Here is a 57,671-nt window from a genome sequence, read left to right as displayed (position 1 = left end):
CAGATGGAAGTACGGTGATCCGCTACCTGATTCCGAACGAAGCCCACCAGGCGAACCTGCGGCTCATTTCCATCACCGGACAGGAAGTACAAAACCTGAAGATTCCGCACCGGGGCGAAGGTGCCGTTACGTTTCGGACGGGGCAGTTTCCGGCCGGCACGTACGTCTATCAACTCGTGATCGACGGCGAAACCATCGACACCAAAAAGCTGGTGCTGGTCCGATAATACGCACAAACAGTGGGTTCTATGCGAAGCGCTACGCCGGGCGAAAGTCTGGCGTAGCGCTCGTTTTTGGTGGCATTACCGCGCCTCGGTGGTGCGGATCGTGTTTTCCGGGTCGACGTAGATGACTTTCTTCTTGGGCGTTTTTTTGTGAGGACCGAAAAAGTCGCGGCGCAGGGCTTCCCGGTAGAGGTCCGTACTGCACAGCCCGATCCGAATCCGCCAGCGCGTCCACTTGCTGAAGGTGCGGTATTCCCAGGCATCTTTGTCGACCACATGCAGCTCGACGCGGCGGTTCAATCCCAATACGGTCGAGTCGTTCGAAATCACCAGGTTACGTCCCTGCGCGACGGTCCGCGTACGCAGGTGCTTTTTGGCAATGCCCTGGTTGCGCAGGTAATCGACCACGGCCTCGGCCCGGTCGGTGGCCAGTTCTTCCGCGTAGTAGGCCGACATGCCTCCTTCGGTATGACCTTCGACAATGACGCGCAGGTCGGGATTTTCCTGCAACCGGGCGACCACCGCATCCAGCTCCTGGTGAAATTCTTCCATCACTCGGGTGTTGTTGCGGGCGAAGTGGACAAAGTGTACCGCTTCGGTTTCAGGTACCAGGGCCTTGGCTTCCAGGGCGGTCTGCTCGTAAAGCGATTGTCCTGGTGCCAGTTCGGTTAAAGACGTCAGGGTATAGTTTTTCTCCATCCGTCCCGCACGCGTAACGGGCAACAACTGGCGCGTGGTGGCGTATCCCTGGGCGGTGACACTGATCTGATACGTTTCGCCAACGACCAGCAGCAGACTGTACGAGCCATCCGATTCCGGAGCAATTTCGCCGATGTCGTCGTCTTCCGGCAGTTGGTAGCTGAGCACCGCCGGCAGTGCAATTCCGGTACGGGCGTCGGTAATTTTGCCGTGAAGTTCCATCATCGCCAGTTCGGTGGCGTGGCCCGGCAGGCAAAAGGTCGCTCCGATCAAAAGTGTAAGCAACGCGACTGCCGTTAGTCTGAATAAGGGAGTGAAAGCATGCATAGTGAAAGAGATTAAAAATTGAACAGCATTTGCAGACCGTGACGCAGTCGTAATTCCGAAAATCAAGGAGCATGCCAATCCTACGCATGTATGATTTATTCAAATTTTACATCAGAATAATCTTATTATTTCTTAAAAAAGCGACTTCCCCGCTTCCAGCAACACCTCGTCTCAAACGCGTAACTTGCAGAAATGGAGGAAGCGGTCTTCAAAATCTACAGTTCGTCGGCAGGGTCCGGAAAAACTTACACCCTCACGAAAGAATACCTCATGCTGGTGCTGCGCGACCCGCAGCGATTCCGAAGTGTGCTGGCCGTGACGTTCACCAACAAAGCCACCGCCGAGATGAAAAACCGCATCGTCTCGACGCTGGCCGACCTGAAAGCGGGTAAACCGACGCCCCTCGGGAAGGAGTTGCAAGCCCAACTCGACTTGTCCGATGAGCAACTCCAACGCAACGCGCAACTGGTGCTCGAATCGATTCTGCACGATTATTCGCACTTCGCCGTCTCGACCATCGACAGTTTTTTCCAGCGGATTCTGCGTTCGTTCGCCTACGAGGCGGCACAAAACGCGAACTACCGGCTGGAGATGGACCAGGGCAAGGTGATCCGCGAACTGACCGACCAACTGCTGCTGGAACTGGGCCAGGACCGCCACCTGATGGAATGGCTGCTGCACTTCGCCGAATCGCGCGTGGACGAGGGGAAAGGCTGGGATTTTCGGCGCGACATTCAGGAATTGGCTCAGGAGATTTTCAAGGAACCTTTCAAGACGTTCGAAGAACGGATGGGCGAACGCCTCCGCGATCGCGATTTTGTGCCCGGCTTTCTGGAGAAAGTGCGGGAGGTACAGCTTTCGTTCGAAACGGAAATGAAGCGGATCGGGCAGGAAGCCCAGGCGTTGCTCGATAGTTACGAACTGACGGTCGAGGACTTTCTGTACGGCAAAAGTGGCGTTGGCGGCTACTTCCTGCGCCTGGCCGCCGGCAAAGATTTCGATCCCAAAGCTCGCGCGCGACAGGCGCTCCTCGACGACAAGTGGCACAAGAAAAAGCATCCCAAAGAACTGGAACTGCTGGCCGTGCTCGACGGCGGCCTGCGCGATCTGCTGGCCGAAGCCATCGACCTGTATGACCAGGAATACCAGCGCTACGCGGCGGCCAGCGAGGTGCTGCGCTACATCTACACGTTCGGGATTTTGTCGGACCTGACGCGGAAGTTGCAGGACTACCGCGATGAGCACAACCTGCTGCTGATCTCGGACGTGACGCGGTTTCTGAACGATATTCTGCGCGATAACGACGCGCACTACATTTACGAAAAGGCGGGCACTGCCTACCGCCACTTCCTGATCGACGAGTTTCAGGATACCTCCGGTTTCCAGTGGGAAAATTTCCGGCCGCTGATCATCAACAGCCTCGCCGAAGGCGAAACCAGCCTGATCGTAGGCGACGTGAAACAGTCGATCTACCGCTGGCGGGGCGGCGACTGGCAACTGCTCCTGCACAAAGTAGAACAAGACGTGCCGCAACACCAGCGCATCAACCTCGACCACAACTGGCGCAGCCTGCCGCTCGTCATCGACTTCAACAACCAGTTTTTCCAGACGGCATCGCGCACGCTGACCGAACACCTCGTCAGTACCATCGGCGAGGCGGAGAGCCTGCCGGACCAGGAGCGGTTGCAACTGCAGGCGGGGCACCTGATCCGGGCGTACGGCGACGTCGCCCAGAAATTCCCGGACCTGAAACGGAACGGACTCACGCAGGAGGGTCACATACAAATCCGGTTTCTGGAACGCCCTACCGGCGCAGAAGCCGACGACGAGGAAGTGCTTACGTGGAAAGAGGCCGCGCTGGAAGCGATGGTCCGCACCATCGAAGACCTGCAACGGCGGGGCTACCGTCCGGCCGACATTGCGCTGCTGGTGCGGAACCGCCGCGAAGGCACCGAGATTGCGCAGTTCCTGTTGCACTACGCCCGCGAACGCGCCCAGCCGGGCATCGACTACGCAGTGATTTCGTCGGAGTCGCTGATGCTGCAAAGCGCCACTACGGTCCGGCTGCTGCTCAGTGCGTTGCAGTGCCTGAAAAATCCGCGCGACCGCATCGCCACGGCGCTGTTGCTGCAAGAGTACAACCGCTACATCCTGGGCGACGAAGCGGCCGACGATCTGTCCGTCTACTACAGCATTCCGCCGGAAGAGGCCGAAGAAGCCGAACTGGAAGCGCTGCTGTACGCCCACCTGCCGCACGAGTTTGTCGAACAACGGGCCTTTCTGAGTCGCCTCGCGTTGTACGAACTGTCTGAGTCGCTGATTCGGATTTTCAGGCTGCACGAGCAACACGAGGAACGGGCCTACCTGCAAGGGTTTCAGGATCTGGTGCTGGACTATAGCCGCACCGAAAAGACCGACATCGCCTCGTTTCTGGACTGGTGGAAGGAAAACGGCCACCGCAAGCCCGTACAGATGCCCGGCGTGCAGAACGCCATGCCCATCCTGACGATCCACAAATCGAAGGGGCTGGAGTACCCGGCCGTGATTATCCCGTTTTGCAGTTGGTCGCTCGACCACAAACACACGCAAACCAACATTCTGTGGGCCGCCACCGAGGCCGAGCCCTTCAATCTGGTGAGCCAGATGCCCATTCGCTACGGCACCAGGCTGCGCCAGACCTGTTACGCCGATGCCTACTACACCGAAATGGTGAGTGCGTACCTGGACAACCTGAATACACTGTATGTCGCCTTCACCCGTGCTCGCGACGCGCTCTACCTCCTGGCCCCTGCCCCGAAAAAAGAGGGCAGCCTCAAAGAAGCCGACGGCCTGTTGTACCGCCTGGCCTCGGAACCGAAGCTCGGCACCTGGGACCCGGAAACGCTCACTTACACGTTGGGGCAACCCACGCAGCGGCAACAGGAAAAGGAACCGACGACGGTACGCACGCTGACGCCCGGCCAGTACCCTACCGGCGCGTGGCGCGACAAATTGATGATCAAATCGGAGGCGGAAGATTTTTTCGAGGACCTTTCGGGTGAAACGCCGGTCAACTGGTCGCATCTGTTGCGCGATCTGCTAAAATCCCTACGCTCGTCGGCCGACCTCGATACGGCGCTGACGCGGCTCTACTTCACCGGAAAAATTACGCTGGAAGAGCAGCACCAACTGGAAGCCAAGGCCAAACGCTTGCTCGGTCAACCCCCGATGCGTGACTGGTTCCGACCCGGCCGACGGGTGAAAACCAACTTCTCGCTACTCAACAAATTCGGGGAGACGCGCCGGATCGACCGGGTGGTGATGGACGGGCAACACGCCATTGTCGTGGAATTTGCGGGCGAAGAGGCGGAAGCCGATCTATCGGGCCGGGGCAAAGCCTATACCTATCCGCTCCGCAACATGGGCTTTGAGCGCATCGAAGGGTACGTCGTTCGCGTCGATACGGGCCGCATCGAACGGGTGGTGTAGCCATTTAATCTTTGCGTAGCGATAGAATTAGCCGTGGGGGCGGCCCCTCCTTCGCTACGGAAGGGGTTTCCTGGCAAACTGTGTAAGAAGCGACAAGCTTCCTTGTGTTCGTAGGTTTCAGCTATAAGCTGAAACCAGTGTATGCTTGACAGAGCACCAGCCCCCATAATTCATGATTAGTGCAGCAACTTACCAGTAGGTGTTCCTACGCAAAGAATTTGCAATCTGCCATTTGCAGTCTGCAATTCACTCCCACTCCGCGCGTAACTCCTGGATGACCGTCGGTGCGCCCCCGTTGTACTGAATGCCGAAGCCGCCCCACGCGCTCTCGGGAATGCCGACGGCAAGGTTGACTTCACGGGCCACCTCGGGCCGGTCGTCGTGTACTTCTGCCTCCGTTTCTGCGTGGGCGATGAGTTTTCCATCCTTCACTTCGAGGGAGATGCGGCAGGGCGTTCGGTAACAGGAGGTCGAAACGGGATCGCTGATTGCTGTAGCCGTTCCTCGCTCATATTTTACCAAGACGGCATCGACCGCATCGTGATACTTGGTGGTCCGGATGAACCGCAGTGCATACCCCGACCGCGTGTTCGCGTCGAACTTGATTAGCACATCCATGTACAGCGGCGCGACGCTGAAGCCCTGCCCGGCCGATTTGTAGGGCGCAACCGTCAGGGTCAATTTCATGTCCTCGTGCGCCTCGTCGGTCGGCGTGTAGAACAAGCTGGCGCTGCGACCCTGCCCCAGCCCCCGGACGCCGGCCGCGCCATCCTGCCCTTCGCCGTACCACCAGGCGTCGCGCTCCTGATTCGGGTTTTCGCCGGTCGTATCGAAGTGGCACAACGTCCAGAAACCGGGAATGACCTCAGGCTGGTTTTGCGTAGGGAGGTGTTGGAAATCGGTGGCTACTACATTGTGGTCAGCTGTGACTTGCTTAGCGGTAATGGGCTTCTTCGTGATTATTTCCACTGGCGCTCCGGCATGGCTGCGGAGGTGTTGCGGCGCAACGGCCACTTTCAGGAAATAGCCCACATCGCCCGGCATGAGCTCATACTGCCGCAACGGCTGGTCGAACCGCGACACCGCCACCGGAATGGGGTCACTGCCCTGCGCGTCAGTGCAGCGGTACCACGTCACCTGCGATCGATCCTCGAACGGCGTGTCAAGGCGGTAGTCGACCGCAAGCTGACCGTTGCTGACGCGGCTGAATCGGGGCGATGTGCGAAAAGCGGGCGCGGCCAACACGGGCGGTGCAACCGTCACCACACTTGCAGCCTCCAGCCCCGCCGGCGTCGCGGCCATCACCAGTACCTGCCGGGGCGCGTCTTCCTGATTCGTGGGAATTACCTCGCAGGTCTGTCCGTCCGCCCCCACGCGCAGCTGTACAAAGGCAGCATCTTCGGGAGCGACGCGCCACGCGATGGTTTCGCCGGTCGCGTCGTAGTTGCCGAACCGCATCGCCCGGGCGGTCAACAGTACCTTGTCTTTTCCGGTTTCGAGCGAGGCTTCGGCGGGTGCAAGCAGAAGTTGTACGGGGAGTTGGGTCAGCGGTTTGCCCTCAGCCTGTTCGGCCGCCTGCACCCTTGCTTTCTGCTGCATCGGGTCCCAGTCGTCGATCCCGCGCAGCAGGTTGTAAATGTTGTACACCACCGCGCCGTCGTGGGTGAACCGATAGGCACGGAGCAACGCCTGCTCACGCATGTCGACCGTGTTCGACGGATGCTCAGGGTCGATCTGTACCGGCTTTCCGTTCAGGGAAACCTGGGACTGGTAGTTCCGCGCTTGCGGGGGTGGCTCGTCCTGCCAGCCCAGATACGTCATGCCGTCGGCGGTGATGCGCGTATCGACAACCGCCACCTGCCCTCTCGCCTTGGTGAAATATTGCGGCCCGCGCGTAAACGACCGGATGTCGCAGTTGAGAAATACCGCGCCCGTGCCGGTGGTCCAGTAAAACGGTTTGGAGCTGTAAAAATCCAGCGTGCTGTTGAGGTAGACGCCCGTGCCGCACAGCGCATCGTCGGTCGATTCGAAGTGGCACCGGTCGAACAGCACCCGCTTCCCTCCTACAAACGGGCAGAGGTTGAGGCGGCTGATGAAGCGAGTGTTACGCGCCACGATTTTGTCGCCGTTGCAGTGAATCAACTGCGCCTGCACGATGGCCGAGGCGCGCTTTTCACGGTTCAGGGAAGGCTTGAGGGGAAACTCCAGATCGACGTTGCAGTAATTGCCGAACGTCACATTTTCAGAACTCGTACCCTGCCCGATGAACTTGAAAAGCGTGAAATTTCCCTTCGCCCCGATGGTCTGACCACGGTTGGCCGCCAGCACCACGTTCCGCGGATCATCGGTCAGCCCCTCGAATCGCAACCATTCGCACGCGACGATCAGCCCGTAGGGCGTTCTCCCCTCCTGCGGCACGCGAATGGCCGGATCGTCCGGATCATCGATCCAGTAAACGTAAGGGGCCAGATAGAGCGTCATCGGCGATACTTCCGTTCCGTCCGTCAGGTGTTCGACTGCCTCGTTAACCGAATTGAATACGAAGGGATATGAGGCTGCTTCTGCGTCGCTCAGTTGCCCATCGATAAAAAATGAAGTAGGGCCGAGCGAGATCGTGTCTGTCTGGTAGACCACGTAGCTCCCGCCGAACTGGATGGGATGTTCCGGATCGAGCGATGAGTAGCGAGTCGGCTGTGCGACACACGTCAATCCGATAAAGAAGAGAATGCAAAAGAAAAAGTAGTGTTGCATGGGGAGGTAGGATGTCTACTTACGTAGAGACCTCTCCCCTCAAGAACTACCCACCGACAGATCGGAGATTCCTGGTAGCGCGTCCTCAGTTCTCCTGCTCAAAGGGTTTCTGGATCATCTCCTCGGCAATTTCCTTGTCTTCAGCATCGGCAACGGGCGTGTCCTGTTCCTGCTCCCGCTCGGGTTGGAGGCACAGCGAAATCAAGATGGGGTAATGGTCGGAACCGTATTTACGCAGGCGCTCCATGCGGATCAGCGTGAACTTGGGGGAGTAGAAGACGTGATCGAGCGGGTAGCGAAAAAACGGAATGTGTGCGTTGTAGGTATTAAAAAAGCCGCGCCCTACCCGGGGGTCCACCATGTGGCTGATCTTCTGAAACAGTTTCGTGGTGAACGACCAGGCCACGTCGTTCAGGTCGCCGGTCACGATGGTCGGCACGTCCGATTTTCGGGATTTTTTAGCGACGATCAGCAACTCGGCATCCCGGTCGTCGGTGTTCGAGCCGATTTCCGGCGGTTGCGGATGCACGCAATACAACTCGAACCGAGCTTTGTTGGGCAGTTCCACAAACGTGTGAATGGAAGGCACCTCGTCATCAACCAGGTAGTTGATCGTCGGATCGATCAGCGGCAACTTGGAATAAAGAATCATGCCGTAGGTGTTATCCAGCGGATTCTTCACGCAAAACGGGTAACGGTCGTCCAGCTCCTGAATGCGGTCGGCCCACCACTGGTTCGGCTCATTGACGACCAGAATGTCAGGATCGACCTCTTTGGCGAGTTCGACAAACGCTTCTGTCTCTTTGTTTTCCATCCGCACGTTGGCTTCCACCAGTGTGAAAGAGCATTCGTCGTCAGGGTGTTTGGCACTGGTGGCCTGTTTCGGATAAAAGGGCGTGAACGGCGCGATCATGACGCCCTGGTAGATCATGGCAGCGGCCAGCAGCACGGTGAAAACCACCGGCGCGGCCCCGTCGAATTGCAGGTACCACAGGTTGAAGCCCAGCAGGATGGCGCTGAACAGAAAGATCTGTGCACGCGGAAAATCCCAGACGCGCACCCACCAGAAATCGGTTCTGAAAAGCGGCAGGACCGAGATGAGCAGAAAGAGTCCGCTCAGGAAGAAAAGTAAATATTCCATGAATAGACAGAAACGATGTGTGGTGAATACCTGTGGGAACGCACAGCGCACGAACGGTGGTTTTACGCCAGAAGCCGCCGCGCTGCTGTCTCGTCTTTGACCAACTGGTCCCGCAGGGAAGCCAGACTTTCGAACTTCTGCTCAAAGCGAATCAGGTCTACCACACCGACCACCAGTCGCTGTCCGTACAGTTCTTCATGAAAGTCAAACAGATGCACTTCGATTCTACGCTCGCTGGCCGCTGAAGCTACGGTAGGGCGCAACCCGATGTTCATCATGCCTCCCCACGGATAAGGAGTCGGTTCAGCAACCCACTTCTGTACCCGTACTGCATATACGCCATTGGCGGGAATGAGTTTGTACTTTTCAGGAATATAGAGGTTTGCCGTAGGAAAATCAATCTGCCGCCCGCGTTGGTCGCCGGGCACAACCTCGCCTGTCAGTGTATACGGTTCGCCCAGAAACTCGTTGGCAATGTGCACGTTACCTTCCTGCAAGGCATGGCGTATTTTGGTAGAACTGATGCCCACATCGTCGATTTCCTGACGCGGAATTTCTTCGACCGTGAAGCCGTAGGTGGGGGCAAATTCTTTCAGGTGCTCGAAGCTCCCCTCCCGGTTGCGGCCAAACCGGTGGTCGTAGCCGATAACCAGCTTGCGCGTGCCGATGGTGTCGACCAGAATGCGCCGGATAAATTGCTCGGAAGTCAGTTGCGAGAACTCCTTCGTAAACGGCATGATGAGCAGGTGATCGACGCCGTATTTTTCCAAGAGGCGGATTTTCTCGTCGATGGTCGAGAGGAGTTGCAGGTCGTGCTGTTCCGGATGCAACACCAACCGCGGATGAGGCCAGTAGGTAATCAGCACCGTTTCGCCGCCTTCAGCATCGGCAATTTCCCGCAGGCGGGAGAGTATTTTCTGATGGCCGATGTGGACACCGTCGAACGTACCACTGGTAACAACGGCGCAGGAAAGCTTCTGAAATTGTTCGGGACCGTGATAAACCTTCATCCGAGCTGTAAATCGACCTTAAAAGTAGAAAAACGAGTTGGCACTTGGCCGTAACTTTTACAATCGCTCCTCGCCGGAGTTAGAAGCTGCGTCGTCGGCCGCACGGCGCGCGTCGTGCAGGGCCTTCTCTTCCTGCACAAACACGTCGATGGTGCGCGCGGCGTCCACGTGAAAGTCGCCAATGCGGGTGCGGCGCAGGCCCGTCAGGTGTGCTCCTACGCCCAGTGCCTGCCCGAAATCGTGCGCAAGGCTGCGGATGTAGGTCCCTTTGGAACAGACCACCCGAAACCGCACGCGCGGCATGTCGATGGCGGTAATTTCGAATACATCGATGGTCACGGGCCGAGGTTTGATTTCGACGTCTTCGCCGCGGCGGGCCAGTTTATAAAGGCGCTCGCCATCCACCCGAATGGCCGAGAAAATGGGAGGACGCTGCTGGATGTGGCCGACAAAAGCCCCGGTCGCCGCACGGATGGTGGCTTCGTCCAAATGCGACGGATCGCACTCTTCCTGCACCGGTGCTTCGGAGTCGTACGAGGCCGTCACCTGCCCCAGGGTCAGCTCCCCTTCGTACTCCTTCTCCTGCGCCTGAAAACGGTCGATCTGTTTGGTCATGGGCCCGGTGCAGAGGATGAGCAACCCGGTGGCCATCGGGTCGAGCGTCCCGGCATGGCCCACTTTGACGCGCTTCCCCTTGCGCACGCGGAGGGTGTTCCGCACTTTCTTCACCACGTCGAACGAGGACCACCCGAGCGGTTTGTCGATTAAAACCACCCGGCCTTCTTCCGCAGGTTCCGTCATGCTAGGATCAGATTTGTAAATCGACGCCGGCGGCCAGCAGCCCCAAAATCAACAGCCCCAGCACAATGCGGTAGTAGCCGAATACCTTGAAGCCGTGACGCGTCAAATAATCAATGAAAAAACGAATGGCCAGCATGGCGACGACAAAGCCCACCAGATTGCCCAGGAGCAGGATCGGCAGGTTGTCGACCGAAAGCGCCTCGTGGTCTTTCAGCAGTTTGTAGCCCGACGCGGCCGCCATGGTCGGCACCGCCAGGAAGAACGAAAACTCGGCGGCGGCTTTCCGGCTCAGGCCCTGCGCCTGCCCTCCGATGATGGTCGCGGCCGAACGCGATACGCCCGGAATCATCGCCAGACACTGGAAGAAGCCAATGACCAACGCCTTCGGGTAAGGAACGTGGCTGCTGTCGTCGTCTCCACCCTGAAAGACCCGGTCGATAAAGATCAGCACGATACCGCCCAGCAGCAGGGAGATCGCCACCACGACTACGTTTTCGAGCAATGCATCGATAAAGTCACTCAGCAACAGGCCGATTACCGCGGCGGGCAGAAATGCCACAAACAGCCGGTAGTAAAAGTCGATCGAACGGAAAAACCGACGGTAGTAGAGAATGATAACCGACAGGATGGTGCCGAATTGGATGTTGACCTCAAAGATTTTGGTAAACTCGTTCTCGTTAAGGCCCATCAGGGTCGAGACGATGATCATGTGACCGGTCGACGAAACGGGCAGAAATTCCGTCAACCCTTCTACAATGGCCAGAATGATCGCTTGTAGAACGCTCATTCGGCCGGCTTATCTTTCACAAGGATGGCAAAAAAACCGAGGGCAAAGCCGATCACCAGCAGAAGCGGGCCGAGGGTCAGGCCCAGAAAGCCAAACCCATAGGTTTCGGTATCGAGCGACATGAGGATAAACCCGAGCATGAGCGCACCAATGGTGGCCAGCATCAGGAGGTAATTTTTCCGGCCAAACGCCAGCTTGTTACGATCTTCCATGCAAGTGAAAAGCGAACCGAAGAAAATTTTTGAGGTTTAGTAAAGCTCGTCGAGCGACATACGCAGGTAGCGGCGAACGGAGGCATACGCACTGAAAAAGCCGATCAGCCCACCAATCAGCAACAAAGATAGGCAAAGCCCCCAAAACAGTTCATCCTGCCGCAAGGTTTCCAGTTCGGGAATCTGCCGGTAGGCCCATTCTAAAAGTAAGTAAATCAACCCGGAAGCGACAATTCCGCTGAGCACGCCCTGCCAGATGGCCCGCCACAGGAACGGCCGTTGGATAAACCAGGAAGTGGCCCCGACCAGTTGCATGCTGCGGACCAGGAACCGCTGCGAGAAAAGCGCCAGCTTGATGGTGTTGTTGATCAGCACCACCACCGTCAGTACCAACACCAGCGCCAACGTGAGCAGCACGAGGCTGATCTGGGTGATGTTCCGGTTGATGTTGCTCACCACACTTTCGATGTAGAACACTTCGAACACCGAAGGCATGTCTTCCAGCTCAGTTTTGATCTGTTGCATGGCCTCGCTGGTGGCGTAATCGCTCTGCACCCGCATGATGAACGCATCGCGCAGCGGGTTGCTGCCCAGCAGCTGCGTAAAGTTGCTGTCGACGCCCTGAATTTCGCGCGAAAGCTCTTCGGCCGCCTGTTCTTTAGAAATAAACTCGATTTGAGGCTCCTGCCCTTCCTTGGCGACGTAGGGCCGTTCGGCCAGGGCTTTGTAAAACGAGATGCGTTCGTTTTCAGTGACCTCACGGTTCAGGTAGATCTGCATGCGGATTCCTCCACGCACCACCTGCGACAGGCGATTGGCGTGAAGCAATACTTCCCCGAACAATCCGATGACGAACAGCGCCATCGTGATGCTGAACATAACGGAGAAGTAAGGATAACTACCGTGGCGTTTGCGACGGCGCGTGACGGCGGTTGCTGGCATCAGGCAAAAGTAGAAGATCGATCCGGGATTGGAAAGCACGCCCCGGCCTCAAAAAAAGAACGTCCGCAAGCTTGGGGGAGCTTGCGGACGTATGTACTCAGGTGGTTTGGTCTGAGATTCGTCAACGGGTACGCAGCACTTCCAGCCGATCGACCATGTTGGTGTCGGTCACGACGACTTCGCGCAAGTCAGTCGGGCGGCGGGTGCCGTCTTTCAGAGCGTAATACTGATTTTGATAGTAGAGATACAGATCGCTACCGCGATCGCTCCGCAATTCGAGCAGTTTGTAAGGGCTCGCGTCGAATTTTCCGTACAGGCGCAACTGGTCGCGGTCGTAGCGGTAATGGAAATCGTAACGGCTGTCGGTGAGCTGTTCGGTTTTCAGGCGTGCCAGCAGCGAACCGGCCCGTTCAGCCGCAAAAATTTCCGTTTCGGCTTTCATGTCTGCTTCACGCAGGGACGAAGCCGGTGCTGCGGCCATCGCGTCCGGATCGGGCAGTGTCGGTTCCTGGATCTGTTGTGTCGGCGTCACCGCCGTTGTGGGAAGCTGCTCTTCCGCAGTGCGTGAGGCCGGTGCAGTCGCTTCTGCAACGTTGGCCGGTACCGTGTGGGGTACGGCGGCCGGCGCCTCGTCAGCCGTGGTCGGTTGGCGTTCCGGCGCGGCGGCGTTGTGTTCCGCTCCGTTTCCTTCGGCAGGGGCATTGTCCAGCGTCGGCGCGGGAGCCGTTTCGGCTACTGTGGGTTGCGGCACCGCGGGGGTGTGGGTCGCTTCTGAATAAAGCCACATCCCGCCTACCAATACCAGGGCCGCACCCGACGACCAGACGGCGGCTTTCATGCCAGTGCTCGCCGAAGCCCACCATCCTGCCGGGGGCACCGGCAAGGCGTCGAGGCGTGCCTTCAGTTGCAGACGTCGCTGCTCCTGCAATCCCCCGATGATGTCACGTTGCAGCGTTACCTCCTGAGCCACCAGCGGGTCGCGCCCGGCCAGCTGCTCCAGGGCCTTGGTCTCTTCTGCGGAAAGGTCGCCCGCGAGATAACGCTCAATTTGTTCAGATACGTCCATACACTTATGCCTAATCCAAGAAATCCGTTGCCTTAAACTGAGCCTTCACAATCCGGTCCAGCTCCTTTTTACACTTGTACTTTTTCGATTTTGCCGTATCGGCATTGGCGAATCCCAACCGATCGGCGATGTCCTGCATGGAGAGCCGATCGAAATAATGATAGGTCAATACTTTACGACACGTCTCTCCCAACGACTCAATGCTCCGGGTGATGATCTCGATCCGTTCGCGACGTTCCAGATCCTCGTGAGCGTGATCGGCTCCCTCCCGCATCTCGCCACTCATCCGAAGCTTCCGATCCAGTTCCTTGCGCCACAGATTCAGACAAACGCTGTAGAGGAATGTGCTGATCTTGGAAGTGAGCTCGAACGTCGGATCGTGCGCCTTTTGCCAGAAAACAATCAAAGCATCCTGAAAAATATCTTTGGCCTCATCTTCTGAACCGCTGTTGTTGGTGACGAGCCGGACCATCATCCGGTAATGCTTCCGGTAGAGGTAATCCAGGGCACTTTCGTCGCCGCTTTTGATGCGTTCCAGAACCTCCCGGTCTTTCATGCGCTCTGGTTTTTTGTGTATACGAACTTGGACAAAAAGGTAATCGGCAAATCGAAGATTTACGTTATAACAACGTGCGATGCATAATTTCCGCCTCGCCCTGCACCGTTACTTTCCCGGCGCCGTCGCGGATCGTCGTCGTGACGACCGCCCGATGCTTTTCCCGGTCTACCTGTTGTACGGTCAGCACCGCTTCGTAGTCGGTATCCACGTACATGGGCCGTTTAAAGTCCAGCGTCTGCCGCAGGTAAATGGTTCCCTCACCGGGGAACTGTGTACCTAATACGCGCGAAAAAACACCTGCACTCAGCATGCCGTGGATGATGGGCCGCCGGAAGGGCGTCTGGGCCGCGTAGTCCGGATCGGAATGGATGGGGTTGTGGTCGCCGGTAACGTCGGCGAAGCGATCGACGTCGGCCTGGGTGTAGCGCAACGCCTGCGTGAAGGTATCGTCGGGTTGAAGCATGGTGGTACAGAGACAAATAGAAGAATAACAGGAAAAGAGACGCCCGGCACCGGGCGCTCTGCGTAAGGGTATATCAGCGTGGTTCGCCCATCAGGGTCACGACCAGCCGGCGACGGCCGCCGTGGTTCCGGTGTTCGCACAGGTAGACGCCCTGCCAGGTGCCCAAATTGAACTGCCCACCCGAGACCGGCACCGTCACCGCGCTACCCAGCAACGCCGCCTTGATGTGCGCGGGCATGTCGTCGGGGCCTTCGAGGGTGTGTTCGTAATACGGCGCATTTTCGGGCACCATTTTGTTGAAATGGCTTTCGAAATCGGCTCGGACCGTGGGGTCGGCGTTCTCGTTCAGGGAAAGCGAGGCGGACGTATGCTGAATGAAAATATGGGCGATTCCTACCTGAAAATCGCGCAGCTCGGGAATTTCGCGTTCAATGTGCCGCGTAATCAGGTGAAAGCCGCGCGGATGGGGCGGCAGGGTGATGGTTTTCTGAAAATAGGCCATGCAGGAAAAGGTGTTATCAGCGCCCGGCCCACGCACCAGACTCGCCAGCGGTGGTCAACAGCCGGGCTCTCGCGCTCAGGCTACCGCCCGGAAACCGGTCACTTCGTTGCGCTGGTGGCGTTCGCCGCTCAGTGGTTCGTAATGGGTGTGCTCTTCTACGTGTACCTGGACGGACCGCTCCAGCAGAATTTCCAGATCCTCGTTAAATCCGCGTGGCTCCGGTAGCCCGGCCGCGGCAAACAGTTGTTTCAGTAGGGCCAGGCCTTCGTCGGTTTCAGGAAAATGGTGGTAGGCAATGCCGTGCGGGTTTTCAAACGCAACGTGCCAGAAAGGGGCCGTATGGTAGCCCAGTTGCCCTTCTTGCACTTCAGTAATTTTTACATCGTGCCAGCCTTGTGTGAGTGTTGATCTATCAGAATGGGAATGAATGGTAGACTTCATGATAACGTAATGTTGAACTAAACTTTACTTTCCTGTACGGAATGTCTTCACGAATGTATGCGATTCCCATTGACTTTTCTCATCCATCCCTGTACTTTTTGGTATTCCTCAACCAAATCCTCTATCGCCATGAATCCGCAAAAAACTGCCGTGGTTCTGATCGAATTTCAGAACGATTTCACCTCGGAAGGAGGCAAACTGCACGAGGCCGTCAGAGACGTGATGGCCTCTACCCACATGCTCGAAAACACCAAAACGCTGGTCAAAGCGGCACGCAAACGGGGCGCGACCATTTTTCTGATGCCCATTTCGTTCGCCCCCGATTACCGCGAACTGACCAGTCAGCCGTACGGCATTCTGAAAGGCGTAGTCGACGCACAGGCGTTTCAGAAGGGCACCTGGGGTGTGGAGCTGGTCGACGGCCTGCAGCCGCAGGAAGGCGACATTGTGGTGGAAGGCAAACGCGGCCTCTGTGGGTTTGCCAGCACCAACCTCGACTTCATGCTCCGCAGCAAAGGCATCACCCATGTGGCCCTGGCCGGTTTCCTGACCAACTGCTGCGTGGAGTCGACCATGCGCACCGGTTACGAACTGGGCTACCGCATCGTGACGCTGACCGACTGCTGCGCCACCCTGAGTGAAGAAGAACAGCGCGTCGCCCTCGAAAAAGATTTCCCGATGTTCTCTTTCCCGATGACCTCACACGAGTTTCTGGAACAACTCGGCCAGGAAGAAGCGGAACTGGAAGGAGCAGGTCGCGGCTACACCGCCTAGTTTCCTTCGCCTCCCCGATCTTACCGCCTCCGGGCGGTTTTTTTATGTCCGACGGGTGTATTTTTCAACGCAAAGTGGGGGGAACGTCTGCCCTGCGACACTTTTTGCCCGTCGCAGGCAGTAGCTTCAGGGCATTGGCTAAAGCGTTTGTTTTATGAAATACCTGACCTTACTCTGCCTGGCCCTGCTCTTTGCGCAGTGTGCCCGGCACCGGGAAGTACAAGAAATGTTTACGGAGGCGGACAGCACCGGCACTGCGAAGATGCTCCTGGCCGAAACTGCCTTGATGGACAGCCCGGTCCACCAGACGTCCGGCAAAGCCGAAGTGTATGGCGTCGGCAGTCAGCAGCAGGAACTGCGTCTCGTCGACTTCCGGACCGACGCGGGACCCGACCTTAAGGTGTATTTGGCGACCGACACCAAGGCCTCGGCTTACGTGAGCCTCGGCGACCTGAAAGGCACCAGCGGCAACTTCTCCTACACACTTCCCGCAAGCTTCGACTACGAAACGTATCCCTACGTCCTCATCTGGTGCGAAGATTTCTCCGTACTGTTCGGCAGCGGCGAGCTGATGGCCGCCCCGTGAACGTGCCTGTATCTGTATAAAGTGGGTAAGAACGGTCGCTTTCTCTGGAGAGCGGCCTTTTTTTATTCAAGCGTTTCCCGCTCCACCCACTCTAAACCCTTGGGCAACTCCTGGGAGGAAAATTCGAGGTGGATGACGCGGCGGCGTTTCTGGTTGCTGGTTTTAGACGAAGCATGCAGCAACAGCGGACGCATCAGGTGAATTCCTCCGGCCGCGACTTCGCACAGGAACGGAGATTCGTACTGTTCCGAAAGCTGGCGAATCTCCGTGTCCGACAGGCGCTTCTGATGCGAGCCGGGAATGACCTTCAGCGCGCCGTTCGCTTCGTTGGCGTCATCGATATGAATGCGTACAGTAAAAATCTGCTGAGAAATTGCCTCGGGCGGCCGCACGCTCACCACGCCATCCCGCTGGGTCCACCCCGAAAAGCCTGCCGCAGGGCGCTTTTCGGTCACGTTGATGGGCACGTCCTGGTGCCACGTCACGTACCAGTTTTTCTGTGGTGGCTTGTCGAAATAGAGCGCCTTGGTCAGGAAGGCGTTCGAGTCGAGCGCCTGTACAATACGCAACAGGTTATGAGTCAACAGACACGCTTTCAACTCCGGCACCTTTTTGAGCAACATCCGCTCGCCAAACCGCGGTGCCCCTTCATCGGCAAAAGCCCGATCGAGCAACCGCCCGATGTGTCCCAGTTCACGCCGGGTGTAGACAGGCGGCAGCATACTGAACCCTTTGTGCGCCAACTGCTGCACCGCTGCCCTCAATGACCGCTCCTGCAATTCGGTATCGTAGCCGTCCAGGGCATTATGCAACCGTTCGTGGATGCAACGGCGCAAGCGGGTAGGTTCCAGGACGCGCACCGCCTCGCCGAACGCCAGAATTTCTTTTTCCAATTCGAAGTTGTGCTGCACGTGCAGTTGAATCGTGATGCCTTCCGGTCTCTCTTCCAGCAATTCCTGCGATGAATGCAGTGGCTTGGTCAGCACGTAGGGCGCGTGTTTCGCCGCCACGAACAGCACGACCCGCTCGGGCGGCTGCGTCGGACTGACCGATACCCCGATGGCGTGCTGAAAATAGGTCTCCGGCCGGAAGTCGGGATTGGCCCGGAAGGGTGTCTCGCTGGGTTTGAGGTCGAGGATACGGTCGAGCGCCAGGTTCAGAATCCCCTCGTGTTTCTTCTTCATCCCCAGCACAAACCACCGGTTGCGGAATTCTTTCAACAGATAAGGATGGAAGTCGAACGCATGGGCCTGTTGCGCTTTGAAGGACTGGTAGGTGATGCGCAGCGCCCGTCGCTGCAGAATGGCGCGGTAAAGCACATCGAGGTATTCCAGCCCCTTCAGGTGCTCGTTCTTTTCGAAGTCGATCACCGGCTGCGTGTGCGTCTTCTGCGAATACAGGTGGCTCTCCAGCTTCTGCACCAGGCCGTCCAACTCGCGGAAGTGCGAAAATCCCTGAAACTGTTTCATAAACTCCACCGCCTCCGTCAGCCGTCCCAGGTCCTGGTCGGTCAGCGGAATGTTGGTGATGCTGTAGGTGGGATCTTCGTACGCGTAGTACTTCTTGTCCACCACCACAATCGGCGCGTTGTAGCCCAGTTTGTCGCTCCGCATCATCTGCAGATCGGCCTGCACGGTGCGGCGGCTTACCCCCTTGTCGATCCCTTCATACTCGTACAGGGCCTCCGAACACGCCTCGATCAGGTCCTCCAGCGTCCACTTCCGGAAGCGGTTTTGCAGGCACTGGTCCAGGGTTTTGTAGCGAATGAGGGCGTTACGGTTGACGGGCATCGGAACGGTTTTTCGAGAAAAGTAACCACTTTTTCAAACTGTGTCCAGCCGCTTCCCCCAGGCTGTGGGTGGTTTCCGTGGCTATTGATGTGCGTTACGACGGCAAGGGCGGCAAAACCCAATGCACCCAACCCTGTTATCCCCCACCTTACCTGCGCCCAAAAGCAACCGGCATCGCTTCGCACCTGGATTGTGGTGCATCGAAAGGACATTGTTTACGCCATGCGGTTGGGTGCTTGCCACTTCCACAACGCTGGTAATTTCTGTGCCGAACCTACGCCATCGTAACGGAGGGCATTTTTTGACTGCAAAGCCGACGTTCCTGCAACGTACTCACCCACTTTTTTATCAAAAAAATCCCATATTCTTCGCACAGCGCACAATTGTTCCCAACTCGCTCAGGTGCTAACTCATCTTCCGCCAGTGTAAGTTTTTGTCGCACTGCCCTTCCGCTACGTGAAGTTGGCACCGAAACCCGCGCGATTGGGTCACAGCCGCCTCACTGGCAGCGAGTTCGCCGTCAGGCAGATCTCAAATACATTTTTAGATTCGCCTCCTCGGTTGGCACGGCCGCCGGGCAGATGCGTGGCGGAGCACTTGCTTCGTTCACGACGCCACCCGGGTGCGTGTGCAGCGCACCTTGCTTCTTGAAATAGTAAAAAATGCGACCTCCTTCCCAAACCTGATGCTTGTTTGGGGAGTGGTATGACGTCGCCCTAAAACCCACGTTTTTATGAGCTGGATTCGATCCTCTTCTTTTCTCCATCTAGGCACAGTAGCCGGTACGGTAGGAGTCGCTACGTTATTGTTTTCTTGCGACCCGCAGGCGGGAAGCTCGTCCGATCCGTCGCCGTCGGGGGGGCACCTGCAGTTCACACAGATTGCAGAAACAACCCCCTCGGCCTGGGCCAGCACGATCAACGTCAGTCCAAACGAACAGTACATGCTGATTTCGTACTACGACAATACAACGCCGAAACTCATGTATTCGACCGACGGCGGCGCCACGCTTACCAGGTACACTAATTCGAACCTGGACCGGCAACTGGTAGAAACCTCGATCAGCAACGACGGAAAATTTGTGTACGGAGGCTACACGCACACGCTTGCCTCAACGGTGGAAACGCTTCCGTCTCAGACGCTGGCCGTCACCGCCTCGGGGAAGATCGTGAACATCCAGAACGATGCCCAGACGGGTCAGCCGACGTTTCACCTCTACGAAGACGGCGCTTTCGTCAGCACGGGCGTGGTCGCCACGCTTGACAAGTCGTACTTCTGTGGCACTTCGGGCGAGCAACTGGGCTTTTTTTACGGGAACAAAGTTGGTATCTTTGACGCAACCACTCGCACCTACACCGAGAAAGAACTCACCCTCGACTTCAGCCGCTTGTACGGCAACGGGCTGGTCCAGAAGCGCACCAAGCGGGTGTTCAACGATGGCTACTTTGCCTACGCCAAAGAGGGAGGTTGCCTAATTGCGTCCTTCGCCACCGGCGAGGTCAACTACTACCACTATCCTAAAGAATACCAGATCTACCTCAACACGGAAGGCGGCATCAAACTCTACGGCGACAAAGCCTACGTCAACCTGCTCAACTACGCGGGTGAGGCCCGTGTGTTCGAAACCGAAGGCGATAGCGTCCACCTGACGCCCTACCAGTTTCCGCTGTGCCAGGTTGGCGACAACCTCTACACCCAAGGCTTCCTCGAAAACGGCGCGCGCATCGACGGGGGCCTGATCAAATACACGAAGGGCACACCCGCCTACCTGCCGGCTACGATAGAAAACAGCCGCATCGGGGCGTGTTTCCTGTTCGGCGACCACCTCTACTTTGCCAGCAAGCTTTACAACCGGCAGACCAAAACCTTCCGGACGTCACCGATCGGCGAAATCAAAAGTGTGCTCTACACCGACGGTGGCCCGATTGCCTACACCACCACGGGCACCTACAGCTCGACCGACGGCAACGAATGGACGCTGCGGTCGGTCGACGAGCCTCGCCCGCTGTACTTTACCCGCACGCCCGAAGGGCTCTACTACGGACTGGGCATCGGCGCGTATACGTACGTATCGCCCGGCACAGGCTTCAGCATGCCCCAATACAAGCAGACGGTCTACACCTCCACCGACGGCATCGATTGGGAAGAGCTTCCCGGCTCGAAAAAAGAGGCCCTGGGCGGCAGTCCCAAAATGATCAGCCCCAACGGCGTCATCGCTTATAAAGAAAACATCACCCCGTTCAGCAACGCCACGTACGTCTACCAGATCAGCCGCGACTTTGGCGTCACGTACGAGCGCATGCCGGAAGAAGAAGCACCCGCCCACTTCAGACTGACCAACTACCGCACCCGGGATGGCCGGTACATCAACTTGTACTACGACACAGGCCGCTTGCAATTTGTGGAGTGCAGCGACCCGAACGAAAACTGCACGGTCCGCGAGCTTACCACCTCCTTTGAATACAGCAGCATCAACGACATGACGTACACGCAAAACGACGAACTTCTGATTTCGGTCGAAGGCAACGTGTACCTCTCCGGCAGATTGTAAGGAGATTTTCTGCTCAACCCAGGTTGAGACGCGGCAGGCTCAGGCAAAAAGAGTCTGCCGCTTTTTTTGGCAATCGCCCACCTCTATGCCAAAAAGCCCCACACCGCGTACGCGCCCTCCACCCGCTCCGGGCAAGATCGCAGGCGAAGCATTTCAAAAAAAGTAAAAACTTTTTTCAACTGCGCAAAAAGACTGCGCAGTAGCCCTTCACCTTTGTTTCATCAGTTCACGAAAACGAAACAGAGATGAAATTCAACCAACCGCTACCAACGCTGCGCAACTACATGGGAGGGCGTGCCTACCGACTGACGCCGGAGATGGAACTTTACACAACGGTGGTTTCGACGATGCTGGACAACACCTATTACGAGAAGGCCGACCAGCGACTGGAGCGTATTCGTGCCCTGATCCCCCAGGTGGCACCCCAATTTGTGGCCCGACTGGCCGTATACACTCGCACACAGATGTACCTGCGCACCGTGCCGCTGGTCCTGGTGGTGGAGCTGGCGAAAATCCACTGTGGCGACGACTTGCTACGCCGGACGGTGGCACGTGTAGTGCAACGCCCTGACGAAATCACGGAACTGCTGGCGTATTACCAGCGCGCGAACGACCGCCAGGGCACGAAACAACTCAACCGCCTCTCGAAGCAATTGCAGCGCGGCCTGGCCGATGCGTTCAATCGGTTCGACGGGTACCAATTGGCGAAATACAACCGGGCGGGACAGGTAACGTTGCGCGACGCGCTTTTCCTGGTGCATCCAAAAGCCAAAGATCTGGCCCAGCAACTCTTGTTCGACCAGTTGACGGCCGACACGCTGCCAACGCCTTACACGTGGGAAACCGAACTCTCGGCCCTCGGTCAGCAGCATTTTGACACCGAAACGCTGCGCTTGCACGCCAAAGCAGCTCGTTGGGAGGAATTGGTAGAAAGCGGTAAGATGGGCTACATGGCATTGCTACGGAACCTGCGGAACCTGATTCAGCAAGCAACACCTGTGACTGTACAGAAAGTACTGACGGTGTTGACCGAGCCGACACGGGTACATAACGCCAGGCAGGTGCCGTTCCGCTACCTGTCGGCCTACGCCGAGGTGCAGAAACTAAAACAGGAAGAAAACCTGACACCTGCACAAGACGCGTTGATCACTCAGACGCTGGCCGCCCTGGAAACCGCCGTTTCGGTGGCGGTCGACAACCTGCCGGCGTTACGGGGACGGACGCTGATTCTGACCGACAACTCGGGTAGCATGCGCGGCGACGCGGGCGGAAGTTCAGCGGTTTCGGCCATGAGCCGACGTTCGACCGCCGACATCGCCAACCTGTTTGCGGTGCTGTGCGGCCTGAAAATGGAAGCGACGGAAATCGGGTTGTTCGGCGACCGGCTGGTGATACCGACCCTGGATCGGACACAAGGGGTCTTTACGAACTTTGCACACGTGAGCCAGGCCGGAGCCACCTGTGGTCCTTCGACCGAACAGGGTATTTTTGAGATGATGGAGCGGCTGATCCAGGAGCAGATCCACGTGGATCGTATCCTGATTTTCTCCGACTGTCAGATCGGTACCGGCTGCAACTGGTTCGGCCGTAGAGGGCACCGCGCAGACGACTTCAACCGTTTGTTCCGGAAATACCGGAACTGGAACCCGGCGGTGATGACCTACAGCATCGACCTGCGCGGCTATGGCAATACGCTTTTCCAGGAAGGCGTGGTGACCATCGGGGGTTGGAGTGAGAAAATCTTCGACCTGATGGTAGCCGCCGAGCGTGGCTCTGATGTAGTAGCGGAAATTAATCAGATTGACGTATAAAATCTTGAGGATGCCGTAGACGTGGGATACTTCGTCTTACCAAACAAAAGGCCCACGCCGCTTGTCGCTCCTCTTTTTAAAAGTTTAAAATACTACCGGGTGCCGTAGCGCTGAGTTACTTCGCTTTAGGTGCTGGAGATGTCGGTAACCAATCCGGCCGGATCAGATTCGCTGATCTGTGGTGTAATCAACACGCTATCTAGTCTCAGTGCGCCAGTCGCCCCGGTGTTTTAGTTTTACTCGACTTATAAAAGATGATTATGGACAATAGAAACTTGTATGCATTGGAAATGTACCGCGCTGTCAATGAAAATGACACCAGAACCAGCTTGATACACTTTGAACTCATTACAGAGGCACTATTTCAGCTTACTCAGTCATTGTTTGACAAAAAAGTAAGCATGAAATATCATCAACGGGAGCTTGAAGGAAAGTTTTTTCGATTTGGCTTAGCAAATCATAGCCTTATAAATCTAATCAAAGGCAATAGATTCAATCTCATTAATCAAGAAGTATCGATAACTGATGTATTCTCTATAAATAGCATCACAAGAATGCAGATTGAGAGCTTCTTAATTATGTTTTACTTATTTTTTGATAAGGTTTCTGATTCAGAAAAAGATTTCCGATACAACATTTACAAATTGCATGGACTACAAAAACAAGCAAGTTTCAAAACATCCTCCACATTCCCAGAGAAACATGTACATCTCAGCAAGATAAACTCGGAAATAGACGAATCTATAACTAATATCAAAAAATCGGATTTATATAGAAACGCCTCAGAGAAGCAAAGACAAGCGTATCTCAAACCCAAATCTGCCAGGCTCCTAAGTACAAAGGATTTGCTTGCAACAAGTGGGATTGAAGCCTCGCGCATCGATGAAATGTGGCAAATATACTCGAACTATGCACATTCAGAACATATAAGCGACAGACAGTACAACACCATTTATTCTGTAGAAAAAAACACCTTAAAACCATGCTCTCTAATCATCACCATCAATTCTATTTTGACATCAAAGCTAATAATTTACTTATCAGAATTATTCAAGAGCATAGAGGATGATTATTTAAAACTAAACTCTAAAGTTAAGTATCATATTGATGCTTTGAGCTCAATTGAGATTAGTAAAAACCGCCAGCTATGAAGTACTGGAAGTATATCTTGGTTCTTCTACTTATTGTCTGCACCGTAATAGGATTCTTTGCTATTGGATCAGCACATAACTCTTTGGAGGATCGAATCATCAGCTACACCGCCGATCCACGCACGCAAGACCTCAAGTTCTATTGGAAAGACGACCGAGAAGACATACTACACAGCTTTAGCCGCCTGAAGCAATTCACCGAGAGCCATCGGGAAAAGTTAGTATTTGCTATGAATGGCGGCATGTTTACGCCGAGCCACGCTCCGCAAGGGCTCTATATCGAAAATGGGCAGCTACTTGCCTCACTGGATACGACTGCCGGGCAAGGCAATTTCTACCTTAAACCGAATGGCGTCTTTTACCTGACGACCGATCGTCAGGCGGTGATTTGCACCACCGACCAGTTTTCAAACGACGGACAAGTGCAGTACGCCACGCAATCAGGACCGATGTTGCTGATGGATGGCGAGTATCATCCTGCCCTCAAAAAAGGATCTACAAATCTTCACATTCGCAACGGGGTAGGCATTTTACCAGATGGGCGTGTCGTCTTTGCCCTTTCGAAGACCGAAATCAATTTCTACGATCTTGCCAGCTTCTTTAAAGATCTGGGGTGTGAACAGGCGCTTTACCTCGATGGCTTTGTCTCGCGCATGTACCTGCCGGAAAAAGACTGGAGGCAACTGGATGGCGACTTCGGGGTGATGATCGGCGTCACTAAACCAGAATAGTAAGCAACTACTTTACAAACATCAACTTAACCATGAGACCGCAGCAAGAACCTGCCGCCGACATTCAACTTATCCAGGATAGCTCCATCATTCTGTATCGGAACAATGGCTTCTTGGATGAAGATCTGGTTACGCTCAGCAAGCTAAACTATCACATTATAGACATCAATGTGGCCAAATGGAACATCAAGCACGTCCACAAACATCTCAAAGAAGCACTTGGTTTTCCTGGTTACTACGGTGAGAATCTTAATGCGTTCAACGACTGCTTACGCGATTTGTATGACACGCGATTCAGAGGATTGGTGTTGGTATTCCGTCGATTCGACAACCTAACGGACCAAAGCCGCTCTTTTTGTGAAGCCCTTCTTGACATCATTGCGCATACCTCTCGCAACTGGTCCCTAACCGGTTACTTCTTCATTGGGATGTTCCAATCCAACGATCCGGATTTGGAATTTGGGAAACTCGGAGGCATCAATCCACAATGGAACTCACAGGAATGAGCTAACCAAGCCAGAAGAGGAGCTGCTTAGCTGCCGGAATTGGACATATGCAATAATCTGAAAAACCATATACTCATGAGATCATTATTTTGATAAACTCTCTCACAAGCAAAAAGGCCTTCGCATCATGAATACATTTGAAAGAATACAAGACAAAGTAGAAGAATACAAAAAGTACTACAATAAAAGGAAGCCTTATCCAATAAACAATTTTATTGCAAAAGTCAACATCGCCAAAGAAGTAAATGTAATTGTAGAGAAAAATACAAATAATCAGAAAGCAAAAATAGAGGCTCGCAAAAATTATGTAATAAATCTAGTTACAGCTCTCGAGGTATTCATAAAAGATTCGATCAAAAAGAGAGGAGGATTATTTGGCAATGATAATCAAAGAGATCTCTTAAAAGAAAAAATATCATTATACGAGGCACACCAGCTATTCAAACATAAAGATTTAAAAACGGAAGAAATCATAGCGATCTACTATTCTTTTCAAAGCCTTGAAAGTATTGATTATGTTCTTTCAAAGCTTATGGGAAAATCATTCTTAAAGGAAGCAGGAGCTATTGAAATTGATATCACGAATACTCACTCTAATTATTTTAAATCAAGCAGCATTCAATTAAACAAAGATTATCCTGAATGGCAAAAGAATATAGCTGAAGTTTTCGAAAGACGTCACAGCTATGTTCATGATTTACATTTTAACACTATTTTAGGCAAAAAGAGACTAAATTATTTAACACAGAACTTTATAGCTTTTACAATAGCAACTGAGGAAATTTTTCGGAAGACTGAAAATGAATCTTTTGAGTATATAATGAAATGGCTTGAAGAGAACAAAAGTGAGTAATTGTCATTTTACATCAACATCCCCATGAAAACCCTGATTCAAACGCGGCTGGCGGAACTGGAGCGGATGCACGCCATTTGCATCTTGTATGCGTGCGAGACGGGGTCGCGGGCGTGGGGGTTTCCGTCGCCGGACAGCGATTACGACGTCCGGTTTCTGTACGTGCATTGCCCGGCGTGGTACGTGTCGCTGCATGAACCGAAGGATTCGCTGGAACAGCTCCAGGACGACGGGCTGATCGACCTGTCGGGTTGGGAGTTGCGGAAGGCGCTGCGGCTGCTCTGGAAATCGAATGCCGCGCTGCTCGAACGCCTCCAGTCGCCGATCGTTTACCGTACCGACGCGGCCTTTTTAGCGGAAATGCAGGCGCTGGCAGGGGCGTGCTACTCGCCCGTCGCGACGATGCACCACTACCTGAACATGGCGAAGAAGAGTTTCGAGGAGATCGACGGACACGCGACGTGCAAACTCAAACGGCTCTTCTATGCGCTGCGGGCGGCCACGGCCTGTCGGTGGGTGCTGACACACGATACGCCGCCGCCCATCGTCTTTCCGGAGATGCTGGACAGACTGACCATCGCCCCGGCCCTACGGCAGCGGATCGAGGAACTGATCGCACTCAAAGCCGGGCAGTCGGAAGCGTATATACATCCGGCCGAGCCATTGCTGACCGACTTCATCCGGACAACGCTGGCGGAAGCGGAAACACGCGCGAACGACCTTCCGGCAGGAAAAGGAAACCTGGAGGCGATGAATGAATTTCTGTACCACACCATTCAGACGACATGGAACTGACGGTTGAGGAACTGCGCCAGCGCGGCTGGATCGTGCTGGAATGCCTGAGTGGCAGCCGCGCCTACGGCCTGGATACACCCACGTCGGACACCGATCTCAAGGGCGTCTTCATTCTGCCGGAAGCGGAATTTTACGGCCTCGATTACGTGCCGCAAGTACAGAACGCGACGAACGACGAGGTTTATTACGAACTGCGTTAATTGAATTATATTACTTCAAAATACCTCTCATTGCTTCAAAATGGTCATTTTGACAATATTTGGGGAGTATTTAAAAGCAGGCAATTGCATATAAAAGCGATATTTGTTGTACCCAATGTTGTACCTCATCTGGAATTATTGTACCTTATAGTATAACAACAACATCCCTTTTCCCTTATGGCAAGTGTCAAAGTAGTACGTAAAGCCAACAAAGTAGACGAGTTTGGCAAGGCTCCCCTATACCTTAGAATCATCAAGGATCGTAAGGCAAAGTTCATTGCCCTTAGTATTAAGGTGCTAGAAGAAGAATGGGATGAGAAGACCCAACAGGTAGTTAAGATCAAAGGGTTGAAGGGAAGAGAGATGAGGTTGAAGGTGCAGCGGTACAACAAGGCTATCTTCAAAAAGAGGTCTGATGCAGAAGATGTAGCTCTAGATCTGGAAACTACTTCAAAGTATGTAGCGCCAAAGAAGATTAAAGAGGCTATCATGGGTAAGTCTTCTGAAAGTTTCCTAAAATATGCTCATCGATACATCAATTCATTGGAGAAAGCAGGAAAAATTGGAACATGGGATAAGGCTAGAACTGTGATTTCCAAATTAGAAACCTACCTAGGCAAGAAGGACTTACTATTCGACGATGTTACTGTAAGCTTTCTTAAACGCTATGAAACCTACTTGAAGGAGGATCTTGGTAATTCTGTTAATACTGTATACTCGAATATCAAGATCATCAAAAAGTTATTTAGCGACGCAGTGACAGAAGATGTTATTTCAATCGAAAAAAATCCTTTTCTACGCCACAAGCTGAAAACAGAAAAAACTACCAAAGAATATCTAACAGAAGAAGATTTACAGGCGATAGATGCTCTTTTATTAAAATCAGGAAGTAAGAAGCATCATCGACGTAATATGTATATTTTCTGTTGCTGGGCAGGAGGTATAAGGATATCAGATGTTTTGCAACTGCAATGGTTAAACTTTGATGGGGAGAAGATTACGCTTACGATGCACAAGACAGGAGATGTTGTATCAATAAAACTTCCTACTCGTGCTATACAGATACTAGAAGAATATAAGCATCCTAATACTAAGTCAACTGACTACATATTTCCATTTCTGAGAAATGATCTCGATTATTCAGACCCCAAAGTCCTATATAAAGCTATTCAAACAGCTTCCAATCATGCCAATAAGAGTTTAAAGCATATTGCTAAAGAGGCTGGAATTGACAAGAAGTTAACATTCCATACTAGTAGACACACCTTTGCAACCAGAGCATTACGTAAGGGTATGCGTATAGAGTATGTATCCAAGCTATTAGGCCATACTTCCGTAAAGACAACTCAGATTTACGCAAAGGTGGTAAATGAAGAGCTAGATAAAGCAATGGATGTTTTTAATTAATGATGCTATGGTAAAAGTTGAAAGCCAACAATCCCCCCTATTCTACTTTGATCAGATACTAACCTTGAATGGAGTAGAAGAGAGAAAGGATAGGTTTCAAAAGGAATTTGAAGAGAGGGCAAATGATGAAAGTGGGCATGAAACGCACGGATTTAAGGACATTGACAAGGATGAGGAAGGAAGAATAGTATCCTACTACTGTTTTCCACTTGCCTCTTATACCGATGAATGGTTCTACTATTCCTTCAAAAATCAACTAGAAGAAGAAACCAAGGAAGCGACTTCTTATGCGATAACACAGTTGGATGCTGAGATTTACAAAGCTTCTCCTGAAATTCAGGATAACATTGTAAAGCATTACCATACTACGATTAGAAGCTATCTGGAAGAACCAAATGCTACTGAACTATATCAGTACCCCTTTGTGAAAGAAGGGCTTCAGCAGGTCTTAAATTACGTGGAGAAGAAAGTAACTTCTACCCATGTAGATGAATCGAATTCACAATCATCTGCCAAGAGCATTCAATCAGTAGATGATAGTATTACTACTGGATTCAAGTATACTCACCTTAATGACTTCCATTACTCAGACTGCCTAAAGAACTTCTACAATGCGTTGAAGCACAGAAAATTCATTTCAGAAGAAACAACATCAGCACAATTTAAAAGGATATTATCAGGCAAGCCAGTAGAGGAACCTGTTATATGGGCAAAAGCAAATAAGGAACTGGCCTATCTGATTCAGCAATTGAAAGATAAAGCATTGATACAAGGTGACCAGGGTGATACAAAGCTCACGAATCATTGGAAGATTGCTGTGAGATGCTTTTATGATAAGCATAAGCGGCCACTTGATACAGGACAACTGCAAAGACCTGGGGGGAAATGTAGCGATACACAAAGAAAGCAGTTGGATGAAATAATCAGCCTTCTGGCTATCCCTTAAACCTATTTTTAAGCAAGTTATTGATTATCAATAACTTAATATAAGTTATCCAAACTCTACCCACTTACTGATAACTCTACAGTAGAGTAGAACTTTTAAAATACTTCACAATTATCAAAGCGTGGTTACAGAAATGTAGCTGCGTTTTTTTGCTTTTATATACTCTACCTTTCACTCTACCCTCAATTAAGCTTCATCATATTGCCTCATTTAGCACTATACCTTTGAGTCATTGTTGAACTAAAATTGATAAAACAATGACAATTATCACGTTTGAATCTAAAGCTTATAAGATGCAATTAGAGGGCATCTATAAGTACCTCAAAGCCTTGTATGAAGAGGACAAGGAGAAAGAGAGAAAGAAGCCTTACACCATTAAAGAAGCATGCAAACTATTAGAGGTTAGCCCTCGAAAGCTGCAAGACTGGAGAAACGAAGGTGTAATCAGCTTCACACAAATCAAAAACAAGATCTACTTCAGACAAGAAGACATAGATCAAATGTTGGAAAAGTATAGTGTTAAAAATTTAGTCAAGTAGAAAGATGAAAGAAGAATTGGAAAACAATAACACGGAGAATGGCAACGAGAATAGCCATTCATCAGCAACAGAAGCTAATCAGCAAGAAATTGCAGTAAAGAAAGAAGAAAAGAAGAAGCCATCACTTACAATACCTGCAAATAGAATGCGAGAGGTATTTAAAGATAGGCCCAAGAAGAGAATGGTTTTTTCATCCATAAAAGAAGGATCTATGGGCATCATTGTTGGACCAAGTAAAAGCGGTAAATCAACTCTCATCGAGTGTTTAACATTATCCTTAGCCCTACAAAAAGAAGAGTTTCTTGGTCTACCTTTGCTCAAATATGAAAAACCTCCTAAAATTTTATATGCTTGCTTGGAAATGATGCCAGAAGAAGTATATGAAAAAATTGAGCGACAGCTTGAGTACCTTGATGCCACATGGGACGACCTTGCAGAAAATATAATCTTTATCTCAGAAGAATTTCCCCAATACTTCACAAGCGAAGCTGATTGGGAGAAGTTAGAAACAGTAATTAAGGAGAATGAGATAGAGATATTGATGATTGATTCATTAACGAGGTTAGAAGGAGGAGAAATAGAAAAAAGTACAGTAGCAGGAGCATTGATGAAACATCTTAGAATCATAGTAAAGAAATACCGTCTCACAGGAATCTTCGTTCACCACACTACTAAGAATGTAGATGAACTGCTCAGTATGAAAGATGCTGCTGGTAGTAGATTGGTACAACAAGAACCTGAGTTTATGCTAGGGATCACAAGGACGAAAGAAAAAAAGAGATTCTTTCAAGAAGTATTTAGCAGACACAAGAGAGACTCAGATGATATCATCCAATTTGAAATCAATGATAATCATTGGATTGAAGTACAAGGGGTAAGCTCCCTAACCGAGATTAACCGAAGAAAAGATGGAAGGGTTGATGATACAAATGCAGAAAAAGTCCTGCTATATTTCCAAGTAAATCTAGAAAAAGAGATCAAATGGAAGGAGCTTAAGGCTGAGTTTGAAGGAGAAGCTTCAGAAGGAAAAATGTCACAAGGAACACTTAATAAAGCCCTTGAGAAACTAATCAATTGGAAGAAGATAGAAAGAGTATCAAAAGGAATTTATAGAATGATTTCTATAGAACTAGAAGAGTGATATACCTAAAATATCCATAATATCAAGAATACCCATAATAGCAGTAAAAATCTAGAATGGGTATTCTGTTTAATAATGTATATTTAAAAAATCTTACTCCTAACCACGATCACATTGGAGCAAAATCAAATTATTGAAGCAAAAGACTTAAGTCTAGAAGAATGGTTATCTTGTATAACTTCACCTAAAAGACGTCTACTTTTTCCAAGTTATTGCTTTCCAACAGAAGGAATGGAATGTGAATACCTAAATACGATCGATAGCAGGAAAGAGGAAGAAGTAATTAATTTAATTAGATTGTTTGTAATGCCCACCGGTAATTTAGTTGCAGATAAATATGTATTAGAGAACCTGTCAATTCAGAAAAAGAATGGTACTGACATTGCAAATGAATATAAATACAATGAATACATAAGAAGACTATCGAGTAAAACGCAACCTAATTGGGAAGGTTTAACATGGATCATAGACCTGTTACCCAATAACCCAACAATGGCGATAAATGTTGTAGAAGCATACTATGTAGCTCATTTTTGGTTTTTACCTGATTTCAGAATCAATGGTTTACTAAATACCTTAACTCTTATAAGAGCAAAATATTTAGATAAAACTCATCCAAGAGATATACTATTAAATTTGAATCCTAAAGAATTTGAATGGCTAGTAGAGTATTTATATATAAACATGGATTATGAGACAGAATTAACTAAAGATAGTTATGATGGTGGCATAGATATAATTGCCAAAAAGCATGAAAAAGGACGAAAAGAAACAGTTCTTGTTCAATGTAAGCGATATACTCCTAATATAGGGGTTGGTACTGTCAGAAGCCTTCTTGGAGTTGTTGCCAGTGAGAAAGCTTCTAAAGGAGTCTTAGTCACAAGTAGTGCCTTTAGCTCTAGTGCAAAAAAAATGGAAAATAATAACCCAAGAATTGAATTAATTAATTGGTCAGATTTAGTAATGCTTCTAAATAAGTTTTGTGGATCAAATTGGAGCAGCAATCTCTCAAGGATATTCTTAAAAAGACATAACAAATGAATGTATTTTTTTCTTCAACGAAACACCTTACAAAACATGATAGTAGCAACTATGGATATTTTTGAACTGCCATCAGGAAGTATGAGACATAGTAATGAATAATGGTAATAATAGAGAAGCTCATTATAAGCCTCTCATAGTAATGATTAGCATGAAGGTAGTACACCTATCCATTCAAGTCAATCATGAGGCTAAGAATTCAATTCCTATATCTTTATTTTAACCACTCTTCTTATATTCACAACATTATCACTCAATCAGTGAGGTCCATCCACATACCGTTACTTAAGCACAATCTGTGACTATATACATGGAGTAGAGACTGAAATATATTTTATTCTAACCACGATACATACTTTAAATTTTCATTATTAGTACAAAACAAGTAACACTCAAATATAATATATTACACTATAAATGAAGTTGGAATTTAATAGATAAAATTGCCATTTTTAATATACTTCAAAAAACATACAATAAGTGCAACTCGACTTACTTTTTATCAGACCTTATAACAAAATCTGTTATGTATGATAACGAGCTTTAGAGTTTAGAAAACATTTAATAAGCTGCCGATTGTAATTTTGGTTACTATCCCAAATGTCAATCTGTTTATAGGCTCTCTAAGATTTTGCTCTTCAGCTGGTTTTATCTTCTCATAACTATTTTTAACATCAAAAACTTCAGCGTAAACTCCTCCTAAGAACACACCACTTTGCTGATAGAAATAAAAACCACATCCAACATTTGTTGAGTTAGGTAACAAATCACTTCTACGAGAAAATAGCTGAGATCTCAAGTAAGGATTGATGAGCAAGTGGTTTTTAGGCTCTTTATCAAGCTTTACATTGTATAATAAATCAATATTCAACTCATTAATTTTAACATTATCATATGCACCAGAGTAAGCGGCAATTTTTTTCTCTTCAATAACCGTCTGATTGTTTAATGAAGTAGACGACCTCCATGTATAATCCTTCTTAGATAGTATTACAAAATTGTTTGTCTCCAAATAGCTATAGGTGATACCTAAATTAAAACTTCCATACTGAAAGTTAATTCCAATACCTCCTCTACCACCACGAAATGATTCATCCTCGAAACTATCTTTTAGATTAGTACTATCATACCCTACAAACCTTTTAAATTCACTAGCATTAATACCTCCAAGCCCAAAAACCATCAATTGCCAATATACTTTTTCTTGAAGAGTATTCTCCATATTTTCAACTATAGTATCATAATAATCCTTAGTTTCTTTAAAATCGTCAATTTTATCAGATAGCTCATCATAAAGTCCTAATATGAAATTTTTTCTCTTAGCATCTTTTTCTTGCTTTAATTTGCTTCTAAGAGTGTTTAAAAACATTTGTGGACTATTCAATTCTTTATATTCATCACACAATTCTTTCCTTATGTTTGACAGTGATGAATCCTCATCGCTATTTTCACAAATATATCTTGTAACATATTCATCAAAAGACCTTCTACTGTCACTGATAAACTTTTGGTATTTTTCAATTTCACCACTATACTCTTCTTCAAATGCCTCAGGAATTCCATTTGACCAAGATAAGCCTAAGAAACCATTAAATTTCCCTTCAGGCACTAAATATCCTCTGTCAAATATATTGCCTATTCCTGATTCATTCTTTGCTACAGCATTTACTCCAAAGATTAAATATGAAGCCGTTCCTAGGCTTTTCTTTAAATTATTCAGCCCAAAACTTAATTCTGCCTCCCCCAAGTTTAAGGAAGCATTATTACCCCTCATAAGGAGTGAACTTTCTCCTTTAGCACTTTCAGTTAAATTTTGCGAGTACAATGGATAGCACAAAAAAATACTAACGAGAAGATAAGCAATTTTAATTTTCATATTTAATAAGGTATTTTAATCTGAGTTTTATAAAATCTAAATCTTGCACCACTATTAACTACTAGCTTTTCGTCTACATCGAAAAATTTTTTATTTTTATATGTTATATTAAAACTACCAACAAGGTTAGGTTTCCCTACACCCCAAACACTAATTACAACAGTACTTAGGATTGGTTCGATACTAATCTCTCCTTCTATCACATTAGTATCTGTAGGAGATCTCATAATTTCTAAATCATCTTCAGAAAGTCTTTCAGAATCAATTCTGAAAGTTGTTGCTCTCATACCATCTACGAGAGCCAGTTTAAACTTAAATGTTATTTTACTCATTTATAAATCATTGAACTAATAGATTAAGGCAAATACAAATTTGAATAGCAAATGTTTAAATTTTAAACATTTAGATCAATACTTACTTTTCAGTATTTTTTAATTCATTTTTTTTGCTATGAGACTTTTCCATTGTTTACTCTACACCATAGAAAATCCCCCTTTCCACATCTCTTTACTCAGCACATCTACATAGAATAGCTTTAACATCTCTCTTAATACTATCTGACAATGACTAGCCACCAATTATTCCTCTCTATTAATGCATAAATACATCGACCCTCTACTTCATATTATGGTATTGCAGTAGGTAGAAGTAAGAGCTTATGCCACAAAAAAACCCCTACAAGGGGCATATATAAAGTTTGTAACAATCCAATGCTGACTATCGTGCATTGTTTAGCTAGGCATATGCTGAAGCAGTTTTCAAACTTTTTTATGTTACAACAGCTGTGTTCACTGACATATAATGAATGCTTTTCTCACTTTCTACTTATTATTTATTTATGATAATCCTAAATAGTCAAGCCTGAATCAGTCTTGACTATACTTCTTTAAGCTTGACTATTTAGGAACAGGTTAATCAATGCTAAATAGCTATATAGATTTGTAGCTAGAGTCTTGATTTATAAAGAAATCCCAACCAGGAATATAACAATTTGGGATCAATTCTTTTAATTCTTTAATTTTACCATTATACGTCTTTTCTACATTAGTGAATAATGTAATTCGCTTTAACGTTGTAAACTTTTTTATGTTTTCAATCTTATATTTTGATGAATCTTTTTGAATCACCAAATTTTCAAATATTAATTCATTAAAACCTTCTACAAATATTGAATCATCCATCTTTATTAAAAGATCATAAAACTGAGTCTCATTTAATGAGATCGTTTTAACAAACCTAGCAACCTTTTGCTCACCTATTAATATTTCAAAAACAGAAGAGTATATTTTAATATTCTTTTCATCAATAAACTTCAAAACATATTTCACCTTGCTAAATTCACCTACAAATTTCTTAGCCTGATCAAATCCTATAAAATCAAATTTTTTACTAAAATCTTCATTTATAATATACTCCTTTGCAAGAAAAAATTCTAATATTGATTTATGTGAGAATTTATACTGACCAATAGCATTTCTATTTAAAAGTGATTTACTCTTCATTTCTAAAGAGTCAAGTTCAATATCGAAATCTTTTGCTATTTTCTCTATATCTTCCGCGCTTAGTGATAGGCCTTTCTCTATTGGTCTTGAACTCCACTTTTCATAAATCTTGAGTGCAACTATCCTTGAAAATAATTGCAAATTTTCCCTAAAACTATCTGCTCTCTCTGATCCAAATCTATTTGCTTCTCTAGAAATCCATTTTAAAATCAACTGATCGTAGATTTGAAAAACATACTTAAAACTAGAGGATGTCTGAAGAAGATCATCTATATAAGAAAGCAACATAGGCCTTACCATTAAACTCGGTGATTGATCTATTATTTTTTTAGCTATTTCTTTTTTTTCGAAATTAAAAGGATTGTATCTTCCAAATTTCTTATCTAAATACATTTTTACATCTGAATCTGAGAATGGAGAAACATACATCTTATGAAATGTGTGATTTTCTTTATCTTTACCATTTTTTTGAATATGTAACTCATATGGCTCTTCAATCTCATTTGGGAAAAATTGAGTTCTAGATGTTATCACTACTTTTCTAAAACCTTGGACAATATCTATTAATTCTCTAAATCTTTTTTTCCAATCTTGCGCAGCTTCACTATCTTCATCAAACCCATCTAACAAAAGTATAGTTTTTTTCTCTCTATAGTCATCCTTTATCTTTTTAATATCCTCCAGTGTTTGAGGATGACCAAGTGTAAATAGTTTAATATCATACTTCCTAAAAAAGTATGAACTATACTCAATATATAAGTTTACCATTAATGTACTCTTGCCCATTCCTGAATCAGATAGTATCAAATAAAATCTTGCATCGTCTTCGTCTGTAAAACCAAAACCTTTACTTTTAAACCATTGAATTGCGTCAATGTCAATATCAATAGTTCTTGACATTAGATAATCTTCATAGTTAGATGGGGGTTTATCTCTAAGTCTAGTTGGTACATAATACTTCCTAGCCTCTTTAACATATGATTTTGTAAAATATGGATGTAAATCTTTAGCCTTCTTAATGTACCTCAAATGCCTACTTATTTTGTTTTTTATTTTATTTAGAATCCATAATCCAAAAGGTAGTAATACTAATAACACTACTTCAACAAACCAATTAGGCATTTCAAAGCCATTGCTTTTTAAAAAATCTTGAATAGGCGCAATTAATGGTTCTATTATATCCACTACGATTAGAATTAAGATTATTTTATTATATGTTTAACAGGACTTTATAACTTTCAAGTTGGTATATTTTTCTTTAGCTTGCAATACTGAATTATAGGTATTGATCTTAAAGTTGTTTCTTAACATAACGTTCTTGCTATTTCAATTTCCCCCATTTACCTATATGCTCTAACCCCGAAAACTATATACATCAGAAGGTGTCTGCGTTACTTGGATCTTTGCTACCTAGTCCAGAACCTCATAGGTTATAATACATAGACTATTATTGAATGAGAGTAAGAGCGGGAGCTTACAGAGATACCCATAAAATCCTGTACTTGGGATATCGAAATTCTTTTTACCTATGATATAGCTTTTTCTTAATATCCGAGACTTCAAGAGGACTTCCTATGATGGGGGAAATTATCATTAGGAAGGTGGTCAGTAGTACTCGAAATACCCATAATACCTGAAATAGCAGGAATACGCATAGCACCTATTCTTGGTATTATGGATATTTCAGGTATTCTCGATATTATTTGCTCCAATACAATTAGGCTTAAAAAATTTTTTTTGTAAAAATTCTGGTAGGTACTTACCACCTAAAGCACCCCCGGCCCTCTTCTATCCATCCTTAACCGGCCCCTTTTAAGCAGCTAATCCAGCCCACACAGCTATACAAGGCAGAATGTCTCTGCCCTAGATCAATCCAGATTAATAGGTATAGCTTATGTTAACTGTAGTAGATTTCGAGCAATGTAAAAACAAGGAAGGCAAAAGATTCTTCATTTTACTGGTAGATGGTCATCACATCCAGATCCAATCTGAATTCTCAGGCTTAGACCATAGTACAAGGGTGAAGTTCCTGGTAGCTTGTAGCCTTCCTGAGGAGGAATGTAGGTACTTAGTTGGGAAACATCTGCCAGGAAGAGTAAAAAGAGAGCAGGTAGCTCCATACATGCATAAACTACCGTATGGAGGACAGGAGGTAAAACTTGACTTCAGGTATTCCTACCAACCTGAATATGCTTCTAATGGCTGTTTTATAGCCTTAGATAAGAATATACTCACTGTAAGGCATGGGAAGTAACACAAAAAGGCAGTCCTTTCAATGGGGCTGTCTTTTGACCTTCATCAACATCACTGATAGATTCTGCTGATAATTCATTAAAATAGAGGCTAAAAATTTGATGAACAGAAATATTAATATCCCCTCAACACCTAAAATTTTAATCTAATCAGCAATTTTTTATGAAAAAAGACTTACTGGGTATCTTGGGACTCTGTATAGGACTATTTGGTATTGTACTTACGATCTATTTTTATGAGAGAACAAAGAAAGAAAAGGAACCAACTTTTATAGTAGATCCCATCAGACTAGAGATTCTAAATACAGCTCGAACAAAAGAAGCTCCCATAAAAATTTTTACACCAGATGGAAATGAAATCAGAAGCGATCTAACAAGTATGACTTTCTACTTTTGGAATAAAGGTAGTGATCCAATACTTAGTACAGATATATTAAAGAATGTAATATTTAAGCTTGATCGCAATGTTAAAATAATAGACTACAAAATAATAAAAAGCTCTAGAGATGTCTGCAATCTAAAACTTATTAAGATTAACGATAATACATTAGCATTAAATTTTCATATTCTTGAAAGAAATGATGGTCTAACTGCGCAAATAATATATGAAGGAGAAAAAGAATCGAATCTATCTATTTCTTCTACTATCATAGGAGTAAAAGAGATATCCTCCTTTTCATTATCACAATATAGACTAATTGGGAAGGTTATTCTAAATATAGGAATTGGTATATTTATGATATTTGTGATTCTAGTTGGGTTTGGAATAAGTTCAAGTAGTGGCAGTGAAATGCCTGATTACATGACATTAAGAGAGTCAACAAAGTATAAAGAAGATAAAGATTTCCAGTATAAAGTTAATGAGCTAGAGCAAGCAATTGAAAATGTTTCTAACATTAGAGATAAAATTTATGGGCGAGTTCATAATGAACCTTCTAGGCAAGAGATCGAAAATAAAATGAAGAGAAAAAAGTTTTGGGCTAGGTTAGGTGTTACAATTGGAATTATCATAGTATTGATTATTTTGACTATTACTTGGTACATGACAAAACAAGAAGTTGTTGATAATCCTATTCAGTATATTCCAAATTCAATTAAACCTTGATGTATAAAATTGCTAATTCTGACTGGAAATTTATAGCCCTTATTGAGGCGAACGTTATATTTGAAGATGATTACTTTAAATACAAGGAATCACTGATTAGAGTTTTGAGAGATCAAACTGAATTTCCTAAAGAATTACACCTATTAGAAGTTTATACGAAAAGACAGACTGAGGAAGATATAGATACTGCTTATTACCGCTCTATTGATTTACTCAGTGAGTTTATTGATCAACTTTCCTTTATCACCTTCCAACCGGCAAATATTTACTCTCCATTAGCTATCTCGTATGCTAAAACGAAAATAGGCGGCGAATTTCCAATGCTACATATTCACTCCTCATTTTTTAGAAAAAGAGTAGGCTTACAAAAAGATGACTTTATTGATTTTACTGCTCTCGATACAGAAAAATCAAAGTATTACAATCTGCTCAGGCTATTAAAATATTACCAAAATACTCCTAAACTGGATGACAAGTTCCTATACCTTTACTCTGTTCTTGATTTCGTTGCTAACTTAGAATCGAAAGAATTTCAAACCACAATATGCCCTTCATGTAATTTTGAAATAAGCTTGCCACATAAGGCAACTGGAAAGTACATCAAGTCCTTAGCGAGTGAGTATGATATCAAAAATTTTAATATGAACAAGGTTAGAGGACTGCGATCAAAAATAGCGCATGGAGCAAGCAAACGCGATTACTCATTTTTTAAAGATCTAGCTGAATATCTACCCATACTTGAAGAGCTAGCTTATAAAACTGTTCGAGATAAAGTAGGTATAAGCATGAAACTTATAACAAATATACATGGTTACACTCCATTGCTAAAGTTAGAAAGTAAATGTGAAGAAACATCTCAATTGGATAAAGAAAGATATCCAGAGCATAAAGACAAAGATCACAAGTTTCAGGTAATAAATTTTAAAACACATCAAGTAGCTAGGTTTACGACCATAGATATACGAGGTAACAAAGGCGAATTACAGAGGGTGGCAAGCAAAATGGACAGTGAATACAACTTTTTGCCTGATAACAAAGATCCTGATGAGTATTTAGATGGATCAATTGGAGTAGACTTCGACAATGAAGGTAGATTACCTATTTCGCAATATGCTTGGCCTTACTGTATAAAATAAAATACTGTCTATGAACTTACTTCTTTATATAATCTAAGTGTTGTATCTATGTTGTACCTGAAAACAAAAAACCCTTGTAAGTACTTGACTTACAAGGGTTTATGAATTATTCACGAGGTCTATTACGAACTGCGTCGCTTCTTTGAGTTGCTGGCGGCCAATAACCCCAACATCCTGGAGCTGCTCGCTTCGCCTCCCTCGTGCGTACGGTACCGGCATCCGCTGCTGGAGCGACTGCAACCGTCGCTGTTCGTTTCAAAGTTGTGTCAGGATTCGTTCGGCAAGTTCGCGCTGTCACAGATGCGCAAGGCGCGCGGCCTCAATAAGAAGATCGTTAATCCCGTCGCCCAAGAACGGAAAACGCCGCTCGATTTCTGCTATGTCAACCAACACCAGGGTTCTGTTCCACTCCTTCATTTTTTAGCGGCACGCGGCTGGCGGCAGGAAGACTGCGGGCTGGTCAACCTCCCGCACATGAAAGATCTTTACGGTCTCTACCATGATCCCACGGCGGACTACGCGGGGATTGTCCGCAAGGCGACGTCGAACGAAGTCGCGCTCAGCTCCATTCCGAAAGAGGCGGTGCAGGCGGCGGTGCTCTATTTTAACAAAGACGGTTACTCCACCTATTGTCGCGAGTACAAGGAATACTGGGCGTGGGTAGAAAAACGGAACGAGGCGCGCTACGAGAATACGGTCCAACACGGCAAGAACTACGACGCCAAGAACCTGATGCACACGCTTCGGCTGCTCGACATGGCCATTGAGATCGGCCGGACGAGTGAGATCCACGTGCGGCGGCCCAACCGGGACTTTCTGTTGCAGGTCAAATCAGGCGCGTTCGAGTACGAGGAGCTGCTGGCGCGGGCGGAGGAAAAGACGCGGGAGATGGAGGCGGCCTTTGCCCAATCGTCCCTCCCCGACCGTCCGGATCTGACGCAGATCAACGCGCGGCTGGTGGCACTGCGAAGGGCGTATTATGCGGAACAGAGGCCGCAAAATTACTAGTATAGCGTTATTGCGATTTGCCGTAGCGACGGAGTGGCCCGCCACCGCGGTTACTTCTGTCGCTATGGCAAATGTTTTCTTTTCTGGCTACTTTCCGCGCTATGATGTCAAGACGCTTCCCTTACCTTCTGTTGTTTCTGCTGCTTAGCCTGACGGGTGGGGCGCAAACCGCCACCACGTACGTCACCGAGCGCAACCTGCCGTATTACCCGGCCTCCGTCGCGAAATCCGATGCGTATATCAGGGAGCGGTGTGTGCTGGACCTGTATTACCCGAAGGGCGTGCAGAACTTCCCAACGGTGGTGTGGTTCCACGGCGGCGGCATTACCGGCGGCGAGAAGGAACTGCCGGAGGCGTTGCAGGAACAGGGCATCGCCGTGGTGGGGGTCAACTACCGCCTCTCGCCCAAAGTGAAGAATCCTGCCTACATCGAAGATGCGGCGGCTGCCGTGGCGTGGGTCTTTCAACACATTGCGGACTACGGAGGGAGTGACGAACTGATCTTTGTGTCAGGGCATTCGGCCGGTGGCTACCTCGCCAGCATGGTGGGGCTGGACAAGCGTTACCTCCAGAAATACAGCATCGACGCCAATCAGATCGCCGGACTGATTCCCTTCAGCGGCCACACCATCACCCACTTTACGATCCGCGAAGAGCGCGGTATTCCCGGCACCCAACCCATCGTCGACGCGTATGCGCCGCTCTACCACGTCCGACCCGATGCGCCGCCCCTGCTGCTGATCACCGGCGACCGCGAACTGGAGATGCTGGGGCGCTACGAAGAGAACGCCTACCTGATGCGGATGATGAAAGTGGCCGGTCATAAAGAAACGACGCTCTACGAAATGGACGGCTACGGCCACAACATGACCGCCCCGGCCTTCCCCCTCTTGCTCAACGAAGTGCACCGTATTGTGAAGCGCAAACACACAAGCCCCGAAACCGTCGAGAAGTAATTTTTCCCACCCTTATGAAACAACCGCTGGTGCTTCCCCAATCGGGCGAGGACGATCCCGAACTGCAACAACTGATTCAGTTTTACGAAGAGACACTCGGCTTCTGCCCCAACAGCGTCCGTACGATGCACATCCGCCCCCGGATGGCCTACGCCTTTATCGAGATGAACAAGGCGGTTATGGAAAACCGCGGACGGGTGACCAGCGCCCTCAAACGGCTGATCGGCTACGTGACCAGCCACACGGCGGGGTGTCGCTACTGCCAGGCGCATACCATCCGTGCGGCTGAACGCTACGGCGCGGCACCGGCCCAACGGGAACACATCTGGGACTACCGTACCCACCCGGCCTTTTCGGAAGCGGAACGGGCCGCCCTGGAGTTTGCGTGGGCCAGCGCCACGATTCCCAATGGCGTGGACGACGCCATTGCCGACCGGCTGCGCCACTATTGGGACGACGGTGAAATCGTGGAGATGCTGGGCGTGATCGCCCTGTTCGGCTTTCTGAACCGCTGGAACGATTCGATGGGCACCGCGTTGGAACCAGGGGCAGTGGCCTCGGGCGAAGCCCTGCTGGCAAAAGCGGGGTGGTCGCCGGGCAAACACACCTACCCGAAATCGCACTGAAACTTTTTATTTTTCTCGCCGCTATTCCATCGCGCTGAAATCCAACCCAGGGCACACCCCGTATGTGTCGCGACTCAACCTCTTACGCGACTTATGTTACCCTGGACGAAAGATGTTCTCCTGAAAGAGATCAAGCTTTACCTCCACACGTTTCGTTTTAGTTTCTTCAGCGGATTTTATACCATCAGCCACTACGAAGAGGCCCGCCGCGAACGGTGCATTCTGGATGTACACCATCTCCCCCTGGAACTGATCCGGGGCGAAGACTTTCATACCGTTTTCGCCGACTACGACATGCAACTGGGGTATTTCGGCATTCTGGCCTCGCAAGCCCAGGCGCATCTGCTCCGCTCGTGTTACGGGTGGCTTCAGGCCTACTGTACGCACTCGTCGGCGATCAACCTGCGTAAGTTTCAACGGAAAGTGCCCCACCCCTATCACGAGATGCTGGCCTACCTCGACGTGCTGGTCGGATGTATGTCGCCCTGGCAACAGCACCGGGAAATCAGCTGGCCGCACACGGATCGTACGGAAGTGCACTGGCGTGGCCAATCGCTCCGGAAAGGCATGCAGGGCGCGGCGGTGGCCCTCGGGACAGGCGAAGCGCTGGTGCTGGCGCAAGACATCCTGCGGTTCTGCCAGCAGGAGCTGAGTTAAGATCAAAAAAAGCCGCCTGCGTGGGTACACAGGCGGCGTAGGCGTAATCGTACCGGCGTGGGACCGTCAGGATTGTAAAATCGTCTCGATTTTCGAGAGTTCTTCTTCGGAGAACGACAGATTTTCGATCGCTTTCAGGTTGTCTTTCAGCTGTTCGACCCGGCTGACGCCGACCAGCACAGAAGTGACGCGCGCGTCTTTCAGCAACCAGGCCACGGCCATTTGTGCTAGGCTCTGCCCCCGGGCCTTCGCCAGGTCGTTGAGCTTGCGCACTTTGTCGAGCACGGCCGGCGTGATGTTGCTGGTTTGCAGGTAGCGCCCGTCGCGCACCGCCCGCGAATCTTCCGGAAAACCGTTCAGGTATTTATCCGTCAACACGCCTTGTTCCAGCGGCGAGAACACGATGGAACCGGCCCCCTGCCGCTCCAGTTCGTCGAGCAGTCCGTCTTCCACCCAGCGGTCGAACATGTTGTAGCGCGGCTGGTGAATCAGCAGCGGCGTGCCCATCTCTTTCAGAATCGTCGCGGCCCGCGCCGTCTCTTCGGCCGAGTAGTTGGAAATGCCCGCGTAGAGCGCCTTGCCCTGTTGCACGATCGAGTGGAGCGCGCCCATGGTCTCTTCCAGCGGCGTATCCGGATCGGGACGGTGATGGTAGAAAATATCGACATAGCCGACGCCCATGCGTTTCAGGCTCTGATCGAGGCTGGCCATCAGGTACTTGCGCGAGCCAAAATTGCCGTACGGGCCAGGCCACATGTCGTAACCGGCTTTGCTCGACAGAATCAGTTCGTCGCGGTAGGGCGCGAAATCGCGGCGGAAAATCCGGCCGAAGTTTTCTTCTGCCGCGCCGTAGGGCGGGCCGTAGTTGTTCGCCAGATCGAAGTGCGTAATGCCGTGGTCGAACGCGCTCCGCAGCAGTTGGCGGCCGTTCTCCAGGTTGTCGGTGTTGCCGAAGTTGTGCCACAGGCCGATGGAAATGGCGGGCAGTTGGATACCGCTTTTGCCGCAGCGGCGGTAGCGCATGGTATCGTAGCGGTCGTCAGCCGCCTGGTACTGGGGCAGGCTGGTGAGGTCGTTGGTTCTCATTCCGTAAAAATAAAAATAGGTTTTCGCGAAGATAGCCCACACCTCCCGAAGTCCCGGCGGTAGCGGTGCGAACCAGCTCGCAAAAATCAAATTTCCGGGGCACCGCTGCCAACCTGCGTGTCCGATTCTCGTTAAGTACGGCAAGGTTTCGGACCCGTCCGCGCGCACGGCCGACGGCCACTCCCACCCGATTCCGTCACACAGACTCAATCCTATGAAACTCTTTAAATGTACGCACTGCGGGCAACTGCTCTATTTTGAAAATCACCAGTGTGTCCGCTGTCACTACCCCCTGGGGTTTATTCCGGAGAAGATGGCGCTCGTTCCGCTGGTCAAGAAGGGCAAGGATACCCTCGAACCGTATAGCAAAGGGCTGGTCAACAAGCTGTTCGGCCCTTCGGAAAAGTACCGCTACTGCGAAAACCACCGCCACGGTGTCTGCAACTGGCTGGTGCCGGCCCAGAGCCAGGACCCGTTTTGCAAAGCCTGCCAGCTGAACAACACCATCCCCAACCTGAGCAAAGAAGAGTACCACGACCGGTGGCGGCACATCGAGGCGGCCAAGCATCGCCTGGTCTATACGCTGCTGCAATTGGGTCTGCCGTTTATGTCGAAAGACGAGCATCCTGAGAAAGGACTGGAGTTCGATTTTCTGGCCGATCCGAAAAAAGGGCCGCGTGTGCTGACCGGCCACGCCAACGGCACCATCACCCTCAACATTGCCGAAGCCGACGACATCGAGCGGGAAATGGCCCGCAAAGCGATGGGCGAAGCCTACCGCACGGTGCTGGGACACTTCCGCCACGAAATCGCCCACTATTACTGGGATCGCCTGGTGGCCGACATGGGGCAGGAAGAAGCTTTCCGCGAAGTGTTCGGCGACGAGCGGGAAGACTACAGTTCCGCCCTGAAGCGCCACTACGAGAAAGGCACGTCCGACGACTGGAATCAGTACTACATCAGTCCTTACGCCAGCGCCCATCCGTGGGAAGACTGGGCCGAAACCTGGGCGCACTACCTCCACATGCTCGATACGCTGGAGACGGCCTACGCCTTTGGGATGAGCATCGACCCCGAACTGGCCTCGAAAAAAGACAACCTGAAGGCCGACGTAAACCGCAATCCGTACGAAGTCAAAAAGATGAGTGGCCTGATCGACATGTGGTTACCGCTCACGTTCGCCATGAACAGCCTCAACCGCAGCATGGGCCACTCCGACCTCTACCCGTTCATCATTCCGCCGGTTGTGGTCGACAAGCTGGCCTTTGTGCATCAACTTTGCCTGAAAGTACGCCGGAAGTAACGTCTTGCAATCCGCTCTAATCGTATGCCCTGCGCAACGGTTCAAGTAGTTTCTGATGACCAGATCCTCCCCCACGATCCGCGCCTACACCCCGGACGACCAGCCCGCGCTGCTGGCGCTGCTGCGGCGCAACACGCCCCGGTTTTTCCACGTGTCGGAAGAGCAGGAGTACCGCACCTACCTCGAACGCCACCGGGAAGAGTACTTCGTGGTGGAAGCAGACGGCGCGATCGTGGGGGCCGGGGGCCTCAATTACTTTCCTGACGAACAGCTGGCGCGGCTTTCGTGGGACGTGGTGGACCCGGAGCGGCACGGGCAGGGCATCGGGCATCTGCTGACCTCGTACCGGCTCGAGCGGCTCAGGCAACGGCCGGAGATCCGGCAGGTGGTTGTTCGTACGACGCAAGAGGTCTACCGCTTTTACGAGAAAATGGGGTTCACGCTGGTGCGTACGGAACACGATTTCTGGGCGCCCGGCTTCGACCTGTACCAGATGCAGCGGGCGCTGTGAGCCGGGGCCGGAGACACACGCCGTAGCCCTCGCGCCCGTTTCTGCGTACCTCTAGGGGAAATCCACCAACTTTGCCCCATGAAGTCATTCTGTTCCACCCCACACATCAGCCTCAGCTTTTGTCTGCTTGGGCTGTTGACCTTTTCCGCCCGGGCGCAAGGGCCGGCCATGCCGCCCACGACCTATTGCAACCCTCTGAACCTCGATTACACCTACATGATCGTCAACTCGCACAACAACCTGTCCTACCGGTCAGGGGCCGATCCGGCGGTGGTGCGGTTCCGCGACGAGTACTACATGTTCGTGACCCGTTCGATGGGTTACTGGCACTCAAAAGACCTGACAACGTGGGAGTTCATCACGCCCGAAAAGTGGTACTTTCAGGGGTCAAACGCCCCGGCCGCTCATAACTACAAGGATTCGGTACTGTACGTAACGGGCGATCCTTCGGGCATCATGAGCCTGTTGTACACCGATAACCCGAAGAAGGGCGACTGGAAATCGGTGCCCGCCATCCTGTGGAATTTGCAGGACCCCGATTTTTTCATCGACGACGACGGGCGGGCGTTCATGTTCTGGGGATCGTCGAATACCTACCCGATCCGTGGCTACGAGCTGGACCCGCAACAGCGGTTCATTCCCAAAACCGAACCGATCGAGTTTTTCAAGCTGCACGAAGACCAGCACGGCTGGGAGCGCTTCGGCGAAAACCACGACCACCCTACGCTGGCGGGCTACATGGAAGGCGCGTGGCTCACCAAACACAACGGGCGGTACTACATGCAATACGCCGCACCGGGCACGGAATGGAACACCTATGCCGATGGCGTTTACGTGGCCGACGACCCGCTGGGACCGTACGAATACGCACCGAACAACCCGGTGAGCTACAAGCCGGGCGGCTTCATCAACGGGGCCGGACACGGCAGCACCGTCGAAGGACCGGGCGGTCAGTTGTGGCATTTCGGCACGATAGCCATTTCGGTCAACTACAACTTCGAGCGGCGACTCGCCATGTTTCCTACCTTTTTCGATGCCGACGGGCTGATGCATGCCAACACCTCGTTCGGCGACTATCCGCACTACGCCCCGAGCGATCCGGAACGGCAGGGAGAATTTCGGGGCTGGATGCTGCTGTCGTACAAAAAGCCAGTGACCGCCTCTTCTACGCTCGACACGCTGGACGCGAGCCACGTGACCGACGAACGCGTGAAGACCTTCTGGGTGGCCGACGGTCCCACAAACGACCAATGGCTGCAAATCGACCTGGAAAAAGCCGCCACGGTCCATGCCCTCCAACTGAATTACCACGACTACCAGTCGAACCTGTACGGACGGCAGGATAGTCTGTATCACCAGTATGTGATCGAGGGGTCGTTGGATGGAAAAACCTGGACGACGCTGGTGGACAAGAGCAAAAATTACACGGACGTACCGAACGATTACGTGGAGCTGGCCACGCCTGTCCGCGCGCGTCTGATCCGCTTCCGCAGTCTGCATGTGCCTACGCCCCACCTGGCCCTCTCGGGCGTGCGGGTGTTCGGTCTCGGCTCCGGCAAAACTCCGAGCAAGGTGCGGCAGTTGCAGGCCGTCCGTGACCAGGATCGCCGCAACGTGCAGCTCACCTGGAAAGCCCAGGCCAACGCGCAGGGTTACAACGTGCGGTGGGGCATCGCGCCCGACAAGCTCTATAGCTCGTGGCTAGTGTACGATCAGCATTCGCTCGACCTGCGCAGCCTGAACGTGGACCAGACGTATTACTTCGCTGTCGAGGCGTTCAACGAAAACGGGGTAGCACCCCTCTCCGAAACGGTAGAAGCGAAATAGCCCCACCGGGCTTTACCGGAACTCCGCGTTGATTTTTTCCAGCGCCGCCGAACCGGGGCAAAGTTGGTCTTTCCTCAGCGTGTTGAGTGGTTGCGCCACCGTGTTGAGGACCTGGTGCAGGTCGTGGCTCTTGGGATCGATGTAGAGCAAGCCGGTCAGGATCTGCCCCCGCGCCTTGGCGTGTTGCAGGTTATTCACCGCCGAGTCACGATCCGTAGGGTCCCAGTCGGGGTTGAGCTTGTGCAACTGAAGTAGCGAACCGTCGTGCAACACCACCGAAGCGGACGTTCCTTCGCCGTAGTCGACCGTGATTTCTTCCTGTTCCGGCACGAAGTCGAGCACCGAGGTGGAGGCGATGTGCTCCCGCACGAAGTCGTACGACTTGGTCGAACCCGGATTGTTGTTGAAGGTAACGCACGGCGAAATCACGTCGATGAAGGCAAACCCCGGATGCGACAGCGCCGCCTTGATGAGCGGCACGAGTTGTTTCTTATCACCCGAAAAGCTCCGGGCTACAAACGTCGCGCCCAGTTCCAGGGCCAGCCCCACGAGGTCAATGGCCGGAAAGGCATTCTCCGATCCCGCTTTGCTGACAGAACCGAAGTCGGCGGTGGCGGAGTCCTGTCCCTTCGTGAGGCCGTAACAGCCGTTGTTCATCACGACGTACATCATGTTGAGGTTCCGTCGCACGGCGTGACAAAACTGCCCCATCCCGATGGAGGCCGTATCGCCATCGCCAGAGACACCCAGGTAAATCAGGTCGCGGTTCGCCATGTTGGCCCCGGTGGTGATGGAGGGCATGCGTCCGTGTACGGAGTTGAACCCGTGTGATTTGCCCAGGAAATACGTCGGGGTTTTAGAGGAACAGCCGATGCCCGACAGTTTCGCGAGGCGGTGCGGCGCGATGGCCATTTCGTAACAAGCCTGGACGATGGCTCCGCTGATGGAGTCGTGGCCGCAACCGGCACACAGCGTGGAAATCGCGCCTTCGTAGTCGGCGCGGGCAAAGCCGATTTTGTTTTTGGCTAGTCCCGGGTGGCGGAAGGCAGGTTTAATGTAGGTCATGGTGAAATTCTTCGTGGATTGTCCTTCTCTATTTCTGTCATTTCGACCAACGGGAGAAATCTTGCTCTAGAAGTTAGAAGATCTCTCACTGCGCTATGCTCCGTTCGAGCCGGGTCGCCGGCCACCGTGGCAACGGGCGATGACAGAATGGAATAGGGCTGCTATCAATGTTTTAACTGCCCGTTGACCGGCGACGTGGTCGTTACGGTGGGCAGTTCCTGCTGGATCTGCTTCATGATGGCCCCGGCCGTGATGGGCATGCCGTTGTAATTCAGAATGGAGATCAGTTTTTTGGGATGGATTTCCAGTTCGTTGACCAGCAGGGAGCGGAATTGTTTGTCGCGGTTCTGCTCGATCACAAACACCCGCTCGTGTTCCGCAATGAACTCCTCGACGGTGTGGTTGAACGGAAATGCCCGGACGCGCATCGCATCGACCCGGATGCCCTGTTTTTCCAGGCGATCCATTGCTTCCAGCGTGGCGTAACTCGACGTCCCGAAGAAGATCAGGCCGTAGTCGTGGTGGTGTCCTTCCTGGTAGAGTTCCGGCGCGGGCACGTATGCTTTCGCCGTTTCCCATTTTTGCAGCATCCGGTTCAGTATCCGCACGTTGACGTCGCCGTCTTCCGTGTAACGGGCGTACTCGTCGCGCGAAGTCCCCCGGGTGAAGAACGCGCCCTTGGTCGGGTGCGTCCCCGGAATGGTCCGGTAACAGATGCCGTCGCCGTCCACGTCGAGGTAGCGCCCGAACGTCTCGATTTCGTCCAGCGCGGCGGCGTCCAGCACTTTGCCCCGGTCGTAGGCACGGGCATCGTCCCACGCCAGCGGCGGCGAGAGGTGCGAATTCATCCCCAGGTCCAGGTCCGACATCAAGATGACGGGCGTCTGCAACCGTTCGGCCAGATCGAACGCATCGACCGTCATGTCGAAACATTCGGCCGGCGTGCTCGGAAACAGCAGCACCTGTTTGGTATCGCCGTGCGAGGCGTACGCCGACGAAATCAGATCGGCCTGTTGCGTGCGGGTCGGCATGCCGGTTGAAGGGCCGCCCCGCTGCACGTTCACCAATACGACGGGAATCTCGGCGAAGTAGGCTAGTCCCAGGAATTCGCTCATCAGCGAGACGCCCGGACCGCTGGTCGCCGTGAAAGCACGCGCGCCGTTCCAGGTCGCGCCGATCACCATCCCGATGGCCGCCAGTTCGTCTTCCGCCTGCACGAGCGCGTACAGGTTCTTCCCCGTTTCCGGATCGACCCGTAGCTTCTTGGCGTAGTCTTCGAAGGCTTTCACGACCGACGTCGACGGCGTAATCGGATACCAGGCCGCGACGGTGCATCCCGCGTAGATCGCGCCCAGGGCCGTGGCCGTGTTGCCGTCGATCATGATCTGATCGCCGACCGCATCGCGACGTTCCACCCGGATGTCGAGCGGACACTCGTAGTTTTCTTTGGCGTACTGGTAGCCCAGGTCCAGGGCGAGGAAGTTGGCGTCGATCAGCTTCGGCTTCTTCCCGAACTGATCGCGGATGATGTCCTGCACCACCGTCAGTTCAAGGTCCAGCAACGCGGCCAGCGCCCCGACGTAGACGATGTTTTTGAAGAGCTGCTGCTGGCGCGGCACCTGAAAATGCTCCATGCAGAGCCGCATCATCGGGATGCCGATGAACTGAATGTCGGCCCGGAAAAACTCGGGGTGCAGCCGCTTGGTGTTGTCGTAAACGAAGTAGCCCCCCGGCCGGATCGACTCGATGTCTTTCGTGTAGCTCTGCGGGTTGACGCCCACCAGCAGGTCAATGCCCTCCCGGCGGCCCAGGTAGCCGTGCTCGTTGATACGGACCTCGTACCACGTGGGCAACCCCTGGATGTTCGACGGGAAAATGTTTTTGGGAGTAACGGGGATTCCCATCCGAAAAATGGCCTTGGCAAACATCTCGTTCGCGCTGGCCGATCCGGTGCCGTTTACGTTAGCGAACCGGACCACCATATCATTCACAATCGCTCCGTTCCTCATAAAATCTTCGACGCTTTGGTCACATTATACCAGTATTTCTGCATGTCCCACGCCGCCGTCGGGCAGCGCTCGGCACACAGTCCGCAGTGCAGGCACACATCTTCGTCTTTCACCATCACGCGCTTCGTCGGCAGTTCTTCCGACACGTACAGCGGTTGGTGGGTATTCTCGGCGGGCGCATTGAGGCGGGTGCGGAGGTCGGCTTCGTCGCCGTTTTCCGTGAAGGTGATGCAGGTGGTCGGGCAGATGTCGACACAGGCGTCGCACTCGATGCAGCTTTGCGGCGTAAAGACCGTCTGCACATCGCAGTTCAGGCAGCGCTGTGCTTCCTTGAAACCCGTCGGCTCGTCGAAACCCAGTTCCACTTCCACCTTGCGGTCCTGCAATGCAATGGCTTTGTTCTCGTGCGGCACGGCATAGCGCTCGTCCACCACCACGGGGCTGTCGTAGCTCCACTCGTGGATCCCCATCTTCTGGCTGACGAGGTTCGTCATCGGCGCGGGGCGATCCAGCACGTCTTTGCCCTGGCAGAAATTATGGATGGAAATGGCGGCCTGGTGTCCGTGGGCGACGGCCGTGATCACGTTTTCCGGTCCGAAAGCGGCATCACCTCCGAAGAAGACGTTAGGACGGGTCGATTGGAACGTGATCTTGTTCAATACAGGTAAATCCCACTTGCCGAACTCGATGCCCAAGTCCCGTTCGATCCAGGGGAAGGCGTTGTCCTGCCCGATGGCGATGATCACTTCGTCGGCCTCAATGAAGACGTCGGGTTCGCCCGTCGGAATCAGTTTCCGGCGACCGTTCTCGTCGTATTCGGCCCGTACCTTGCCGAAGATCATGCCCTTCAGCTTGCCGTTTTCCACGACAAACTCCTTCGGCGGCATGTTATTCAGGATCGGAATGTCTTCGGCCAGCGCATCGCGGATTTCCCAGGGCGATGCCTTCATCTCTTCGAACGGGCTGCGCACCACCACGTGGACCTGTTCGCCACCGAGCCGACGCGACGTCCGGCAGCAGTCCATCGCGGTGTTGCCACCACCCAGCACAATTATCTTTTTCCCGACCTGCGTGAGGTGCCCGAAGGCGACGTTGGCCAGAAACTGGATGCCGATGTGGACCTGGTTGCCCGCTTCTTCACGGCCGGGCAGCATCAGGTCGCGGCCCTTCGGTGCGCCGGTGCCTACAAAAACCGCGTCGTACTCTTTATCCAGAATTTCTTTTAGACTCGAGACAAACTGGTTGAAGTGGGTGTGGATGCCCATGTCGAGGATGTAATTCACCTCCTCGTCGAGGACGGATTCGGGCAAGCGAAACGCGGGAATCTGCGTGCGCATCATGCCGCCGCCCTTGTTCCATTCGTCGTAGAGGTGAATTTCGTAGCCCTGCGGGGCCAGGTCGCGCGCCACCGTCAGCGAGGCGGGACCACCGCCGATCAGGGCGATGCGCTTCCCATTCTTCTGGGTCGGGACTTGGGGCATCCGGTGTCGGACTTCGCCTTTGTTGTCGGCGGCGACGCGTTTCAGGCGGCAGATGGCAACGGGTTCTTCTTCGACGCGTCCGCGGCGGCAGGCCGGTTCGCAGGGGCGGTCGCACGTGCGGCCCAGGATGCCGGGAAACACGTTCGATTCCCAGTTGATCATGTAGGCGTCGGTGTAGCGCTCGGCGGCAATCAGGCGGATGTATTCCGGGACGGGCGTGTGGGCGGGACAGGCGTACTGGCAGTCGACCACCCGATGGAAGTATTCGGGGTCTTGGGTAGGATGGGTGGGTTCCAAAATCGGGGCATTCTGGTGAACAAATCAGTGTAGGTGATGCGCTGGGGGTCAGGCACTTCCCGTATCAGGTGGTGGCAGGAAGCGGCGATTCAGCGCAGGCAAAAGGAAGTTACGTAATTATAAGAAACTTTACGCATCGCGGGCAACGCCATTGCTCTTTTTATCCACACGTTTCGTGAGGAGGCAAACGCAAAACCGGCTACCTCGGGAAAAGAGATCATCCGCCCCCCTTCCATACTCAGCGCGGCGGGGAGGCTTCCTATTCCCCCAACTCTACAGTAGCCCGCAGGCTTGCTTTCGCCTTCTTACCCGCGGGGCCCGCAATCGTCACTTCCCCCAAAACCGCCCTACTCGCACGTCTTCTTTTTTAGCACTAACCCATTTTATGACAGGACAAGTCAGGGAAAACAGCCGACGAACCTCCAAGACGCCACAAGAATCAGGTAGGTAGGCAGATCTTTCCGTAAGTTTATAAGTTGATCTGCTCCATTGCTCTTGTTCTGAAACGCTCATGCTCCGCAACTACCTTACGATTGCACTTCGTAATCTGCTGAAGAATCGTGGTTATACGATCATCAACTTAGTTGGGCTGGCCGTCGGGCTGGCGGGGATTCTGCTCATTGTCCTCTACATCAACCACGAGTTGACGTTCGACCGCCACCACACCAAAGCCCGTCGCATCGTCCGGGTGCTGGAAACCGACCCGAACCTGGGCATCGCGGCGAGCGTCCCGTTTCCGGTTGGCCCCACGCTGCAACTGGACTATCCCGAACAGGTAGAAGCGACCGTCCGCCTGTACAACTTTCAGTCGGCTACGCTACCGCTGCAGTACGAAGATCCGGTCGGCAACCGACGGCAGTTCAACGAGTCGGCGTTCTTCTTTGCCGATTCGACCTTTTTCCGGGTCTTCGACGCGCAGTTTCTGAAGGGCAATCCGCAAACCGCCCTCGACGATCCGTACAGCGTGGTGATGACCCAGTCGGCGGCGCAACGGTATTTTGGCCCCGCCGACCCGATGGGGAAAGTGCTGCAGTTTGAGAAGCTGCACGACCTGCACGTGACGGCCGTAGTGGCCGATCCGCCCCCGGCGTCCCATTTTCACTACGAGCTGCTGGCTTCGTTTGCCGCCCTGCGGACCATCATGCCCAAGGGCATTCCGGACGAAGACTGGTACACCAACCCCGTCTGGACCTACGCCCTGTTGCGCGACGCGGCCGATACCGCCACACTCCAGGCGCAGCTCCCGCAGTTTGCGCAGCGGCACCTCCATCCTGCCCTGAAAGAGACGGCACGCTTCCAGCTCGAACCGCTAACCGACATTCACCTGCACTCGCTGGCCGAAGGCAACATCGAACCCAACAGCAACATCCGCCTCATCTGGATCGTGGGAACGGTGGCCGTGTTTCTGCTCCTGATTGCAGGCATCAATTTTATCAACCTCTCGACGGCCCGTGCTTTCGACCGGGCCAAGGAAGTGGGCATCCGGAAGGTCGCCGGGGCGCATCCCGGCCAGCTAATCGCTCAGTTTCTGGCCGAATCGATCATTCTGTGCCTGATGGCCGCCGCGCTGGCCGTGTTTCTGGCCTGGCTGGCCCTGCCGGTGCTCAACAACCTGACCGACCGTCACCTGAGTCTGCAACACCAGAGCGGCGTTTGGGTGCTTTTTCTGGCTGCTACCTTGCTGATCGGCATCGCCGCCGGAAGCTACCCCGCGTTTGTGCTGTCGTCGTTCCGACCGGTCGAAGTGCTGAAGGGCCGCACCGGCGGACGGCCTACAGGCAACGCCTGGCTGCGGCAAAGCCTGGTGGTCGTGCAGTTTTTCATCTCCATTGCGCTGATCGGCGCTACCATCACCGCCTACCGCCAGTTGCGCTACATCCAGAAAGCACGCCTCGGTTTCGAAGCCGAACAAGTAGTGGTGCTGCCGGTCGAACGCACCTCGCTCGTGTCGAAATACGATGCCTTCAAGCAGCAACTCCTGACGCACAGCGCGATCCGGGCGGTGACGGGCGTCAACGAAATTCCGGGCACGGGCACGCCCAATTCGACCTACCGACCCGTGGGCGGTAGCGACGACGACATGAAGCTGTATTCGGTGATGTACGTGCGCGACGACCTGACCAAAACGCTGGGCATTCCACTGCTGGCCGGAAACGACTTCCCGAGTACGTACGAGTCGGAAAACATCATTGCGCTGATCAACCGGGCCATGATGCAGGAGATGGGCTGGGCGACCCCCGAAGAGGCCATCGGGCAACACATCGAGGGAACGCTCGAAGGGCGCATCCGCGTGGTGGGCGTGGTCGACGATTTTCACTACGGATCACTGCACTACAAAGTAGGTCCGCTGCTGATCGACTACTGCAGTCTGGAGAAACTGAAGAATTACTTTACACACTATGTCCTGGTCCGCGTGCAGACCGACGACCTGCCCGGCGTGATTCGCGACATTGGCGCAACCTGGCAGCAGTTTACCGACCAGGACGCCTTCGATTACTACTTTCTGAACGACGAGTTGCAGCAACTCTACCACAGCGAACAGAATTTCAGCAAACTGGCGGGGATTTTTGCGACGCTGGCCGCCCTTATTGCCTCGCTCGGCCTACTGGGGCTCACCGCCTTTTCCATTCAGAAACGCAAGCGGGAGATCGGCATCCGCAAGGTGCTGGGTGCCTCCGAATCGCAAATTGTACTGCTGCTGGGGAAGAATTTTACGCTGCTGATCGGCATTGCGCTGGTGCTGGCCATTCCGGTGGTGTACCTCGGCATGTCGCGCTGGCTGGAAGACTTTGCTTACCACATTTCGCTGCGCGCCGATATTTTTCTACTGGCCGGCCTTGCGGCCCTGCTGCTGGCGTGGTTTACGGTGAGCTGGCTTACCGTGCGGGCGGCGTGGACCAATCCGGTCGATACCCTGCGTGCCGACTAACTGCACACTTTTTTGGTGGTTTACTGGGCCTGAAATGCCGTTGAGACGGGGGCTTTGGCTTCCATGCCCAACAGGAACGGCGTCGCCGGGCGGCGGGCAGGTGCCTGCGTAACCTGCACGGAATCGGTCGGTGCCGGGCGAAATACCATACGCCAGTCGGAGTCACGGCGTGTGGGCCCAAAACTGTATCCCAGAAGTATCAGCAACAGCACCAGTGCCAGGATTCTACTTTTCATAAGGAGACGAACGGAGCGTTCACAAAAACAGTAGGAAAATTGTACTAAAAATACCCTCTTGCAAGGGACACAATCTTGTAAAAAGTCGACTTTGGGGTGGGGTGCGTGTAACGACGTCTTTTTACAAAAAAATGGCCGGAGCCCTCACTAGTTTTGTTGTGTTTCGGACAAAACTGATCGTTTCACCTCACAGAATCAGGACCTTATCGCGCAAAACTACGAGGATCTGCCGAATTAGTCTGGTCTGAGTCGTGAGGTTTCGTCATCACCGCACCGTGGTTGCCACGGGGGTGGTCAATGGGTCCGGCACGTTCCGGATTACGTCGGCGCATCGGACCCCGGGTGCTTTCGGCGACGTGTGGCGGGCATCAGCACCGGTTCTGCATTCGTAACCATTACGGGAAACCCCGTCGGCGAGATACAACCCACTCGGTATCAGGCCGAAGTTTCCGCGTGTTTCCTAAATACGCATTTGCCCCAAAGGGTAAACCCGCTTCACCATTTTTGTTTGCTTGGGTCCGGCGGCTCCTCCGGGGTCGTCGGATTTTCTGCCCGCTCCGGCATCCGTACCCACGTCCGCACGATCGTCCCCCAACTTTTGCGCAATCAACGGCCGAAGGCTAGTTTTGGTGCTACATGGATTACTTTCAGGCATTTGGCATTCTCATCAGCCTTTCGGCGGCGTTTGGGTACATCAACCACCGCTTTTTGCGGCTCCCGACCACGATCGGGCTGATGTTGATCGCCCTCTTTCTTTCGCTCCTCCTCATCGTTTTGGGCATTTTCGATCCGGAACTGGTGCAGCCGATCAGTCGGGCGCTGAGCGAAATCGACTTTTCGCAGGTGCTGATGGAGGTGATGCTGAGTTTTCTGCTGTTCGCCGGAGCACTGCACGTCGACGTCACCGCCCTGCACCAGCAACGGTGGCCGGTGCTGATTTTCGCCACGCTGGGCGTGGTGGCCTCCACCTTCATGGTCGGGACGGGCTTTTACTTCCTGCTTCAGTGGGTGGGCTTCCCGATCGACTACATTTATTGCCTGCTGTTCGGCTCGCTGATTTCGCCCACCGACCCCATCGCGGTGCTGAGCATTCTGCACAAAGCCCACGTACCCAAGGAACTGGAAGTAAAAATTACGGGCGAGTCGCTGTTCAACGACGGCGTGGCCGTGGTGGTGTTCCTGACGCTGCTGGAAATTGCCCAACTGGGCGCAGGGGAAGTGGGCGCAGGCGAAATCGCCACCCTGTTTGCACAGGAAGCCCTCGGGGGCGGACTGTTCGGGCTGGCGCTGGGCTACGGCGGCTACCTGCTGCTGAAGTCGATCGATGCCTACGTGGTCGAGGTACTCATCACCCTTGCGATGGTGACCGGCGGTTATCTGCTGGCGCAACAGCTCCACCTTTCGGGACCGCTGGCCGTGGTGGTGATGGGCCTGGTTATGAGCCAACAGGGCCGTAAATTTGCGATGTCGGACGAGACGCGCGACTACGTGGACCTGTTCTGGGAGATGATCGACGAGGTGCTCAACGCGGTGTTGTTCGTCCTGATCGGGCTGGAAGTGCTGGTGCTGGAATTCCACCGGGAGTATTTCCTGA

The 57,671-nt window shown here is 51.5% G+C and carries 50 protein-coding genes (2 of these 50 only partly in view); 28 read left to right on the top strand and 22 right to left on the bottom strand.

What is annotated here, in order from left to right:
- Positions 1 to 227: the final stretch of a tail fiber domain-containing protein gene (locus BLR44_RS04875; RefSeq protein ID WP_176955899.1), read on the top strand. The gene continues 1,255 nt to the left of window position 1, outside the view; only the last 227 of its 1,482 coding nucleotides appear in the window; its start codon lies off the left edge, out of view; the stop codon is at positions 225 to 227.
- A gap of 75 nt (positions 228 to 302) precedes the next feature.
- Here BLR44_RS04875 and BLR44_RS04870 read toward each other — a convergent pair whose 3' ends face one another.
- Positions 303 to 1,208: an OmpA family protein gene (locus tag BLR44_RS04870; protein ID WP_218127014.1), complete on the bottom strand. Its 906-nt coding sequence runs from the start codon at positions 1,206 to 1,208 to the stop codon at positions 303 to 305.
- A gap of 234 nt (positions 1,209 to 1,442) precedes the next feature.
- On the opposite strand from BLR44_RS04870, the gene BLR44_RS04865 reads away from it, so the two are divergent.
- Positions 1,443 to 4,718 carry a UvrD-helicase domain-containing protein gene (locus BLR44_RS04865; protein ID WP_089679835.1) on the top strand — a complete coding sequence of 1,092 codons (3,276 nt, stop codon included), beginning with the start codon at positions 1,443 to 1,445 and terminating at the stop codon, positions 4,716 to 4,718.
- A gap of 246 nt (positions 4,719 to 4,964) precedes the next feature.
- Here the strand turns inward: BLR44_RS04865 and BLR44_RS04860 are convergent, their stop codons facing one another.
- The 12 genes from BLR44_RS04860 to BLR44_RS04805 all read right to left on the bottom strand — a co-directional run bounded on the left by BLR44_RS04860 (position 4,965) and on the right by BLR44_RS04805 (position 15,393).
- Positions 4,965 to 7,469 (bottom strand): pectinesterase, encoded by a 2,505-nt coding sequence (locus BLR44_RS04860; RefSeq protein WP_089679833.1) that lies wholly within the window; start codon positions 7,467 to 7,469, stop codon positions 4,965 to 4,967.
- A gap of 85 nt (positions 7,470 to 7,554) precedes the next feature.
- Positions 7,555 to 8,610 (bottom strand): endonuclease/exonuclease/phosphatase family protein, encoded by a 1,056-nt coding sequence (locus BLR44_RS04855; RefSeq protein WP_089679831.1) that lies wholly within the window; start codon positions 8,608 to 8,610, stop codon positions 7,555 to 7,557.
- Positions 8,611 to 8,672: 62 nt separating this feature from the next.
- Entirely contained in the window at positions 8,673 to 9,620 is a 948-nt protein-coding gene (locus tag BLR44_RS04850) for a bifunctional riboflavin kinase/FAD synthetase (protein WP_089679830.1), read from the bottom strand.
- Between the two features lie 57 nt (positions 9,621 to 9,677).
- The gene (gene truB, locus BLR44_RS04845; RefSeq protein WP_089679828.1) at positions 9,678 to 10,421 is read right to left on the bottom strand and encodes a tRNA pseudouridine(55) synthase TruB; all 744 of its coding nucleotides are present in this window, start codon (positions 10,419 to 10,421) and stop codon (positions 9,678 to 9,680) included.
- 7 nt (positions 10,422 to 10,428) lie between these two features.
- Positions 10,429 to 11,208, bottom strand: a complete 780-nt coding sequence (locus BLR44_RS04840) for an undecaprenyl-diphosphate phosphatase (protein WP_089679825.1) — start codon at positions 11,206 to 11,208, stop codon at positions 10,429 to 10,431.
- Positions 11,205 to 11,420, bottom strand: coding sequence for a DUF3098 domain-containing protein (locus BLR44_RS04835; protein WP_089679823.1), 216 nt, complete (start codon positions 11,418 to 11,420; stop codon positions 11,205 to 11,207). The genes BLR44_RS04840 and BLR44_RS04835 overlap by 4 nt, the downstream gene beginning before the upstream one ends.
- A gap of 36 nt (positions 11,421 to 11,456) precedes the next feature.
- A complete protein-coding gene (locus BLR44_RS04830; RefSeq protein ID WP_089680752.1) occupies positions 11,457 to 12,362 on the bottom strand; it encodes a cell division protein FtsX in 906 nt (301 codons plus the stop codon).
- Positions 12,363 to 12,483: 121 nt separating this feature from the next.
- Positions 12,484 to 13,428 (bottom strand): ribonuclease E domain-containing protein, encoded by a 945-nt coding sequence (locus BLR44_RS04825; protein WP_089679821.1) that lies wholly within the window; start codon positions 13,426 to 13,428, stop codon positions 12,484 to 12,486.
- A gap of 10 nt (positions 13,429 to 13,438) precedes the next feature.
- Complete coding sequence (locus BLR44_RS04820) at positions 13,439 to 13,984, bottom strand: RNA polymerase sigma factor (RefSeq protein ID WP_089679819.1); 546 nt, start codon at positions 13,982 to 13,984, stop codon at positions 13,439 to 13,441.
- 64 nt (positions 13,985 to 14,048) lie between these two features.
- Positions 14,049 to 14,450: a MaoC family dehydratase gene (locus BLR44_RS04815; protein ID WP_089679817.1), complete on the bottom strand. Its 402-nt coding sequence runs from the start codon at positions 14,448 to 14,450 to the stop codon at positions 14,049 to 14,051.
- A gap of 73 nt (positions 14,451 to 14,523) precedes the next feature.
- Positions 14,524 to 14,952: a secondary thiamine-phosphate synthase enzyme YjbQ gene (locus BLR44_RS04810; RefSeq protein WP_089679815.1), complete on the bottom strand. Its 429-nt coding sequence runs from the start codon at positions 14,950 to 14,952 to the stop codon at positions 14,524 to 14,526.
- A 75-nt stretch (positions 14,953 to 15,027) separates the two neighbouring features.
- Positions 15,028 to 15,393 (bottom strand): hypothetical protein, encoded by a 366-nt coding sequence (locus BLR44_RS04805; protein WP_143017126.1) that lies wholly within the window; start codon positions 15,391 to 15,393, stop codon positions 15,028 to 15,030.
- A 129-nt stretch (positions 15,394 to 15,522) separates the two neighbouring features.
- Here BLR44_RS04805 and BLR44_RS04800 point away from each other — a divergent pair, with 129 nt between their 5' ends.
- Both BLR44_RS04800 and BLR44_RS04795 read left to right on the top strand, forming a co-directional pair.
- The gene (locus BLR44_RS04800; RefSeq protein WP_089679810.1) at positions 15,523 to 16,167 is read left to right on the top strand and encodes a cysteine hydrolase family protein; all 645 of its coding nucleotides are present in this window, start codon (positions 15,523 to 15,525) and stop codon (positions 16,165 to 16,167) included.
- A 154-nt stretch (positions 16,168 to 16,321) separates the two neighbouring features.
- Entirely contained in the window at positions 16,322 to 16,753 is a 432-nt protein-coding gene (locus BLR44_RS04795) for a DM13 domain-containing protein (protein ID WP_089679808.1), read from the top strand.
- 62 nt (positions 16,754 to 16,815) lie between these two features.
- Here the strand turns inward: BLR44_RS04795 and BLR44_RS04790 are convergent, their stop codons facing one another.
- The gene (locus BLR44_RS04790) at positions 16,816 to 18,543 is read right to left on the bottom strand and encodes a phytanoyl-CoA dioxygenase family protein (RefSeq protein ID WP_089679806.1); all 1,728 of its coding nucleotides are present in this window, start codon (positions 18,541 to 18,543) and stop codon (positions 16,816 to 16,818) included.
- Between the two features lie 733 nt (positions 18,544 to 19,276).
- On the opposite strand from BLR44_RS04790, the gene BLR44_RS04785 reads away from it, so the two are divergent.
- From BLR44_RS04785 to BLR44_RS04725, 13 genes are all read left to right on the top strand, one after another.
- A complete protein-coding gene (locus BLR44_RS04785) occupies positions 19,277 to 21,094 on the top strand; it encodes a hypothetical protein (protein ID WP_143017125.1) in 1,818 nt (605 codons plus the stop codon).
- A 245-nt stretch (positions 21,095 to 21,339) separates the two neighbouring features.
- The gene (locus BLR44_RS04780; RefSeq protein ID WP_176955898.1) at positions 21,340 to 22,905 is read left to right on the top strand and encodes a TROVE domain-containing protein; all 1,566 of its coding nucleotides are present in this window, start codon (positions 21,340 to 21,342) and stop codon (positions 22,903 to 22,905) included.
- A gap of 290 nt (positions 22,906 to 23,195) precedes the next feature.
- Positions 23,196 to 24,056 carry a hypothetical protein gene (locus tag BLR44_RS04775; protein WP_218127013.1) on the top strand — a complete coding sequence of 287 codons (861 nt, stop codon included), beginning with the start codon at positions 23,196 to 23,198 and terminating at the stop codon, positions 24,054 to 24,056.
- Positions 24,053 to 24,787, top strand: coding sequence for a phosphodiester glycosidase family protein (locus tag BLR44_RS04770; RefSeq protein ID WP_089679799.1), 735 nt, complete (start codon positions 24,053 to 24,055; stop codon positions 24,785 to 24,787). Before BLR44_RS04775 ends, BLR44_RS04770 begins: the two co-directional genes overlap by 4 nt.
- 32 nt (positions 24,788 to 24,819) lie before the next feature.
- On the top strand, positions 24,820 to 25,293 hold the full coding sequence (locus tag BLR44_RS04765; protein WP_089679797.1) for a barstar family protein: 474 nt from the start codon (positions 24,820 to 24,822) through the stop codon (positions 25,291 to 25,293).
- A gap of 127 nt (positions 25,294 to 25,420) precedes the next feature.
- Positions 25,421 to 26,146 carry a hypothetical protein gene (locus BLR44_RS04760; RefSeq protein WP_089679796.1) on the top strand — a complete coding sequence of 242 codons (726 nt, stop codon included), beginning with the start codon at positions 25,421 to 25,423 and terminating at the stop codon, positions 26,144 to 26,146.
- A 24-nt stretch (positions 26,147 to 26,170) separates the two neighbouring features.
- Positions 26,171 to 26,941: a nucleotidyltransferase domain-containing protein gene (locus tag BLR44_RS04755; protein ID WP_089680748.1), complete on the top strand. Its 771-nt coding sequence runs from the start codon at positions 26,171 to 26,173 to the stop codon at positions 26,939 to 26,941.
- Positions 26,932 to 27,141 carry a DNA polymerase beta superfamily protein gene (locus BLR44_RS04750; RefSeq protein WP_089679794.1) on the top strand — a complete coding sequence of 70 codons (210 nt, stop codon included), beginning with the start codon at positions 26,932 to 26,934 and terminating at the stop codon, positions 27,139 to 27,141. The genes BLR44_RS04755 and BLR44_RS04750 overlap by 10 nt, the downstream gene beginning before the upstream one ends.
- A 177-nt stretch (positions 27,142 to 27,318) precedes the next feature.
- On the top strand, positions 27,319 to 28,548 hold the full coding sequence (locus BLR44_RS04745; RefSeq protein WP_089679792.1) for a site-specific integrase: 1,230 nt from the start codon (positions 27,319 to 27,321) through the stop codon (positions 28,546 to 28,548).
- A gap of 7 nt (positions 28,549 to 28,555) precedes the next feature.
- On the top strand, positions 28,556 to 29,494 hold the full coding sequence (locus tag BLR44_RS04740) for a hypothetical protein (protein ID WP_143017123.1): 939 nt from the start codon (positions 28,556 to 28,558) through the stop codon (positions 29,492 to 29,494).
- Positions 29,495 to 29,751: 257 nt separating this feature from the next.
- Entirely contained in the window at positions 29,752 to 30,033 is a 282-nt protein-coding gene (locus tag BLR44_RS04735; protein ID WP_089679788.1) for a helix-turn-helix domain-containing protein, read from the top strand.
- A 4-nt stretch (positions 30,034 to 30,037) separates the two neighbouring features.
- Positions 30,038 to 31,174, top strand: coding sequence for an AAA family ATPase (locus BLR44_RS04730; RefSeq protein ID WP_089679786.1), 1,137 nt, complete (start codon positions 30,038 to 30,040; stop codon positions 31,172 to 31,174).
- A 114-nt stretch (positions 31,175 to 31,288) separates the two neighbouring features.
- On the top strand, positions 31,289 to 32,215 hold the full coding sequence (locus tag BLR44_RS04725; protein ID WP_143017122.1) for a restriction endonuclease: 927 nt from the start codon (positions 31,289 to 31,291) through the stop codon (positions 32,213 to 32,215).
- Positions 32,216 to 32,765: 550 nt separating this feature from the next.
- On the opposite strand, the gene BLR44_RS04720 is transcribed toward BLR44_RS04725, so the two are convergent.
- The 3 genes from BLR44_RS04720 to BLR44_RS04715 all read right to left on the bottom strand — a co-directional run bounded on the left by BLR44_RS04720 (position 32,766) and on the right by BLR44_RS04715 (position 36,778).
- Positions 32,766 to 34,091 carry a hypothetical protein gene (locus tag BLR44_RS04720; protein WP_089679782.1) on the bottom strand — a complete coding sequence of 442 codons (1,326 nt, stop codon included), beginning with the start codon at positions 34,089 to 34,091 and terminating at the stop codon, positions 32,766 to 32,768.
- A 2-nt stretch (positions 34,092 to 34,093) separates the two neighbouring features.
- Positions 34,094 to 34,423 (bottom strand): hypothetical protein, encoded by a 330-nt coding sequence (locus BLR44_RS28515; protein ID WP_143017121.1) that lies wholly within the window; start codon positions 34,421 to 34,423, stop codon positions 34,094 to 34,096.
- Between the two features lie 597 nt (positions 34,424 to 35,020).
- The gene (locus BLR44_RS04715) at positions 35,021 to 36,778 is read right to left on the bottom strand and encodes an NACHT domain-containing protein (protein ID WP_143017120.1); all 1,758 of its coding nucleotides are present in this window, start codon (positions 36,776 to 36,778) and stop codon (positions 35,021 to 35,023) included.
- Between the two features lie 1,230 nt (positions 36,779 to 38,008).
- Between BLR44_RS04715 and BLR44_RS04710 the strand changes: the two genes are divergently transcribed.
- The 6 genes from BLR44_RS04710 (at position 38,009) to BLR44_RS04685 (ending at position 43,333) form a co-directional block, all read left to right on the top strand.
- On the top strand, positions 38,009 to 38,950 hold the full coding sequence (locus BLR44_RS04710; RefSeq protein ID WP_089679778.1) for a hypothetical protein: 942 nt from the start codon (positions 38,009 to 38,011) through the stop codon (positions 38,948 to 38,950).
- Positions 38,950 to 40,086, top strand: coding sequence for a hypothetical protein (locus BLR44_RS04705; protein ID WP_089679776.1), 1,137 nt, complete (start codon positions 38,950 to 38,952; stop codon positions 40,084 to 40,086). Before BLR44_RS04710 ends, BLR44_RS04705 begins: the two co-directional genes overlap by 1 nt.
- A gap of 105 nt (positions 40,087 to 40,191) precedes the next feature.
- Positions 40,192 to 41,094, top strand: coding sequence for a DNA polymerase beta superfamily protein (locus BLR44_RS04700; RefSeq protein ID WP_089679774.1), 903 nt, complete (start codon positions 40,192 to 40,194; stop codon positions 41,092 to 41,094).
- Between the two features lie 101 nt (positions 41,095 to 41,195).
- Positions 41,196 to 42,050, top strand: a complete 855-nt coding sequence (locus tag BLR44_RS04695) for an alpha/beta hydrolase (protein WP_245705975.1) — start codon at positions 41,196 to 41,198, stop codon at positions 42,048 to 42,050.
- A gap of 14 nt (positions 42,051 to 42,064) precedes the next feature.
- The gene (locus BLR44_RS04690) at positions 42,065 to 42,676 is read left to right on the top strand and encodes a carboxymuconolactone decarboxylase family protein (RefSeq protein WP_089679772.1); all 612 of its coding nucleotides are present in this window, start codon (positions 42,065 to 42,067) and stop codon (positions 42,674 to 42,676) included.
- Between the two features lie 93 nt (positions 42,677 to 42,769).
- A complete protein-coding gene (locus tag BLR44_RS04685; protein WP_089679770.1) occupies positions 42,770 to 43,333 on the top strand; it encodes a hypothetical protein in 564 nt (187 codons plus the stop codon).
- Between the two features lie 66 nt (positions 43,334 to 43,399).
- On the opposite strand, the gene mgrA is transcribed toward BLR44_RS04685, so the two are convergent.
- Entirely contained in the window at positions 43,400 to 44,419 is a 1,020-nt protein-coding gene (mgrA, locus tag BLR44_RS04680; RefSeq protein WP_089679768.1) for an L-glyceraldehyde 3-phosphate reductase, read from the bottom strand.
- 214 nt (positions 44,420 to 44,633) lie between these two features.
- On the opposite strand from mgrA, the gene BLR44_RS04675 reads away from it, so the two are divergent.
- The 3 genes from BLR44_RS04675 to BLR44_RS04665 all read left to right on the top strand — a co-directional run bounded on the left by BLR44_RS04675 (position 44,634) and on the right by BLR44_RS04665 (position 48,060).
- Entirely contained in the window at positions 44,634 to 45,722 is a 1,089-nt protein-coding gene (locus BLR44_RS04675; RefSeq protein ID WP_089679766.1) for a zinc-binding metallopeptidase family protein, read from the top strand.
- Positions 45,723 to 45,777: 55 nt separating this feature from the next.
- Entirely contained in the window at positions 45,778 to 46,233 is a 456-nt protein-coding gene (locus BLR44_RS04670) for a GNAT family N-acetyltransferase (RefSeq protein ID WP_089679764.1), read from the top strand.
- Positions 46,234 to 46,311: 78 nt separating this feature from the next.
- A complete protein-coding gene (locus tag BLR44_RS04665; RefSeq protein ID WP_089679762.1) occupies positions 46,312 to 48,060 on the top strand; it encodes a family 43 glycosylhydrolase in 1,749 nt (582 codons plus the stop codon).
- Between the two features lie 12 nt (positions 48,061 to 48,072).
- On the opposite strand, the gene BLR44_RS04660 is transcribed toward BLR44_RS04665, so the two are convergent.
- The 3 genes from BLR44_RS04660 to BLR44_RS04650 form a co-directional block, all read right to left on the bottom strand.
- On the bottom strand, positions 48,073 to 49,125 hold the full coding sequence (locus BLR44_RS04660; protein WP_089679759.1) for a 2-oxoacid:ferredoxin oxidoreductase subunit beta: 1,053 nt from the start codon (positions 49,123 to 49,125) through the stop codon (positions 48,073 to 48,075).
- 164 nt (positions 49,126 to 49,289) lie between these two features.
- The gene (locus BLR44_RS04655) at positions 49,290 to 51,134 is read right to left on the bottom strand and encodes a 2-oxoacid:acceptor oxidoreductase subunit alpha (protein WP_089679755.1); all 1,845 of its coding nucleotides are present in this window, start codon (positions 51,132 to 51,134) and stop codon (positions 49,290 to 49,292) included.
- Positions 51,131 to 52,912, bottom strand: coding sequence for an FAD-dependent oxidoreductase (locus BLR44_RS04650; RefSeq protein WP_089679753.1), 1,782 nt, complete (start codon positions 52,910 to 52,912; stop codon positions 51,131 to 51,133). The genes BLR44_RS04655 and BLR44_RS04650 overlap by 4 nt, the downstream gene beginning before the upstream one ends.
- Positions 52,913 to 53,423: 511 nt before the next feature.
- Here BLR44_RS04650 and BLR44_RS04645 point away from each other — a divergent pair.
- A complete protein-coding gene (locus tag BLR44_RS04645) occupies positions 53,424 to 55,841 on the top strand; it encodes an FtsX-like permease family protein (protein ID WP_089679751.1) in 2,418 nt (805 codons plus the stop codon).
- A 20-nt stretch (positions 55,842 to 55,861) separates the two neighbouring features.
- Here BLR44_RS04645 and BLR44_RS04640 read toward each other — a convergent pair whose 3' ends face one another.
- Positions 55,862 to 56,077 (bottom strand): hypothetical protein, encoded by a 216-nt coding sequence (locus BLR44_RS04640; RefSeq protein WP_143017117.1) that lies wholly within the window; start codon positions 56,075 to 56,077, stop codon positions 55,862 to 55,864.
- Between the two features lie 636 nt (positions 56,078 to 56,713).
- On the opposite strand from BLR44_RS04640, the gene BLR44_RS04635 reads away from it, so the two are divergent.
- On the top strand, positions 56,714 to 57,671 hold the 5' portion of the coding sequence (locus tag BLR44_RS04635) for a cation:proton antiporter (protein ID WP_089679747.1). Its footprint extends 287 nt past the window's final position; the window shows 958 of its 1,245 coding nt (coding positions 1-958); the start codon lies at positions 56,714 to 56,716; its stop codon lies beyond the right edge, outside the window.

Origin of the sequence: Catalinimonas alkaloidigena, from assembly GCF_900100765.1 — a bacterium.
Classification (GTDB): Bacteria; Bacteroidota; Bacteroidia; order Cytophagales; family Flexibacteraceae; genus Mooreia; species Mooreia alkaloidigena.
The sequence above is the reverse complement of the archived record's forward strand: the minus strand, read 5'-3'. Positions and strand labels throughout refer to the sequence as shown.

Bases quoted from the DNA above. Each gene is read 5' to 3' on its own strand.
- BLR44_RS04865 (WP_089679835.1), top strand. From the start codon at position 1,443: ATGGAGGAAGCGGTCTTCAAAATCTACAGTTCGTCGGCAGGGTCCGGA.
- BLR44_RS04860 (WP_089679833.1), bottom strand. From the start codon at position 7,469: ATGCAACACTACTTTTTCTTTTGCATTCTCTTCTTTATCGGATTGACG.
- BLR44_RS04855 (WP_089679831.1), bottom strand. From the start codon at position 8,610: ATGGAATATTTACTTTTCTTCCTGAGCGGACTCTTTCTGCTCATCTCG.
- BLR44_RS04850 (WP_089679830.1), bottom strand. From the start codon at position 9,620: ATGAAGGTTTATCACGGTCCCGAACAATTTCAGAAGCTTTCCTGCGCC.
- truB (WP_089679828.1), bottom strand. From the start codon at position 10,421: ATGACGGAACCTGCGGAAGAAGGCCGGGTGGTTTTAATCGACAAACCG.
- BLR44_RS04840 (WP_089679825.1), bottom strand. From the start codon at position 11,208: ATGAGCGTTCTACAAGCGATCATTCTGGCCATTGTAGAAGGGTTGACG.
- BLR44_RS04835 (WP_089679823.1), bottom strand. From the start codon at position 11,420: ATGGAAGATCGTAACAAGCTGGCGTTTGGCCGGAAAAATTACCTCCTG.
- BLR44_RS04830 (WP_089680752.1), bottom strand. From the start codon at position 12,362: ATGCCAGCAACCGCCGTCACGCGCCGTCGCAAACGCCACGGTAGTTAT.
- BLR44_RS04825 (WP_089679821.1), bottom strand. From the start codon at position 13,428: ATGGACGTATCTGAACAAATTGAGCGTTATCTCGCGGGCGACCTTTCC.
- BLR44_RS04820 (WP_089679819.1), bottom strand. From the start codon at position 13,984: ATGAAAGACCGGGAGGTTCTGGAACGCATCAAAAGCGGCGACGAAAGT.
- BLR44_RS04815 (WP_089679817.1), bottom strand. From the start codon at position 14,450: ATGCTTCAACCCGACGATACCTTCACGCAGGCGTTGCGCTACACCCAG.
- BLR44_RS04810 (WP_089679815.1), bottom strand. From the start codon at position 14,952: ATGGCCTATTTTCAGAAAACCATCACCCTGCCGCCCCATCCGCGCGGC.
- BLR44_RS04805 (WP_143017126.1), bottom strand. From the start codon at position 15,393: ATGAAGTCTACCATTCATTCCCATTCTGATAGATCAACACTCACACAA.
- BLR44_RS04800 (WP_089679810.1), top strand. From the start codon at position 15,523: ATGAATCCGCAAAAAACTGCCGTGGTTCTGATCGAATTTCAGAACGAT.
- BLR44_RS04795 (WP_089679808.1), top strand. From the start codon at position 16,322: ATGAAATACCTGACCTTACTCTGCCTGGCCCTGCTCTTTGCGCAGTGT.
- BLR44_RS04790 (WP_089679806.1), bottom strand. From the start codon at position 18,543: ATGCCCGTCAACCGTAACGCCCTCATTCGCTACAAAACCCTGGACCAG.
- BLR44_RS04785 (WP_143017125.1), top strand. From the start codon at position 19,277: ATGAGCTGGATTCGATCCTCTTCTTTTCTCCATCTAGGCACAGTAGCC.
- BLR44_RS04780 (WP_176955898.1), top strand. From the start codon at position 21,340: ATGAAATTCAACCAACCGCTACCAACGCTGCGCAACTACATGGGAGGG.
- BLR44_RS04775 (WP_218127013.1), top strand. From the start codon at position 23,196: ATGTACCGCGCTGTCAATGAAAATGACACCAGAACCAGCTTGATACAC.
- BLR44_RS04770 (WP_089679799.1), top strand. From the start codon at position 24,053: ATGAAGTACTGGAAGTATATCTTGGTTCTTCTACTTATTGTCTGCACC.
- BLR44_RS04765 (WP_089679797.1), top strand. From the start codon at position 24,820: ATGAGACCGCAGCAAGAACCTGCCGCCGACATTCAACTTATCCAGGAT.
- BLR44_RS04760 (WP_089679796.1), top strand. From the start codon at position 25,421: ATGAATACATTTGAAAGAATACAAGACAAAGTAGAAGAATACAAAAAG.
- BLR44_RS04755 (WP_089680748.1), top strand. From the start codon at position 26,171: ATGAAAACCCTGATTCAAACGCGGCTGGCGGAACTGGAGCGGATGCAC.
- BLR44_RS04750 (WP_089679794.1), top strand. From the start codon at position 26,932: ATGGAACTGACGGTTGAGGAACTGCGCCAGCGCGGCTGGATCGTGCTG.
- BLR44_RS04745 (WP_089679792.1), top strand. From the start codon at position 27,319: ATGGCAAGTGTCAAAGTAGTACGTAAAGCCAACAAAGTAGACGAGTTT.
- BLR44_RS04740 (WP_143017123.1), top strand. From the start codon at position 28,556: ATGGTAAAAGTTGAAAGCCAACAATCCCCCCTATTCTACTTTGATCAG.
- BLR44_RS04735 (WP_089679788.1), top strand. From the start codon at position 29,752: ATGACAATTATCACGTTTGAATCTAAAGCTTATAAGATGCAATTAGAG.
- BLR44_RS04730 (WP_089679786.1), top strand. From the start codon at position 30,038: ATGAAAGAAGAATTGGAAAACAATAACACGGAGAATGGCAACGAGAAT.
- BLR44_RS04720 (WP_089679782.1), bottom strand. From the start codon at position 34,091: ATGAAAATTAAAATTGCTTATCTTCTCGTTAGTATTTTTTTGTGCTAT.
- BLR44_RS28515 (WP_143017121.1), bottom strand. From the start codon at position 34,423: ATGAGTAAAATAACATTTAAGTTTAAACTGGCTCTCGTAGATGGTATG.
- BLR44_RS04710 (WP_089679778.1), top strand. From the start codon at position 38,009: ATGAAAAAAGACTTACTGGGTATCTTGGGACTCTGTATAGGACTATTT.
- BLR44_RS04705 (WP_089679776.1), top strand. From the start codon at position 38,950: ATGTATAAAATTGCTAATTCTGACTGGAAATTTATAGCCCTTATTGAG.
- BLR44_RS04695 (WP_245705975.1), top strand. From the start codon at position 41,196: ATGATGTCAAGACGCTTCCCTTACCTTCTGTTGTTTCTGCTGCTTAGC.
- BLR44_RS04690 (WP_089679772.1), top strand. From the start codon at position 42,065: ATGAAACAACCGCTGGTGCTTCCCCAATCGGGCGAGGACGATCCCGAA.
- BLR44_RS04685 (WP_089679770.1), top strand. From the start codon at position 42,770: ATGTTACCCTGGACGAAAGATGTTCTCCTGAAAGAGATCAAGCTTTAC.
- mgrA (WP_089679768.1), bottom strand. From the start codon at position 44,419: ATGAGAACCAACGACCTCACCAGCCTGCCCCAGTACCAGGCGGCTGAC.
- BLR44_RS04675 (WP_089679766.1), top strand. From the start codon at position 44,634: ATGAAACTCTTTAAATGTACGCACTGCGGGCAACTGCTCTATTTTGAA.
- BLR44_RS04670 (WP_089679764.1), top strand. From the start codon at position 45,778: ATGACCAGATCCTCCCCCACGATCCGCGCCTACACCCCGGACGACCAG.
- BLR44_RS04665 (WP_089679762.1), top strand. From the start codon at position 46,312: ATGAAGTCATTCTGTTCCACCCCACACATCAGCCTCAGCTTTTGTCTG.
- BLR44_RS04660 (WP_089679759.1), bottom strand. From the start codon at position 49,125: ATGACCTACATTAAACCTGCCTTCCGCCACCCGGGACTAGCCAAAAAC.
- BLR44_RS04655 (WP_089679755.1), bottom strand. From the start codon at position 51,134: ATGAGGAACGGAGCGATTGTGAATGATATGGTGGTCCGGTTCGCTAAC.
- BLR44_RS04645 (WP_089679751.1), top strand. From the start codon at position 53,424: ATGCTCCGCAACTACCTTACGATTGCACTTCGTAATCTGCTGAAGAAT.
- BLR44_RS04640 (WP_143017117.1), bottom strand. From the start codon at position 56,077: ATGAAAAGTAGAATCCTGGCACTGGTGCTGTTGCTGATACTTCTGGGA.